The sequence below is a fragment of the Escherichia sp. E14V7 genome (assembly GCF_004212225.1).
Taxonomy (GTDB): Bacteria; Pseudomonadota; Gammaproteobacteria; order Enterobacterales; family Enterobacteriaceae; genus Escherichia.
This window is the reverse complement of record NZ_RHJJ01000006.1, coordinates 346,030-392,700: the sequence shown is the minus strand read 5'-3', so window position 1 is coordinate 392,700 and position 46,671 is coordinate 346,030. Positions and strand designations below refer to the sequence as shown.

Genomic DNA, 46,671 nt, shown 5'->3' with positions numbered 1-46,671 from the left:
GCCAAGTCCCCCCCCTCGCACCAAACGAGGCGATATCAAAAAGTAAGATGACTGTGCGAAGGTGGCGGAATTGGTAGACGCGCTAGCTTCAGGTGTTAGTGTCCTTACGGACGTGGGGGTTCAAGTCCCCCCCCTCGCACCAATTATCTTTACTTCCTTTCTTGTTTCTTCCTTGATTTTTCATCCCTGATTCAAATTCATTATCATCAGCATGATGCCAGCACTAAGCGCCAGGCACGATGGTAGCAAAACGTAATGCCGTAACTGTTTGTGATACAGCATCACCGGCGTCAATACTAATCCCATCAGAATGACAATCCGCCACTGATCCGGCGATAAATCCGCATACATCAGCCCTGCAATCAGCAATCCTGGCAGCAACACTCCCCAGCCACTGCCCAGCATACGTTGCAACATGGTTTGATCTCTTTCATTGATAATGATAACCAATATCATATGATAATTTTTATCATTTGCAAGCCAGAGAAATCCCTTGCTATCGGGTAAACCTATCGCTAGGATTAGCAATCATTATCATTTAGATTACTATCACGATTATGGCCTATCGTTCCGCACCGCTCTATGAAGATGTTATCTGGCGAACGCATCTCAAGCCGCAAGATCCCACGCTTGCACAAGCGGTTCGCGCGACGATCGCCGAACATCGTCAACATTTGCTGGAGTTTATCCGTCTGGATGAACCCGCCCCGCTTAGTGCCATGACGCTGGCGCAATGGTCCTCTCCCAATGCGCTAAGTTCTCTACTGGCGGTCTATTCCGATCATATCTACCGCAATCAACCAATGATGATCCGCGAGAACAAACCGCTGATCTCACTGTGGGCGCAATGGTATATCGGCCTGATGGTGCCGCCATTAATGCTGGCGCTGCTGACGCAGGATAAAGCGTTAGATGTGTCGGCGGAACATTTCTACGTTGAGTTTCACGAAACCGGTCGTGCTGCCTGTTTCTGGGTCGATGTGTGTGAAGATAAAAACGCAACATCACATTCGCCACAGCAGCGAATGGAAACGTTAATCAGCCAGGCGCTGGTTCCGGTTGTGCAGGCATTAGAAGCGACAGGTGAAATTAACGGCAAACTTATCTGGAGTAATACCGGTTATTTGATTAACTGGTATCTGACCGAGATGAAGCAGTTGCTTGGCGAGGCGTTAGTTGAATCGCTCCGCCATGCCCTGTTCTTTGAGAAAACGCTCTCCAGCGGCGAAGATAATCCATTGTGGCGCACAGTCGTGCTGCGCGACGGCCTGCTGGTGCGCCGCACCTGTTGCCAGCGTTATCGCTTACCGGATGTGCAACAGTGTGGGGATTGCACGCTGAAATAAGCACACTGCCGGGAGGATAAACCCGGCATTAAGTAGATTAATATGGATGCAACACATTACTTGTTTCTGAAATCCGCATACATAACAGAATATCTGCCGCCTCAAGCAATCCGGCATCAGAACTGACACCCAGTTTCGACATCACATTAAATTTATGCGCGCGGATCGTTTTTATATTCCGTTTAAGCTGTTCAGCAATTTGCGTCATTGAGTAGCCACGCGACATAAACCGTAATATTTCCCTCTCCGTCGGGCTTAGCGTCCGGCTTTGATTAATATACCACTGGTTGTTCAGTCGATCGGTCGCCTGACGTACGCCATTTAATGACAGAAACAGCTCCTGGTGAAAAACATCCAGCGTTGATGCTTTACTTAACACACCATCCAAAGGAGAAGGCGATAATGAGCCAATCAACCGCGCTTCAATATCATCATCCGCAATAACCAAACGCCGGGTACGTGGAAATTTGATTGCCAACTCAGTCAGACAAGATAATCCCTCCCTGCGCTCAGTTCTCATGGCAGAAAAAGAAAAAATGACCGCCGCAAATGAAACCCGCGACATAGCATCCTGAAAAGCCTCCTGGCTGGTATACGTATAGAGTTTATAAGGATTACCCGCAAACTTTCTGAATAAACTCTCAATACCGATACTGCTCATGACGCACTTTTCTATGAGTGCGACATTTCTCTTCTTAATTCGGTTGTGTTCCATTCCGCGGCATCTCCATAAACAGAAGGCAAGTTAAGTTCCCTTGCCCCCTGTGCGCTATTAATCCATGCATACATCTCAGCGTTACTGTGAATTGCCAGCCGGCGCATCGCACTGTTTTTTTGTGCGCTGATGGTTTTATTGCTTTTCTTAAGCAATGAAGCTATTTGGTTGATGCCCCATCCTTTACCTAACAGCCGCAGTACCTTGCGTTCAGAAAGGGTAAGAATCACGGTGCGATAACCAAATTCCTGAATTTCCGGCATTGCAGGCGAAGTCAGCATGGCGCTGATGCGATCTGCATGGACATTGCCGGAACGAACGGTCTTGACCAGATTCTCAATGGGCTCGATATCGGACAGTAACGTCGCAGTTGGACACATAAGCAGTTCCACCGCCTGAGAGTACCAGGCTCGCGAAACCATGAAAACCCAATGAATTTCCCGGTATTGTGAGATCAATGAATAGTAATGTTCACAAACAGAACGCGGGTCTTCTGTTTGTCCGGCTAAATCGGCAATAACTAACCCAGCCCGACGTAATTGTAATATGGTCAGCTCCTCCGCAGAGGTGCTACTCGTTATATCGTATTCAGGGAGATGGGTCCTCATGACCTCTTTTAACCCTGCCTGCATAACGGGTATTTTACTGATAACAATTCCATTTTTGCAGCATCCTGGCAACATATATCCTCCACATCCACTGTCTATAAATTATGATGGTTTATTCAGAATATTCATCCTTTAAATAATTCCAATAAATTAATAGATTCAGCAAATAATTTATCCTTAGCATTCACTTCATATCAGTTTACCCCAGCCACACAAAAAATCCTTTGTATGTTTCAGGAGACTAGCATCAAATAATAACCTGGAAAAATACCTCTGACACATTTAAAATATCTAAATTATGTTGTTAGAAATACTTAATCAACATCCTCAAAATCAATCAGTTTAAGATATCATTTAAAATAACGAATAAAAGTTAAATGAAACGCCTTTAGCCAGAATATCAAGAAAAAAACCAATAAAAACTGAAGTGTATTTCTTACCTGAAACCGAAAAAAATGATTTCACCGGCCATTACTCAAACGCGTAAAAACAAAACAATAAATTCATTTTAATGATAATATTCATGGAATTATTTATTCCACTCAAAACTTGCACCGTTTCCCTTCCGCGAACTCATCACCGCAACCAGGATTAATCAGCGCAATTTTGATCTTAACCAACGTCAAAACAGCCATGCTTCGTGATACAAAAGGGTTCTCATTTTTTGAAAAATACGCAACGCGTCTATGACAAAGGGCGAGTTATGCAAACAGAGCAACAGCGAGCCGTTACACGGCTATGTATCCAGTGCGGATTATTTCTTTTACAGCACGGGGCGGAGAGCGCGCTGGTTGACGAGCTTTCTTCACGACTGGGTCGGGCGTTAGGGATGGACTGCGTTGAAAGCTCCATCTCTTCCAATGCTATCGTACTGACCACCATTAAAGATGGTCAATGTCTGACATCTACGCGCAAAAACCACGATCGCGGCATTAATATGCATATGGTTACTGAGGTACAACACATTGTGATTCTGGCGGAACATAAGCTGCTGGATTACAAAGGTGTTGAGAAACGTTTTAGCCAAATACATCCCCTGCGCTATCCGCGTTGGCTGGTCGCTTTGATGGTGGGACTCTCTTGCGCCTGTTTCTGTAAACTGAATAACGGTGGTTGGGATGGGGCGTTGATTACATTCTTCGCCAGTATGATCGCCATGTATATCCGCCAGCTACTGGCACAACGCCACCTCCATCCACAAATAAACTTTTGCATCACTGCCTTCGCCGCCACCACAATTTCTGGCCTCCTTCTACAACTTCCGACATTCAGTCATACGCCTACTGTGGCAATGGCGGCCAGTGTTCTTTTACTGGTGCCGGGTTTTCCGTTGATAAATGCTGTAGCCGATATGTTTAAAGGTCATATAAATACCGGACTGGCACGCTGGGCGATTGCCAGCCTGCTGACACTGGCAACCTGCGTTGGCGTGGTGATGGCACTCACAATTTGGGGGCTACGCGGATGGGTGTAATCGAATTTCTATTAGCATTAGCGCAGGATATGATTCTCGCGGCAATCCCAGCGGTCGGCTTTGCGATGGTGTTCAACGTGCCAATCCGGGCATTACGCTGGTGTGCGCTGCTTGGCGCGATGGGTCATGGTTCGCGAATGATTTTAATGACTACCGGACTCAATATTGAGTGGTCGACGTTTCTGGCTTCGCTACTGGTCGGCACCATTGGTATTCAGTGGTCGCGCTGGTATCTGGCGCACCCGAAAGTCTTTACCGTGGCGGCTGTCATTCCGATGTTCCCGGGCATCCCGGCGTATACTGCAATGATTTCAGCGGTAAAAATCAGTCAGTTAGGTTACAGCGAGCCGTTAATGATTACCCTGTTAACTAACTTTCTTACCGCTTCATCAATTGTTGGCGCGTTATCCATCGGTCTTTCCGTTCCTGGATTGTGGTTGTACCGCAAGCGCCCCCGCGTATAAAATTGCCTCGCTTAAAGCACATGGATGAGAGGCTGCCTGGCCTCATCCGTGTGTTACTATAAAAGTAATCTCCCTTCTCGTTCATCGTTCCATATTGAGAAACAGTATGTCCTCCAGAGTTTTGACCCCGGACGTCGTTGGTATTGACGCCCTGGTACACGATCACCAAACCGTTCTGGCAAAAGCAGAAGGCGGCATGGTTGCCGTATTTGCCAACAATGCCCCGGCGTTTTATGCCGTTACGCCCGCGCGTCTTGCTGAACTGCTGGCGTTGGAAGAAAAACTGACGCGTCCGGGAAGTGACGTGGCCCTGGACGATCAACTCTATCAGGAACCGCAAGCCGCCCCCGTTGCCGTACCCATGGGCAAATTCGCCATGTACCCAGACTGGCAACCCGATACCGACTTTATCCGTCAGGCGGCATTATGGGGCGTGGCGCTAAAAGAGTCGGTGACCGCTGAAGAACTGGCGTCATTTATTGCTTATTGGCAGGCGGAAGGCAAAGTCTTCCATCATGTGCAGTGGCAACAAAAACTGGCGCGCAGCCTGCAAATAGGTCGTGCCAGCAATGGCGGATTAACGAAACGAGATGTGAACACAGTCAGTGAACCTGACAGCCAAATTCCACCGGGATTCAGAGGGTAACGATGAAAAACGTTGGCGACCTGATGCAACGTCTGCAAAAAATGATGCCAGCCCATATCAAACCCGCTTTCAAAACGGGTGAAGAACTTCTGGCATGGCAGAAAGAACAAGGGGCGCTCCGCGCCGCCGCTCTTGAGCGCGAGAATCGGGCGATGAAAATGCAGCGAACCTTTAACCGCTCTGGCATTCGTCCACTGCATCAAAACTGCTCCTTTGAGAACTATCGTGTTGAGTGCGAAGGGCAGATGAATGCGTTGAGCAAAGCGCGCCAGTATGTCGAAGAGTTCGACGGCAACATCGCCAGCTTTATCTTTTCTGGCAAGCCTGGAACTGGCAAAAACCATCTGGCGGCGGCAATCTGCAACGAACTGCTGCTACGCGGTAAGTCCGTATTGATCATCACCGTGGCCGATATTATGTCGGCGATGAAAGATACCTTCAGAAATAGCGGTACCAGCGAAGAACAACTGCTTAACGATCTGAGCAACGTTGATCTGCTGGTGATCGATGAGATCGGCGTGCAGACCGAATCGAAATACGAAAAAGTGATCATCAACCAGATCGTCGATCGCCGCTCTTCTTCCAAACGCCCGACCGGGATGCTGACCAACAGCAATATGGAAGAGATGACCAAGTTACTGGGCGAACGCGTTATGGATCGTATGCGACTGGGTAACAGTCTGTGGGTTATTTTTAACTGGGAAAGCTATCGTAGCCGGGTAACGGGTAAAGAGTATTAATCCTCCTTTCCGGCGCTATACTGCGACACAATTCCACCTTGAGTAATGATGATGAAAACTATTAAACACCTTCTGTGCTGTGCAATTGCCACCAGCGCATTAATTTCCACCGGGGTGCATGCCGCGTCCTGGAAAGATGCGCTTTCCAGCGCCGCCAGCGAGTTAAGCAACCAAAACAGCACCACACAGGAAGGCGGTTGGTCGCTCGCCTCATTAACTAATCTGCTTAGTAGTGGCAACCAGGCGTTAAGCGCAGACAACATGAACAATGCCGCAGGCATTTTGCAATACTGCGCGAAGCAAAAGCTGGCTTCAGTTACCGATGCGGAAAATATCAAAAATCAGGTCCTGGAGAAGCTGGGCCTGAACAGCGAAGAGCAGAAAGAAGATACCAACTATCTGGATGGCATTCAGGGTTTGCTAAAAACCAAAGATGGTCAGCAGCTTAACCTGGATAACATCGGTACGACGCCTCTGGCTGAAAAGGTAAAAACCAAAGCCTGCGATCTGGTGTTAAAGCAAGGTCTGAACTTTATTTCCTGATCCGCATAACGCCGCGTTTTAGCTATTAACAAGCTAACGCGGCCCTTCCCCGCTCTTTTCCCTGTTTCTGGACGTCTTTCCCTCTGTTACACGGGCAACTTTCTTGCGCAAAAAAGTCTGTTTATAAACTAATTCCTAACAACATCGCATTTTTTTGACACTAGAATTGCAGCTATATGGCAGCACCATTACATTGTGTTTCTCAAAAAATCTTAAACATCGGCTAACCGGCCTGTTTTAGTGAGGATCGCCCGTTGTCAGAACTATTCTCTTTCGCCCTATTTCTCGCATCTGTGCTGATCTACGCATGGAAAGCGGGACGTAACACCTGGTGGTTTGCCGCCACGTTAACGGTACTGGGGTTATTTGTCGTTTTAAACATTACCCTGTTTGCCAGCGACTATTTTACTGGCGACGGCATTAACGACGCGGTGCTCTATACCTTAACTAACAGCCTGACCGGTGCTGGCGTCAGCAAGTATATCCTGCCGGGAGTGGGTATCGTGCTGGCACTGGCGGTAGTTTTCGGCGCGCTGGGCTGGATCCTACGCCGACGCCGTCATCATCCTCACCATTTTGGCTACAGCCTGCTGGCGCTCTTACTGGCGCTGGGTTCTGTGGACGCCAGCCCGGCGTTTCGCCAGATAACGGAGCTGGTAAAATCCCAGTCACGCGACGGCGATCCTGACTTTGCGGCTTATTATAAAGAACCGTCGAAAACCATCCCTGCCCCCAAACTTAACCTGGTTTATATCTATGGTGAGAGTCTGGAGCGGACCTATTTTGATAACGACGCTTTTCCAGACCTCACTCCCGAACTGGGCGCACTGAAAAATGAAGGGCTGGATTTCAGTCATACTCAACAACTGCCAGGAACGGATTACACTATCGCGGGCATGGTGGCGTCTCAGTGCGGGATTCCACTGTTTGCCCCGTTTGAAGGTAACGCCTCTGCCTCGGTTTCCAGCTTCTTCCCGCAGAACATCTGTCTTGGCGATATCCTGAAAAACTCCGGTTATCAGAACTATTTTGTGCAAGGGGCTAACCTGCGTTTTGCGGGTAAAGATGTGTTCCTGAAATCACACGGTTTCGACCATTTGTATGGTGCAGAAGAGCTGAAAAGTGTGGTGGCGGATCCGCATTATCGCAACGACTGGGGATTCTACGACGATACCGTGCTGGATGAAGCGTGGAAAAAGTTTGAAGAGCTTTCCCGCTCTGGTCAGCGATTCTCACTGTTTACTCTGACGGTCGATACCCATCACCCGGATGGTTTTATCTCTCGCACCTGCAACCGCAAAAAATATGATTTTGACGGTAAGCCGAATCAGTCATTCAGCGCGGTAAGTTGCAGCCAGGAGAACATCGCGACGTTTATCAATAAAATCAAAGCGTCACCGTGGTTTAAAGATACCGTCATCGTCGTCTCATCTGACCATTTAGCGATGAACAACACGGCGTGGAAATACCTTAATAAACAGGATCGTAACAACCTGTTTTTCGTCATCCGTGGCGACAAGCCACAGCAAGAGACGCTGGCGGTGAAGCGCAACACCATGGATAACGGCGCTACAGTGCTGGATATTCTTGGTGGCGATAACTTTATCGGCCTTGGGCGTAGTAGCCTCTCTGGTCAATCCATGTCGGAAGTGTTCCTCAACATTAAAGAGAAAGTGCTGGCGTGGAAGCCCGATATCATTCGTCTGTGGAAATTCCCCACCGAGATGAAAGAGTTCACCATCGATCAGAATAAAAACATGATCGCCTTCTCGGGTACCCATTTCCGTCTGCCGCTGCTGTTACGCGTGTCGGATAAACGTGTGGAACCACTGCCAGAAAGCGAATATTCTGCACCACTCCGTTTCCAGTTGGCCGATTTCGCTCCGCGCGACAATTTCGTCTGGGTTGATCGCTGCTACAAGATGGCGCAGCTATGGGCGCCAGAGTTGGCTCTCTCCACTGACTGGTGTGTTTCCCAGGGGCAGCTTGGTGGTCAGCAAATTGTTCAACATGTTGATAAAACGACGTGGAAGGGCAAAACCGCATTTAAAGATACCGTCATCGATATGGAACGCTACAAAGGCAATGTCGATACGCTGAAGATTGTCGATAACGATATTCGCTACAAAGCCGACAGTTTCATTTTTAACGTCGCAGGTGCACCGGAAGAAGTGAAACAGTTTAGCGGAATTTCCCGTCCGGAGTCGTGGGGACGCTGGTCCAACGCGCAGCTGGGCGATGAAGTGAAAATCGAGTACAAACATCCTCTGCCGAAGAAATTTGACCTGGTGATCACCGCCAAAGCATATGGTAATAACGCCAGCCGTCCCATTCCGGTACGCGTAGGCAACGAAGAACAAACCATCGTGCTGGACAATGAAGTGACCACCACCACGCTGCATTTCGAGAACCCAACCGATGCCGACACACTGGTAATTATTCCGCCAGAACCTGTCTCAACCAACGAAGGGAATATCCTCGGACACTCGCCGCGTAAGCTCGGCATTGGCATGGTGGAAATTAAAGTGGTGGCGCGTGAAGGATAATTCCTGACTGATTTGTAGGTCGCATAAGGTGCGACCTACACGCCTTCTCCGGCTTACAACACATTATTAAGAAACAGAAAAAACAGCGCCCAACATTTCCCCGGGCGCTGCATGGCAACTCGATTATCAGAAAGTAATTACGCCCTTAATCAACTCACGATTGTTAATCACATCGCGCTCATAGATTTCTGCCAGCGTGGCGAACGGATAGCGATGGGTTAACATCATGTCGGCAGTAATTTTCCCTTCCGCCATCAGCCGCCCGACTTTCGCGAAATCTTCCGGCGTGGCATTTCGGCTGCCCATCATTGTGGTTTCTTTTTTATGGAATTCCGGATCAGAGAACTGCAACTCGCCTTTAAACAGGCCAACAAATACTACCGTGCCGCCATGACGAATCAGATTAACGGCGTTATTCATCGCATGTTGATTACCTGTTGCGTCGATCACTTTCTGCGCCAGCGAACCACCAAATTGCGCCCGCAACTGGTCGTCAAAATCCTCGGCTGACGGGTCCATCACGGGCAACTCCAGACGCGTTGCCACATGCTCACGCCGCGCCGGACTGGTATCCGCCACCACCACCTGTGCGCCATCGGCTTTAGCGATTGCTGCCGCGCCCAGACCAATTGGTCCCGCCCCGACCACCAGCACCTGCTCACCTGGCGCAATTGCTGCGCGACGAACCGCATGAGCGCTAATAGCGAAAGGTTCAATCAACGCTGCCGCCTGCGGATCAATACCATCCGCAGGCAAAATGTTCGCCACCGGCACGCTCAAATACTCACTAAAACCGCCATCCTGATGCACGCCAATTACCGAAATTTTTTCACAGCAATTGGTGCGACCGCTTTTACACGCCGGGCATTGCTGACAGGCAACATAAGGGATCACAGCAACTTGCTGACCATTTTTAAGATCAGCAATATTTTTACCCAGCCCAACAATCTCCCCACATATTTCATGGCCTAAAACCCGTGGATAACTAAAAAATGGTTGATTTCCACCCCAGGCATGAATATCGGTACCGCAAATCCCGACAGACTTAATTTTTATTAATGCTTCATTGTCACCCGGAATAGGTATCTCGCGTTGTTTCCAGACTAATTCTTTCGGCTGCTGGCAAATTAAAATATTCATCGTAGACATGATTCGGCTCTCCATTTTTTGTTGCAAAAGATATCAATGAAAATTAAAAATGGCAGCGAAACAGAAAATCTATTTTGTGAAAACACACATATAAAAATGTTTTAATTATGGTTTTAATGGACTCACAAGGAGAAAATATGAGTCGTTCGCAAAATTTACGCCACAATGTGATTAACCAGGTCATTGGTGATATGGCGCGTGGTCATATCCCTTCACCACTACCATCGCAAAGCGCGCTGGCGGAAATGTACAACATCAGTCGCACCACAGTACGGCATATTCTCAGCTACTTACGCGAATGCGGCGTCCTGACACTGGTTGGAAATGACCATGTTATTACGCGCAAACCTGACTACGATGACGGTTTCGCCTGCACTATCGCTTCAATGAGTGAGCAAAACAAAGTGTTTGAGCAGGCTTTTTTCACAATGATAAACCAGCGCCAGTTACGCCCTGGGGAAACTTTTTCTGAACTGCAGCTGGCGCGAGCCGCGTGTGTCAGCCCGGTGGTAGTGAGGGAATACCTTTTAAAATTCGGTCGGTATAATCTTATTCAAAGCGAAAAGCGCGGACAGTGGAGTATGAAGCAATTCGATCAATCCTACGCCGAGCAGTTGTTTGAACTGCGTGAAATGCTCGAAATACATTCACTTGAGCACTTTCTTAACCTGCCTGATCATGATCCCCGCTGGTTGCAGGTGAAAAACATGCTCGAACGTCATCGCCTACTACGAGACAACATCAGCAATAGCTTTCGTATGTTTTCCCAACTGGACAGAGATTTTCACTCCTTACTGCTTTCAGCTGCCGATAATATCTTTTTTGATCAATCGCTTGAGATAATCTCAATCATCTTTCATTTTCACTATCAATGGGACGAAAGCGATCTTAAACAGCGCAATATCATTGCCGTCGATGAGCACATGACCATTCTCAACGCCCTGATTTGCCGCAGTGACCTGGATGCTTTACTTGCATTACGCACACATCTCGATACAGCAAAAAAGTCAATGATTCATTCAGTAAGACAAATTTGCGATTAGATTAAAAACACATTAAATACAGAAAAATGTAAATTGCACCACATTATTATAATCAGTTCACATTTCATTGTGTTGCGCACACATAAACTGAAGACGTCTTTTAGTTTTTATATTTTTTAATAGTAAAAAATATCAATACAGGAGTCAGTATGGCAATTACTATCAAAGATATCAGCGTTAAGGACATTCGTTTTCCAACATCCAGAAATTTGGATGGTTCTGATGCAATGAATGCAATTTCTGATTACTCTGCGACTTATGTTACCTTAATTACCGATTATTCAGATGATTTAAAAGGTTATGGATTAACATTTACGATTGGACGTGGAAATGACTTATGTGTAAGTGCCGTAAAATCATTAGCAGAATTGTTTGTAATAGGACGAACTCTAGAAGATATAACAGAAAACTTTGGGCAGTTTTGGCATGAACTAGTTTCAGGAGACTGTCAGTTGCGTTGGGTAGGTCCAGAGAAAGGAGTTATTCATCTAGCCACCGCTGCAATTATTAATGCACTTTGGGACCTTTGGGCCCGTTCACAAAATAAAACTGTCTGGAAAATGCTGGTAGACATGTCACCAGAAGAAATCGTGCATTGCATTGATTTTAGCTACATTATAGATGTATTGACTCCAGAAGAAGCCATTGCATTACTTCGCCGTTCTGAAAAAGGTAAAGCACAGCGTGAAAGAGAAATGCTTGAGGAAGGTTTCCCAGGTTATACAACTGCAGCAGGGTGGCTCGGTTACTCTGAAGAAAAAATGCGACATCTGGCACGCCAGGCTGTTGCTGATGGATGGACTCACCTGAAACAAAAAGTAGGTGCAGATCTCGAGCAGGATATCCGCAGGGCGACAATCTTACGTGAAGAACTGGGCTGGGAACGCAAACTCATGATGGATGCTAACCAAACATGGGGGGTTGATCAGGCCATTACTGCAATGAGGAAATTGGCAAAATTTGATCCTCTATGGATTGAAGAACCTACTAGCCCTGATGATATTCTTGGTCATGCTGCAATCAAATCACGCATTGGTAATATTGGTATTGCTACTGGTGAACATGCACATAACAGAGTTATGTTTAAACAATTTTTTCAGGCCAATGCAATGGATTTTTGCCAGTTAGATCCCGCGCGACTTGGTGGTTTAAACGAAGTACTCGCAGTTGTACTTATGGCTGCAAAATTCAATATTCCAGTTTGTCCTCATGGCGGAGGGGTTGGTTTGTGTCAGTATTCACTGAATATTGTTCTTTTTGACTATATCTCAGTCTCAGCAACATTGGAAAATAGAGTTCTCGAGTATGTTGACCATTTACATGAGAATTTTGAAGAACCTTTAGTTATTAAGCGAGGCCGGTATTTCCCTCTTTTACAACCAGGTTATGGTGTAAAAATGAAACCAGAAACTTTGGCATGTTACTCATGGCCAGATGGTCGTGAATGGGTCAATCAATAAAAATTAAATATCTAGTAGACGCAAAATATCTATATTTTTTCATAACAAGAGATTATCCAGCAATACATAAAGATTACTGGATAGCAAAAATGTCCACCGTTTATTCGGAAGCACAATTATGAGTCAAACTGATGATGAAATTGTTGTCAACTCTGCAGTTCGAAAGTCAATAATAAGACTTCTACCTTTCTTAGCTCTTATGTACGTCATGGCTTATCTGGATCGTGCCAATATTGGTTTTGCTAAGGATGCTTTTCAGGTCGACACGGGATTAAGTAACGCTGCTTATGCATTTGGTGCCGGCGTATTTTTCATTGGATATGCGATTTTTGAAGTCCCCAGCAATATATTTTTATACAAAGTGGGAGCTCGCTTGTGGCTTTCACGAATCATGTTCACATGGGGACTTATTTCAGCAGCGATGATGTTCGCCCATACGGAAAAAACATTTATCATTTTGCGTTTTTTCTTGGGTGCTTCGGAAGCAGGATTCATGCCGGGCGTTATGTTATATCTAACATTTTGGTTCCCTCTTAATATACGAGCAAAAGTTGCGGGTTATTTTTGGTTTGGTCCACCGATTGCATTTATTCTTGGCGGCCCTATTTCTGGTGGTTTATTAACAATCCATGACCTATGGGGACTGCATAACTGGCAACTCATGTTTTTAGTCGAAGGATTATTAGCTGCGTTAGTTGGAGTAGCCGCATTTTTCTACCTGGACGATAAACCGTCCGACAAACGTTGCACTTTCCTCACACCACAAGAAAAAGTAGCTCTCAGTCGCATAATGGAAATGGAGGAAAAAACAAAAATAAGTCACAGCCCTCAGGGTATATTAAAGGCACTTTGCGATCCTCGCGTACTTTATTTATGTCTGATTTGTTTTACGATTCAAGTTGGCTCATACGGCATTGCCTTTTTTCTGCCATCACAAGTAGCAGCATTATCAGGGCAGGGAATTGGCTTTATTGTCGGTGTTTTATCCGGTATTCCATGGTTATGTGCCCTATTTGCGGCATGGTACATTCCTCATCTTTCAACAAAATTGAAAGAACGGCGTTGGATTAGCACTATTACTTTACTACTCGGAGGCTTTGGTGTTGCTTTATCAGGAATGCTTGCGGGAACGCCAATCCTGGCTTTTATCGCATTATGTATTGGATGTGCAGGTTTATTAGCCGTTCAACCTATTTACTGGACTTTCCCAACAAGCTATCTCGGTGGAGCAGCAGCCGCCTCAGGAATAGCTTTGATCAACTCACTTGGAAATCTCGGTGGATTCGTTGCTCCTAACATCCGGGTTTGGGCTGAAAATGTATTTGATTCAAATGTTGCAGGATTGTATTTACTTGGAGGTATAGCAATCATTGGTGCTCTCATGCTTGCGGGAATTTTCCAGATTGGCATCAGGAGCGATCTGGATTCATCAGATACAAAAATCAATAAGACATCACTTACGAATGCAAACGCCTCAGCAACCAAATAACTAAATAAACAACACATTGCCCGATAAGTCATCTCTTATCGGGCATTTTTCATGGCGATTAAAACGTTTCCCAGTTATCCCCGCTATCAGCGACGACAATTTTGCGCGACACAACCGGCAACGCTGCGTTTACCACTGGCAAAGCTTCATACTGACGCTGTTGCGTTTGCTGTATACGGAACACCGCTACGGCTTCGGTCAGACGGCTGGCCTGCTCTTCCAGCGCGGCGGCAGCGGCAGCAGACTCTTCCACTAACGCGGCGTTCTGTTGCGTTACCCTATCCATTTCGACAACCGCTAAACCAACCTGATCAATGCCACGGCTTTGCTCATCAGAGGCTGAAGCGATTTCTCCCATAATGTCAGTAACGCGTGTTACGGCGCTGACAATCTCTGTCATGGTTTCCCCGGCACTTTCGACCTGCGTAGATCCGACATCCACTTTACTTACGGAGTCTTCAATCAAGCTTTTAATTTCACGGGCCGCCTGGGCGCTACGCTGCGCCAGGTTACGCACTTCCCCCGCAACTACCGCAAAACCACGCCCTTGCTCGCCCGCGCGCGCCGCTTCAACCGCCGCGTTCAAAGCCAGAATATTGGTCTGGAAGGCAATACCATCGATAACGCTGATAATATCGGCAATCTTCTGCGAACTGGTGGAGATATCGCGCATCGTCTGTACCACGTTATCCACTACCTTGCCACCACGTTGCGCGGTTTCAGAAGCACTTAACGCCAGATGACTGGCCTGACGCGCGTTCTCGGCGTTCTGTTTCACCGTTGCAGTCAGTTGCTCCATGCTGGCCGCCGTCTCTTCCAGTGAAGCCGCTTGCTGCTCAGTACGTGATGAGAGATCGTTATTACCCGTGGCAATTTCGCTGACACCGCTATAAATGGCATTAGCACCGTTACGTACATCTCCGACAGTACGCATCAGTTCACTTTGCATATGGCGCAAACTCTGAGCCAGTTGTCCTACTTCGTTAGAACCATCCACCTCAATGGGTTTTACCAAATCCCCGCCAGCAATATGACAGATGCTTTCGATCAGGCGATTCATTGGTGCTACCAGCGAGGCTTTAATACCAAACCAGACGGCCACAATGACGGCTAACACGACGATCAACACGCCCACCAGCACCCACATCGCCTGGTTGTAGGAAGCATTATTATCGCTGACGGCAATATCGTAGAGACGATCGTTTTGCTCCATATAAGCCATATACAGCTTCTCGAAACCGTCCTGATATCCCTGAGTTGGCTGATCAAAGAACTCATTGATTTTGCCTGCGCCTAACAGCTGGATCAGCTCCGCCAGCGCATTGTGGTAAATATCGTAATTACGTTTGATGTCCGCCGCTGCAGCTGTGCTCTGACGCGGGTCACGCGGCAACGCTTCGTAGTCCGCCCAGTTTTTTTCCGCTTGCTTCAGCGAAATACTGGCACTCTGCATCAGCTCGGCGACGGTTGAACCGCTGCCAATATTGTTCTGATCCATCATGTAGCGGATACCCGCGCGGTTGAGAGTGTTACGTGTCTGCAACAACGCGACCCAGCTGCCATTCAATGTGGATTGCTGCTGACGAATGGTTTGTAAAACGGAGAAATTTTCTTTGTCATTTTTTAAGGCATTAAAGAACAAACCGCCTGATGTCAGTTGTAAAAGGCCAAAAACGGCCAAAACCAGCAATAAGCTGGTCACGATCTTAATACGTTTAAACATGGTTTCTCTTCCCTCCAGACCTGATACTCAGGTTGTCGGCCTGGTGGTAGAAAACTTTATGATCTGGAGCGGTGTTGAGCGTTTTTTTGTCGCTGCGTACTTACATTTTTTATGAGGGTCACACTCTGGAGCAATTTTTATGGTACAAAGTACCAGTTTTTACTGAATCAGTGATACTCCCATGGCTTATAGCATCGATATCATCTCCTGCATTACCGAACGGTTTATGGCGTTAACCGCCACTGAAAAGCGTATCGCACAATTTATTCTTGATGACGTCTCCGCAGCCGTGGAACTGCCAATTGCCGAGCTGGCGCGGTTAACACAAACCAGCCAGGCGTCGGTGACGCGTTTTGCCCGTGCATTGGGTTGCAAAGATGTCCGCGAACTGAAAGTCAAACTGGCGCAGTCACTGGCTATCGGGCAGCGGTTTATTCTCGATGTACCGGATCTTGACGGCGTTCAGGGGATCTACGAATCAATTATCAGCGTGCTGGAAACGCATCGTCGCTCACTGGATATGAACGCTATCAGTCAGGCGGTCAGTTGGTTAAGTCAGGCGCGACAAATTCTTGCATTGGGAACGGGCGGCGGTTCTACCATCTGCTCGCAGGAGATCCAGTACCGTCTGTTCCGTCTGGGATTGCCAGTGGTCAGTCAGAACGATGCTCTCATGATGAGAATGATGTGCTCAGCCGTGATGCCGCAGGATGTGGTGATAGTTCTTTCACTCGGCGGCTATACGCCAGAAATCATCGAAAGTGCTGCTATCGCCCGTCAGTACGGCGCGCGAGTTATCGCCATTACGCCTGCACAAACACCACTGGCAGAACAGGTGGATCTGGTATTGCCGTTGCTGGTTCAGGAAAGTGATTACATTTTTAAGCCCACCCCTTCCCGTTACGCCATGCTCGCGATGATCGATGTGCTGGCAACAGAGCTGGCTATGGCAAATAAAGCGCAGGCGAAAGATCGCCTGCGGCGGATAAAACTGGCATTAGACAGCCACCGGGGTGGCGCTAACCGCCAGCCACTTGGCGATTAGCACTATTGGTTATGCCTCTTCAGGTTTGGTGATCACGACACTCTGGTTTTCACGCTCATTGGTGATAATAGCCAGAGCTTCTTCCCGGCTGATCTCGCTTGCTGGCGTTACCAGCGTCACCAGTACGCCAGCGACCAGGCTTCCCAGCACTGACGGAATACACGGGTTACCCCAGTAAGCCAGCCAGTCGGCATTCATCAGCACCACAATTGACATCACCATACCGCTCACTAACGCTGCCAACGCGCCCTGCCAGTTAAAGCGTAGCCAGAAGCGACCGAGAATCGAGCAGATAAACAGCCCGGACATCAGCATCGAAATCATTTTGGTAATGTAGCTGATGATATCGTTAGAGGTCAGAGCAAAGACCAATGCGAGGCCAATAACAAAGGTCAGCATCCAGCGTGAGTAAGTGATTGCCTTGTTCTCCGGCGGCATTCTGCCGGTAATCATGGTGTAGACATCGCGCATCATAATCGCCACCGCTGCGATGGCATCGGAGCTGGCAGAAGACATGGTGGCAGAAAGCCCGGCAATCAGTACCACCAGGCCAAGCAATGGCGGCAGAAAACTGGTGGCGAACAAGAAGGCATAGTTACTGTTTTCCAGATTCGGGTTCATGGTGAACGCCGCCATGCCGATAATGGCAGGCAGAATCGAGAAGAACAGATACAACACGCCAGTAATAACAAACGAACGGCGTACAGAGGGAACATCTTTACCCGAGTAAATACGCTGGCGATAAGACGGTGTGGCCAGTACACCAACGCCAATAACCAGCGCCAGCGAAAGCGCAGGCAGCACGCCCATTTTATCAATCGCAAACAGGCTCATCGCTTTTGGGTCCATCGCCTGTTCAATCGCACTCCAGCCGCCAACGTGAACAACGGCAAGAATAGCCATCAATATAAAGCCAAAGAACAAAATTAAGGCCTGAATGGTGTCTGTCCACACTACCGCCGAATAACCGCCGATAATAACGTATATCGCAAAAGCTAAGGCGATAATTAATTTTGCTACAGTAAGATCAATACCTGTTGCCCAGGCAAGATACATACTGCCACCTAATATATGCGCCCCCAGCCAGCCAATAGAGGCAATAAATATCATCAGACCGACAATATTTTTAATTAAATGACTCCCGCCAGTATAATAAGAGAGTTCTTCACTCATGGTCATAAAACGTAATTTACGTACCGGTGCAAACAGCCACGCCACCAGCAATATACCTACGGCCCCGCCGACGCCATAAAGCATTCCGGCCCAGCCATTGCTGTAGCCAAAGCCCACTGCGCCCATACTGGAACCCGTGCCAACCATCGTGGCAACGGTTGAGCCCAGCGTCAGAAACAGCGGCAGCGAACGCCCGCCCAGCAGAAAATCTTCTCCGCTTTTCTGATTACGAGAAACAAACCAACCAAGCCAAATCATGGCGATGGCATAAATAATAAAGCCGACTAAAAAGATATGACTGTTCATAATTCACATCCTGCCAGTAGAGAGAAATTAATGTAAGAGTTCCCGGAGTGCTGAATGTATTCAGCACTCAATTGCGGTCTGTTTTTTTAATTCTTAAATTTATTAGCGGGTCGCGTTATAACAGGTCACATCGACTTCGACTTTACAATCGACAACCAGATCAGCCACACAACAAATACGTGCAGGCGGATTCTCGCCAAAAAATTCTCTGAATACTTTATTAAAGGACTGGAAATAGCGGGCGTCAGTCAGGATCACTTTCACGTGAACCACATCCGCCAGGCTATAACCGGCTTCAGTCATGATGTCGACACAGTTTTGGATCGCCAGTCGTGACTGTTCAACGATACCGCCTTCTACCACTTCACCGTTTTTCATGGGTGTTTGCCCGGAGACGTACAGCCAGCCGCCCGCCTCAACCGCCCTGGCAAACGGCAAATGCTGCCCACCAGTGCCTGTTCCACCTTCCGTACCGTAACGTTTAATGCTCATATTCACTCCTTAATGTGAGGTCTGGCGGCGCAGGAAACGTCCCGCACGGCCTGTAATGTGTTTATCGCGACCATAGCTCATAACGCCATTTACCATCACCGCTTCAATGCCCTCTGCCGGGCGTTTGGGATCAGAAAAACTGGCAACATCACGAATGGTTTGCGGATCGAACAACACCAGGTCCGCAAAATAGCCGACTTTCACCAGTCCACGCTGGGGTAGACAAAAACGGCTGGCAGAAAGCCCGGTCATTTTGTGGATAGCCGTGGTCAGCGGGAATAAGCCTTCATCACGACAATAGTGACCCAGCACGCGAGGGAAAGCGCCCCATAAACGCGGATGCGGCATGGGATCATTAGGCAGGCCGTCAGAGCCAATCATACTGACCGGATAACTCAACACTCGGCGGACGTCGCGCTCGTCCATGTTGTAATAGATAGCCCCGGCAGGCATTAGCAGCTTCGCAGCCTCCAGCATACTCATCTGCCAGTCGATGGCGATTTGTGCCAGTGTTTTCCCCGCCTGCTGCGGATGTGTTTGTGACCAGGTGATCACAATATCGAATTCGTCGGTGACTTGTTTGAGATCCAGCGTTGAAGAGCTGGCCGAGTAAGGGTAGACATCGCAGCCAATTTCCTGGTGTTGACGCATTTGGTCAAAAAAGGCCAACGTTTCTTTTGTCCGCCCCCAGTTTTTCGCCCCAGCGCATTTATGGTGGGAAACCACAACAGGCACTTTGCCATGACGCCCAATACGAAACGCCTCATCCAGCGCATCCAGAATCGGTTCGAATTCAGAACGCAGATGAGTGGTATAAACTCCCTTCTCACCTGCCAGTTCTTCCGCCAGCGCCATGACTTCTTCGGTAGTCGCCTGAAATGCCGTGGCATAGGCCAGTCCGGAACTTAACCCCAGCGCCCCCTGACTCAACGCCAGACGTAAGTCGGCACGCATAGCGGCAATTTCATCTGCCGTCGCCGGGCGAAACAGGTCGTCCATATGATTATTACGCAGCGCCGTATGACCAATCAGCGTGCCAACGTTCAGTGACGGTCTGGCTGCTTCCACTGCCTGGGCATAGCTTTCAACGGTGGGATAAATAAAGTGCTCTGCTTCCCCCAACAGATTCATCGGGTCAGGGACTTCGCCTTTCATTTTCGCCGACGCTGCACTGATCCCGCAGTTGCCGACAATCACGGTGGTGATCCCCTGGCTGATTTTTGGCAGATATTCCGGGATACGAATAACGTTGATATCGTCATGGGTATGAACGTCGATAAACCCTGGTGCCAGCACCCGTCCTTCACCGTCAATGGCCTGCTGCGCCGTAACGTTAAGCGCAGGGGCAATATCAACAATCCGATCACCTGTTATTGCCACGTCCCCGCGAAATTCAGGGCCGCCGCTGCCGTCGATAACCGTCACATTTTTGAATAACCAGTCAACCTGCATGTTCGTCACTCCATTTCTGCAATGGTGACAAGTTAACCATTTACAAGGATGAAAAACAGTGGAAAACTACGCAAAACCCAGATGATTTTCTGATACTTTTATTCATAAATCATAAGATAAATAAACTAAGTATTTATATTTCATTTAGTTACAAATGATACTCACATCCGATACGTTGAAATCTTTAAAAGGTGAATGTTATGAAATACCACTCGGAGCCGCTGGTTCCCCATAAATCTGCCCTGATGCAAATGCCCGCAAATATCCTTGCCGAAGATGTTTGTTTACCTGCCGCGATCATTAAAAAGCAGGCCCTGGAGAACAACATTACGTGGATGCAGCGTTACGCTGACGCGCGCGGCGTTTCGCTGGCACCGCACGGTAAAACCACCATGACGCCGTGGATTTTTCAGGCGCAGCAGGCGGCTGGTGCCTGGGCAATAGGTGTCGGTAGCGCGTGGCAGGCTGGTGCGGCAATGGCGAGCGGTATTCAGCGTGTGCTGATGGTTAACCAGTTGGTCGGCAAGGCGAATATGCAGTTGATTGCCCAGTTGCAACGGCATTACCCGACGGTCGATTTTATCTGCTGTATCGACAGCATTGAGAACGCCCGCGCTTTGTCTGCCTTTTTTGCCAGCCAGCAACAGACGCTGAACGTGATGATTGAGCTGGGTGTTCCCGGCGGGCGCTGTGGCTGCCGCTCAACGGATGCCGCACTGGCACTGGCTAAGCAGGCGGCCCAATTACCAGGATTACGTCTGCGAGGGCTTGAGTTATATGAAGGTGTTTTACACGGTGACGATCCGCAACCGCAGGTAGAAGCTCTGCTGCGGGATGCCGCACAACTGGCCTGTAATATGGCGAGTCTGGTTGATGGCGAGTTTATTCTCACCGGAGCAGGCACGGTCTGGTATGACGTGGTGTGCAATATCTGGCTGGCGGCAGAAAAACCGACTAACTGCCGGATCGTCATTCGCCCAGGCTGCTACATCACCCATGACGCAGGGATCTACGACATCGCGCAACAGCAATTGATCGCCCGTGATCCCGTGGCTTGCGATCTGGCAGGCGATCTCACATCTGCACTGGAACTGGTCGCCATGGTGCAATCGGTGCCAGAGGCCGATCGTGCGGTAGTTAATTTTGGTAAGCGTGATTGCGCCTTCGACGCCGGACTGCCGCAACCAGTCGCCCACTATCGCAACGGCAAATCACTGGCATTTGATCCACAGGCGATTCGCAGTACAGGCATTATGGATCAGCACTGCATGTTGCAACTGTCAGCTAATAGCGACGTGCAGGTGGGGGATATTCTGGTGTTTGGCACATCGCATCCGTGCCTGACCTTCGACAAATGGAAAACGTTGTTATTGACTGATGACGACTACAACGTACTGGCAGAGCTGGATACTCTCTTCTAAGAACTCCCCCTTCGGTTAATTATCGAAGGGGGATTTTTATTGTGATCTCAATCACATATTAGCCTAATGAATAATTCTTGCCCAACCGCTCACCGCCATTCCTGACCGCTTACGTCCCTAATATAACCACTCAGTTATTTACCTTACTTTACGCGCGCGTAACTCTGGCAACATCACTGCAGGATAGCGGTCAATTTACCTCCTCAAACGCAACGCAAACCTAGAACGGCTTCGGCCTATGATTAACAAATTACTCTATGGATTTTGGTTTGCAGGAAGGCAGCAAGTGAGTGAATCCCCTGTCACTTACAAAAGTAAGTGACAGAGGTGAACGAACGCAGCTGCCGCACCTGTAAGCCAAAAGACGACGAGTAAAATGCCAGGTTTTACTATGGATACGAAAAAACTATTCAAGCACATACCCTGGGTGATTCTCGGAATCATCGGTGCATTCTGCCTCGCGGTAGTTGCATTACGTCGGGGGGAGCACGTCAGCGCCCTGTGGATCGTGGTCGCCTCTGTGTCGGTGTATCTGGTGGCGTATCGCTACTACAGTCTGTATATCGCCCAGAAGGTGATGAAACTCGACCCCACGCGCGCGACGCCTGCGGTTATTAACAACGACGGTCTGAACTATGTTCCGACCAACCGTTACGTGTTGTTTGGTCACCACTTCGCCGCTATCGCCGGTGCTGGTCCGCTGGTTGGTCCGGTTCTCGCCGCGCAGATGGGCTACCTGCCTGGCACGCTGTGGCTGCTGGCGGGGGTAGTGCTGGCCGGTGCGGTTCAGGACTTTATGGTGCTGTTTATCTCCTCTCGCCGTAACGGCGCATCTCTTGGTGAGATGATCAAAGAAGAGATGGGGCCAGTACCGGGGACTATCGCGCTGTTTGGCTGTTTCTTAATCATGATCATCATCCTCGCCGTCCTGGCGCTGATTGTGGTTAAAGCCCTAGCCGAAAGTCCGTGGGGTGTCTTCACCGTTTGCTCAACCGTACCAATTGCGCTGTTTATGGGTATCTACATGCGCTTTATTCGTCCGGGGCGTGTGGGTGAAGTCTCTGTCATTGGTATCGTGCTGCTGGTTGCCTCTATCTACTTCGGTGGCGTGATTGCTCACGATCCGTACTGGGGTCCGGCACTGACCTTTAAAGACACCACTATTACCTTCGCGCTGATTGGCTATGCGTTTGTTTCCGCACTGCTGCCGGTGTGGCTGATCCTCGCACCGCGCGACTATCTGGCAACCTTCCTGAAAATCGGCGTTATCGTCGGCCTGGCGCTGGGTATCGTGGTGCTGAACCCGGAACTGAAAATGCCTGCGATGACCCAGTACATTGACGGTACTGGCCCGCTGTGGAAAGGCGCTCTGTTCCCATTCCTGTTCATCACCATCGCCTGTGGTGCGGTATCTGGCTTCCACGCGCTGATCTCTTCCGGTACGACGCCGAAACTGCTGGCTAACGAAACCGACGCGCGTTTCATTGGCTACGGCGCAATGCTGATGGAGTCCTTCGTGGCGATTATGGCGCTGGTTGCTGCGTCCATCATCGAACCGGGTCTTTACTTCGCGATGAATACCCCGCCTGCGGGTCTTGGCATCACCATGCCTAACCTGCATGAAATGGGTGGCGAGAACGCGCCGATCATCATGGCGCAGCTGAAAGACGTTACCGCACACGCGGCAGCGACTGTCAGCTCCTGGGGCTTCGTGATTTCGCCAGAGCAGATCCTGCAAACCGCGAAAGACATTGGTGAGCCTTCTGTCTTGAACCGTGCAGGTGGTGCGCCGACGCTGGCGGTAGGTATCGCTCATGTGTTCCACAAAGTGCTGCCGATGGCTGACATGGGCTTCTGGTATCACTTCGGTATTCTGTTCGAAGCCCTGTTCATCCTGACCGCGCTGGATGCGGGTACTCGTTCTGGCCGCTTTATGCTGCAAGACCTGCTGGGTAACTTCATCCCGTTCCTGAAAAAAACCGACTCTCTGGTTGCCGGTATCATCGGTACTGCGGGCTGTGTGGGTCTGTGGGGCTACCTGCTGTATCAGGGCGTGGTCGATCCGCTGGGCGGCGTTAAGAGCCTGTGGCCGCTGTTCGGTATCTCCAACCAGATGCTGGCAGCCGTAGCGCTGGTACTGGGTACCGTTGTGCTGATTAAGATGAAGCGCACCCAATACATCTGGGTAACAGTTGTTCCGGCTGTATGGCTGCTTATCTGCACCACCTGGGCGCTGAGCCTGAAACTGTTCAGCACCAACCCGCAGATGGAAGGCTTCTTCTACATGGCGAGCCAGTACAAAGAGAAGATTGCTAACGGTACTGACCTGACGGCGCAGCAGATTGCCAACATGAACCACATCGTTGTGAACAACTACACCAACGCAGGTCTGAGTATTCTGTTCCTGATTGTGGTGTACAGCATCATCTTCTACGGTTTCAAAACCTGGCTGAAGGTGCGTAACAGCGACAAACGTACTGACAAAGAAACACCGTACGTTCCAATCCCGGAAGGCGGCGTGAAGATCTCTTCGCACCACTAACCGGTTGCCGGATACGCTGCGCGTATCCGGCCTACAAAGTGTCTATCGTAGGCCGGATAAGGCATTTACGCCGCATCCGGCAAATCCCCAGCCCGGACCTTCCGGGCTTTACGCATATCTGGAAGGCAAAATGTTTGGTAACTTAGGACAGGCAAAAAAATATCTCGGCCAGGCGGCGAAGATGTTGATTGGCATTCCAGACTACGACAACTACGTCGAGCATATGAAGACCAACCATCCCGACAAGCCGTACATGAGCTATGAAGAATTCTTCCGCGAACGCCAGAACGCGCGCTACGGCGGCGATGGTAAAGGCGGTATGCGCTGTTGTTAATGGAGAGAGCATGAACCCGATTGCAGTTACCCTACTCACCGGTTTTTTAGGCGCGGGCAAAACCACCCTGCTGCGCCATATTCTTAACGAACAACACGGCTACAAGATTGCTGTGATTGAAAACGAATTCGGCGAAGTCTCCGTTGATGATCAACTGATTGGCGACCGCGCCACGCAGATCAAAACGCTGACCAACGGCTGCATCTGCTGTTCGCGCTCCAACGAGCTGGAAGACGCGCTACTCGACCTGCTGGATAATCTCGACAAGGGCAATATTCAGTTCGATCGTCTGGTCATTGAATGCACCGGCATGGCCGATCCCGGCCCGATTATTCAGACCTTTTTCTCCCATGAGATTTTATGCCAGCGTTACCTGTTGGACGGCGTGATTGCGCTGGTGGACGCGGTACATGCCGATGAGCAGATGAACCAGTTCACCATCGCCCAGTCACAGGTTGGCTACGCCGACCGTATTCTGCTGACTAAAACCGACGTCGCAGGCGAAGCAGAAAAACTGCGTGAACGTCTGGCGCGCATCAATGCCCGTGCACCGGTCTACACCGTCACCCACGGCGACATCGACCTGGGCCTGCTGTTCAACACCAACGGTTTTATGCTGGAAGAGAACGTCGTCAGCACCAAACCGCGTTTCCACTTTATCGCGGATAAACAAAACGATATTTCGTCGATTGTGGTGGAACTGGATTACCCGGTAGATATCAGCGAAGTTTCCCGGGTGATGGAAAACCTGCTGCTGGAATCGGCGGATAAACTGCTGCGTTACAAAGGGATGCTGTGGATTGACGGCGAACCTAACCGCCTGCTGTTCCAGGGCGTCCAGCGCCTCTACAGCGCCGACTGGGACCGCCCGTGGGGCGATGAAAAACCGCATAGCACGATGGTGTTTATCGGGATTCAGCTGCCGGAGGAAGAGATTCGGGCGGCGTTTGCGGGGTTGAGGAAGTAATTTTGGATGATGGCCGCCATGTGGCGGCCTGAATTATTTTTTGTTCTGATCGCGCAGCATCGCTTCACGTAAAATTGCGTTCAGGCGAGTTTGATAGCCTTTACCTGGTCGCTTCAGCCATTCCATCACATCAGCATCAATACGCACCGAAGCCTGAGTTTTCAATGGCCGATAAAACTTACCGCGTTCTGCGTTAGACCATTGCTCATCGCTGGAAGGTGGGATATCACTGTAATCAATATCCTCGTCGGATTTATTCGCCAGCGCCTTCAGTTCGGCCTCATGCTGCACATCGAGTGTAGAGGGGGTCCCTCGTTTATGTTTAACCATGCTCATAGCGATTCCTCTCTTTACGCTCTGCTTTTCGTGCACTGATGATTCGAATAATTTCATTTCCGCTTTCGAAACGGATGGTATGCGCAACCAGAATAACCACGATGCCGTGAACCAAGCCGATAGTCTGCCAGCGATACTCACCGTTTTCTATGCGTTCTTGCTGTGACAGATGTTGTGGATCATCAAACACTAACACCGCATCTTCAAAGCAGATGCCATGTTTCACCCGATTACTTTTGGCCTTGTTTGCATCCCATTCAAACTCCATTGGCATAGTTGCCATCCCTAATTGTATATACAAAAATGTATCTACAATTATTCTGCAATTATAGCGTTGATGTTGGAAATAGCATCACGTTTTGGATAATCAACCATGAAATTGACAATGAGTGAGTTGGACTTGATTCATCCAATAGAATTTCTCGCCTGACATGGCACACTAAACGCCTCGCTGTCGTTAAGGGATTACCGTGAAAAACTACAAAGTCATTACCCCGCTTTTTCCTACCTATGCGCAAGTTAAGGCTATGATGAAAGCCGTATCAGGCTATTCCCTGAAAGCGGTACGCAATATGATTACTGCCATTCGCGATCAAACTGGTACGCCGCAAAAACCCGTTGACTGGTCGGAGCCTGATCTGTGGATCAGCGAACGCTTAACGGGTGAAGATGCCGACATCGCCCGCCGTATTTGGGATACCGATAATCACATTCTGAACCCGCGCCACAGCTACGGCTGCTACTTATTCCTCAACTATCCCCAGTTTGAGCTGATGGAAAGCACGCCAGATGATGCCTGGCAGCCCACCTCGCGCGGACAAAAATTCCTGCAAGATGACGAAAAAACGCTGCGTTCACTGGACGACCAGGAAGGCATTCTGCAACTGCTTGAGCTGCTGGCTGGCCGGGAAATGTCGCGCCGCGCCGATTTATTGCCGGAATGGCAGGCCTTTTTGCATCAGCATTCGAAATTTGCTTCCGACCGGTCAGCCAAAAGTACGCTCTACTCCCGACTCTATAATCTTATCGACCGCGACATGGTTACTCGCGAAGGCATGAGCTATCGCATCACCGATACCGGGCGCGCCTGGCTTGGAAAAGCGTTGCCAGCACGAAAAAGCGATCCGCGTAAAGAGCTGCTGGAAGCGGTGAAACGCTATAACGAACAGCAAAAAGAGCTGTTACGCGAACAAATCAGCACAATGAACCCATACAAATTTGAACAACTGGTCGGTCAATTACTGGAAGCAATGGGCTACGAGCAGGTCGAAGTGACCAAAGCCTCAGGCGATAAAGGTGTGGACGTGATTGGTCAGGTGCAGGTCGGCATCACCACTATTACCGAAGTGGTGCAGGTCAAAAGAATGCAGAACACCATCACTCGACCGTATATCGACCAGTTGCGCGGAGCGTTGCCTTACCACAAGGCCATTCGCGGTACGCTTATCACCACCGGGAAATTTGCGGCGAAATGTGCAGAAGCGGCGCTCTTTCCGGGGGCAGCGCCCATTACGCTTATCGACGGCGATCGCTTACTGGAACTGTTAATCGAAAATAACGTCGGCATTCGCCGCAGCAATGCAGTGGAATTGCTGGATGTGGATTTGCAGTTGTTTGATGAGCTGGAGATGGATTAAAGGGCGAAATCTGCCGCCTCTACCATTACAATAGCGACCCAATTTATCTGAACAGAGTTCATCATGGCCAAAGCACCAACTAAAAAAGCCAAAGCAAAAAAAGGCTTTGAAGAAACATTATGGGATACCGCAAACCAACTTCGCGGTAGCGTTGAGTCCTCCGAATACAAGCACGTGGTGTTAAGCCTCGTGTTCCTGAAATTCATCAGCGATAAGTTTGAAGCACGCCGCAAAAAAATGATTGCCGATGGGCAAGCTGACTTCCTTGAGATGGAAGTGTTCTACCAGCAGGACAACATTTTCTACCTGCCGGAAGAGGCGCGCTGGTCGTTTATCAAACAAAATGCCAAACAGGACGATATTGCGGTTCGTATTGACACCGCCCTCTCGACCATTGAGAAACGTAACCCAACCCTGAAAGGCGCGCTGCCAGACAACTACTTCAGCCGTCAGAATCTGGAAACCAAAAAACTGGCGTCACTGATTGATACCATCGACAACATCGAAACGCTGGCACACGAAACTGACGTTGAAACGTTGTCGAAAGAAGACCTGGTCGGACGCGTTTACGAATACTTCCTCGGTAAGTTTGCCGCAACCGAAGGCAAAGGCGGTGGAGAGTTCTACACGCCCAAATGTGTGGTCACGCTGTTAACTGAAATGCTCGAACCCTTCCAGGGCAAAATTTATGACCCGTGCTGCGGCTCGGCAGGGATATTCGTGCAGTCGGTGAAGTTCGTCGAGAGCCATCAGGGTAAAAGCCGTGATATCGCGCTGTATGGTCAGGAACTGACAGCCACGACGTATAAACTGGCAAAAATGAACCTCGCCATTCGCGGTCTTTCAGCTAACCTCGGCGAACGCCCGGCAAACACTTTCTTTAGCGACCAGCACCCGGACCTGAAAGCCGACTACATTCTGGCGAACCCGCCGTTCAACCTGAAAGACTGGCGCAATGAAGCCGAATTAACCGAAGATCCACGCTTTGCCGGTTATCGTATGCCGCCAACCGGTAACGCCAACTACGGCTGGATTTTGCATATGCTCTCCAAGCTGTCGGCTAACGGCACAGCAGGTTTTGTGTTGGCAAACGGATCGATGAGTTCTAACACCAGCGGCGAAGGAGAGATCCGTGCACAGATGATCGAAAATGATCTAATCGACTGCATGATCGCTCTGCCAGGTCAGTTGTTTTACACCACGCAGATCCCGGTGTGTTTATGGTTTATGACCAAATCGAAGGCTGCCGATCCGGCCAAAGGTTATCGTGATCGTCAGGGCGAGACGCTGTTTATTGATGCGCGTAACCTCGGCACCATGATTAGCCGCACAACTAAAGAGTTAACGGCGGAAGATATTGCCACAATCGCCGATACCTACCATGCCTGGCGCAGTACGCCGGAAGAACTGGCTGCACGGATTGCGCGTGGTGACAGCAAGCTGGAAAAATATGAAGACCAGGCAGGCTTCTGCAAAGTTGCGACCCTGCAAGATATTAAAGATAACGACTACGTGCTGACGCCGGGCCGCTATGTGGGTGCAGCCGAGCAGGAAGAAGACGGCGTGGCATTTGAGACCAAAATGCGTGAATTGTCGAAGACGTTGTTTGAGCAGATGAAGCAGGCGGAAGAACTGGATCGTGCGATTCGCCAGAATCTGGAGGCGCTGGGTTATGGGGAGTAAGTTTCAACTAATTTTATTAGATAATGTGGCCGAGGTAATCGACTCTAGACATAAAACCCCCAATTACACAGAAACCGGCTACCCAATGGTTCGTGTTGTCGATATTAAAAATGGTGAATTAGATTTAAAGAATACAAAGAGAGTCACAAAGGATATATACGAGGACTTTTCAAAAGGACGATCTCCACAGATTGGAGATCTCATTATTTCCCGAGTAGGCTCATATGGGAACATATCCTACGTTTCAAAAAATGAAAAATTTTGCCTAGGGCAAAACACTGCATTTATTATCCCAAATGAAAAAAATAGCTATCTATATTATGCTTTAATATCTCCTTTTGTACAACAACAAATTAACGACATGGCTGTCGGTGCTGTACAAAAAACAATTAGTTTAAAAAGCATTAAAAATTCCGTACCCAGAGTTAAATATAAGAAATATTATTTCTAAAAAATTAAGAGTTATTGATAATAGGATAAGTACTAATGATAAAATAAATCAAACCCTGGAACAAATGTCCCAAACCCTTTTCAAATCCTGGTTTGTGGATTTTGATCCAGTGATTGATAACGCTCTGGATGCAGGAAACCCAATCCCGGAAGCCCTGCAAACTCGCGCCGAATTACGTCAAAAAGTACGTAATAGTGCAGATTTTAAACCGCTTCCGGTGGAAATCCGCTCGCTTTTCCCAAGTGAATTTGAAGAAACGGAGTTAGGTTGGGTGCCAAAGGGCTGGACGCTGAAGTCTGTAGCAAAATCTATAAATATAAATCCTAGTATAAAATTACCAAAAAATAAAATCGCAAAGTATGTTGATATGAAATCTTTGCCTACTCAAGGATATTCAATATCAGATATTATAGAAAAGCCATATTCAGGGGGAGCGAAATTCCAAAATAACGATACTTTATTCGCTCGGATAACTCCATGCCTAGAAAATGGTAAAACAGGATTTGTTGATTTTTTAGATGAAAAAGAGACTGCGTTTGGTTCTACTGAATTTATAGTGATGCGAGGTACTCCTCAAGTACATTATTTGTATGTAGCTTGTTTAGCCCGAGAAAGTAATTTCAGGTTACATGCAATACAAAACATGGTCGGTTCATCCGGCCGCCAACGGGTACAGAACAGCTGCTTTGATAGCTTTTATATTGCAATACCAACACCTGCTGTAATGAGCTTATTTTCAGGAAAAGTCAGTAGTTACTTTGATAAAATGTATTTCTGTAATTTGGAAAACAAATCCCTGACAGCCCTCCGCGACACCCTGCTCCCCAAACTCATCTCCGGTGAGCTATCCCTGGATGATCTTCCGGATCTCACCACCGATACAGAAGCCGCATAACGCATTTTGCCCCTGTAAAATCAGGGGCTTTCTGGTAAGGTTTTCTACTGATACAGGAATGCTTACCAGAAATTAGCCAGGGTTGGAGCGCGATATGAGTCTCTCTTTCAGTGAAGCAAAATTAGAACAAGCGATCATTGAACTGCTACAGAATCAGGGATATCAACACCTGATCGGCGATAATGTCCCACGTTCGAGTCTCGATCAGGTCATTATCGAAGACGATCTCCGTCATTATTTAGCGGCACGCTACCAGCCTGATGGCATTACTGAAGAAGAGATTCAGCGACTGATCAAACAGTTCACCACGCTTCCGGCCTCCGACCTTTATGAAAGCAACAAAACATTTTGTCGCTGGCTGGCAAATGGTTTTCTGTTCAAACGCGACGATCGGCAACAAAAAGATCTCTATATTGAATTGCTCGACACCCGGCATCTACCTGCCGCACTGCGCCAGATATTTGACGCCGAAGATGTCCCGTTGCAACAGGCGGCGGAACTCCCGCCCTCCTATATTAATCCGCCGCTTAACCGGATTAAGATTGTTAACCAGCTTAAAATCTCCGGTAAAGATAATCAGACTCGTATTCCTGACGGCATTCTCTATATCAACGGTCTGCCACTGGTCGTCTTTGAATTTAAAAGTGCGGTGCGCGAGCAGGATGCCAGTATTGGCGACGCCTGGAAGCAGCTCTGTAAACGCTATCGCCGGGATATTCCGCAACTGTTTATCTACAACGCGCTCTGCATTATCAGCGATGGCGTAAATAACCGGATGGGCAACCTGTTTGCGCCCTATGAATACTTTTACTCATGGCGCAAAGTCACCGGTAATGAAAACCGTGAACAGGACGGAATTCCATCATTGCACTCAATGATTCAGGGGCTGTTTCATCCGGTACGTCTGCTGGATGTGATTAAAAACTTTATCTGCTTCCCGGATAAAGCCAAGCACGAAGTAAAAATTTGCTGCCGATATCCGCAGTACTATGCCGCCCGCAAACTCTATTACAGCATCAAGCAAGCGCGTAAACCTTTCGGTAGCGGTAAAGGCGGCACCTACTTTGGCGCAACGGGCTGTGGCAAAAGTTACACCATGCAATTTTTAACGCGTCTTTTGATGAAGAGCGTGGAGTTTGCCAGCCCGACCATTGTTTTGATCACCGACCGCACCGATCTGGACGATCAGCTTTCTGCGCAAATGTGCAACGCCAAAAATTACATTGGCGACGACACCATCGTTCCTGTTACCAGCCGTGAAGATTTGCGTAATCAACTGGCGGGACGCAATAGTGGCGGTGTATTCCTGACAACGATCCATAAATTCACCGAAGACACCGAACTCCTTTCTGAACGCAGCAATATCATTTGCATCTCGGACGAAGCACATCGCAGCCAGGTTAACCTCGACCAGAAAGTCATCGTCGATAAAGAAAGCGGAAAAGTGCGCAAAACGTATGGCTTTGCGAAATACCTGCACGATTCACTGCCAAACGCCACCTATGTTGGCTTTACCGGCACACCGATTGACGCGACGCTCGATGTCTTCGGTGAGGTGATCGACAGTTACACCATGACCGAATCCGTTCAGGATGAAATCACTGTACGCATCGTGTACGAAGGCCGTGCGGCTAAAGTGATCCTGGACTCCAGCAAACTGGAAGAAGTCGAAAAGTATTACGAAGAGTGCGCAAACGCAGGCACCAATGAGTGGCAAATCGACGAAAGCAAAAAAGCCACCGCAACCATGAATGCGGTACTGGGTGATGAAGATCGGTTAAAAGCCCTCGCGGAAGATTTTGCCAAACATTATGAAAAACGCGTAGCCGAAGGTTCCACCGTAAAAGGCAAAGCCATGTTCGTTTGTGCCAGCCGTGAAATTGCCTGGGATTTCTACCGCCAGCTTAAAGCTATTCGCCCTGCCTGGTTTGAAGTGAAGCAAGCCCCCGATGGCGTCGTCCTGACGGAACAGGAGCAGAAAGAGTTACCGCCTTCTGAAATGGTGAAGATGGTCATGACGCGCGGTAAAGATGACGACGAGGCGCTTTATGATTTACTGGGCACAAAAGAATATCGCAAAGAGCTGGATAAGCAGTTCAAAAACGCTAAATCGAATTTCAAAATTGCCATTGTTGTTGATATGTGGCTGACCGGTTTTGATGTTCCTGAACTGGATACAATCTATATTGATAAGCCCTTACAAAAACATAACCTTATCCAGACCATTTCTCGCGTTAACCGTAAACTGGAAGGCAAAAGCAAAGGGTTAGTGGTGGACTACATTGGCATTAAAAGTCAGATGAACCAGGCACTGGCAATGTATTCCCGCATTGATGCCACCAACTTTGAAGATATTCAGCAATCGGTAATAGAAGTTAAAAACCATCTCGATTTGTTGGGGCAAGTCTTTTACGAATTTGACAGTCGGGATTATTTTAGTGGTGAGCCACAAGCGCAATTATCCTGCCTCAACCGCGCGGCGGAATTTGTTCTGCGTACCCAGAAAGTTGAACGTCGTTTTATGGGACTGGTTAAACGCATGAAAGCCGCCTACGATGTCTGCTGCGGCAGCGAAGCATTATCACAGACAGAACGTGACTATATTCACTATTATCTTGCTGTTCGTTCAATTGTTTTCAAACTGACGAAAGGCGACGCACCGGATGTTACCCAGATGAATGCGCGCGTTCGTGAAATGATTGCAGAAGCGTTAAAAGCTGATGGCGTAGAAGAAATTTATTTTCTTGGCGATAAAAAAGCGGAATCTATCGATATTTTTGACGAAGATTATCTGGCACGAATTAACAAGATCAAACTTCCGGCAACGAAGATCCAGTTATTACAAAAATTACTGGAAAAAGCGATCAGCGACTTCAAGAAAGTGAACCAGTTGCAAGGGATTAACTTCACCCGCCGCTTCCAGGCAATTATAGATCGTTATAATGAGCGGCGAGAAGATGATGTACTCAACGGTGAAGAATTCGATACATTCAGTCAGGAAATGACCGATATTATCTATGATATTAAAACCGAAATGGGCACCTGGGCCGATTTAGGTATTGATATTGAAGAAAAAGCGTTTTACGACATTCTTGCTCATATGCGCGATAAATATCAGTTTACTTATGATGATGAAAAAATGCTGTCACTGGCAAAAGAGATGAAAAGCGTGGTTGACAACACATCGAAATATCCTGACTGGAGTAAACGCGATGATATTAAAGCGAAACTGAAAGTTGAACTTATTCTGCTTCTACACAAGCATAAGTTCCCGCCAGTAGCGAATGATGATGTTTATATGGGTGTGCTGGCACAGGCAGAGAATTTTAAAGAACATCATATGAGTGCTTTAAATTAATTATGAAGGCCGGATAATTCAATAATTATTCGGCTTACTCATTTATAAATATGGTAAAAACATCGTAACAATATCTATAATATCATAGTCTAAAAAAATCACGCTTACTCATTAAAAATATAAGTATTTTCACATTATGGGTAAAAATACCATTCTCTTTTTGAGCTTAACAAATACAGACTCTATCCATTCATAAAAGATCCGTGCATAAATTTCATTTATCGCAGCACAACCAGAACACAACATAACAACCACAAGAATTTAACTTAAGCCAATAAATTTAAAACATATAATACACAAAATTGGTCATCTGATCTTTAGCGGAAAAAAATCATGACTGTAGAGTCATCATGTATTAACTATTTTTCCAGATATCACACCATTAAGAAATAACAAAAAAATCAATAAGTTATAGAATTTTCAAAAATAACACATAACATTAATCTGATGCTCTCCAAAAAAATTAAGCAGTGCAGGGTGACAACCCCATAGCAGTACGCTACCTTACTGAAAAATTGCTTAGTACGATATTGAAAGTTAGAAGGAGCCACACCATGAGGAAAAAGAAAGGGTTAAACCGAGTTATTTGCTTGTTTTTGATAACAATTTTATCACATTTAGTGTCTGATGATGATATCCTATTATTTCAGTTAGAGGATCTGTCAAAAGCAAATACCTCTATGGGTATTCATCTTTCCGTTGATTTCAAACATGAGACCAAATGATGATGAAAAATCTATCAGAGATAGCATATGTTTTTGGTGGACACTCATTTCGTACCAAAGCTGAAACTGCAACAGGTTGCATCAAACTTATTCAGATAAAAGATATACAGGCAGGCATATTTGGTGATTTCTCGTCACTTCCCTTTGCAGATCTTTCAGAAAAAAAACTAAAATTCAACCTAAAAACAAATGATATTCTTTTACCTTTAAGGGGCGAAAGGATAGCTGCAATGATGATAGATAATGAAAATAATGTTGCAGTTACTACAACGAATCAAATTGCCATTATAAGAATTAATAGCAATTTGATCTATCCAGAGTATTTGTTATATTTTTTAAATGCACCGAAAGGTATTAATCTGATAAATGAACTACAAGGTAACGGATTGGTTACAAACCTTAGCATAAAAAAACTTGCAACATTAACATTACCGATTCCATCATTGGATATTCAATATGAAGTTATTAACCTTTATAACATGTGGACAGAACAAAAAGAGACCTTGTGTAGTTTAATAGAAAATGGTTCTGCATTGTGTCATGCAACAATTAATAAGTTAATCTACAAAGAAGAGTAAATGTGAAAATACAAGATTTTATAAGCATATTACAATCAATCCCCTGCAATTCCCTGGATAAATACCAGAAAATGCTTATTTGTTTTGAAGCTACTGTACTAACTTATTTACATGAGGAATCTACCAAGAAAATTACATCAGTAAGCGAAATGGATATTAAACACATTTATAGACACTCGCCGTCACTAAATAAAAACAAAGTAACATGGGATGAGTTTTCTTATATTTTTTCAGATATAATCTTTCATATAAAATCCTCTAACATGGATGTCAATCAATATATATCAAATATATTTCACCACCTTTGTTATGATTATTACCACAAAGAATTCTCTAAAATAGACATTATTAATATAATCACCTCGAATATTGAGCAACTAAGACCTCTATCTCAAAGGCATCATACCCCTAATGAGTTGGTTGAATTAATGAGTAAAATAGTCAACATCCAAGATGGCGATATTTTTTATGATCCTGCATGTGGTTCAGGTGAGTTCATTTCTGCAATGTTTAATAAAAATGTCATGATTTATGGTACTGAAAGTATCATAGAAAGATCTAAAATATCAAAATTGAAAATGCTCGTAACCGAAAACAATCCTTTAAATATTACAACACCATATTTTAACGATAACAATCTACCTGAAAAATTTGATATTATTTTATCCAATCCACCTTTCTCTCTAAAAATACCTAAAAATACGCAAAAACATTTTTGTATTTATGGAGAACCAGTTGTTTCAAATGCTGACTTTATATTTTTACAATTCTGCATTTACAAGTTAAAAAATAATGGGCGCGCTGCTATCATCATGCCGGATAGCGTTTTATTTAGAAGTGGGAAAGAACAAGAAATACGTAAGTCATTTATTGAAAAAGGTCATATTTCCACCATTATTTTTTTACCGAAAGGTATTTTTAGAAACACTTCTGTACCAACAAGCATTTTGCTGCTACGCAAGCAAAATGACTATGATGACATCCTATTCATTGATGCAAGAGATAAAACAACCTTCAACAACGACCTTATAATTAATTTGTTTACTGAACGTAAAAATAATAAGTTATCGAAGATTGTAAAAAAATCAGAAATTGCTGATAATGATTATAACTTGTCAGCAGTATTATATTTTAAAGAAGAAACAGAAACACCAGAAATAGAACAATTAATAGGCAATCAAAAATACCTCAGCAGTAAATTACAGGATTTGCATTATGATTTCATTCACACTATATCCAGATTATCACAAAAAATTTAATAATTTGCTGCAAAACGCCACGCTAAGTCTCTCTCCCCTTCCCCACACAGGAAGGGGAATTTTCCCCCCTCACTCCAAATCCTCCCTGCGTAACCCAATATCCCTCAACCGCTCATCACTCATCTGCTGTAACACGCGCCGGGTCTGCTTTTTCAGCCACCAGCTCCTCACCGCCTGCCAGAGTTGTGCGATGCCAGTAAACGGCGCTTTAGCTTTGTTTTCGTGAAATTCCATCTGCTGCCTCCTCATCTTTCAGAGGCTTCATCATCCGCCTTCTGGCAGTTCACAATACAGATTCAAATATTACTTTTATTTAACATACAGACAGGTTAAAACAGCATCTGCATCCGGTTTTTTAGCCTCATCTGTACCGGTTTTTCTCTCTGTATGGTCCAAATAAGGAGTACAGCATGACGCGTTATCAACATCTGGCGACTCTACTTGCCGAGCGGATTGAGCAAGGGCTGTATCGTCACGGGGAGAAATTACCGTCGGTGCGCAGCTTAAGTCAGGAGCACGGCGTCAGCATCAGCACCGTGCAGCAGGCGTATCAGACACTGGAGACGATGAAGCTCATCACTCCGCAGCCGCGTTCGGGTTATTTTGTCGCACAACGTAAAGCCCAGCCGCCAGTACCGCCGATGACGCGTCCGGTGCAGCGCCCGGTGGAGATTACCCAGTGGGACCAGGTACTGGATATGCTGGTAGCGCATAGCGACAGTTCCATTGTTCCGTTAAGCAAAAGCACGCCGGATGTCGAAACGCCCAGCCTGAAACCGCTCTGGCGGGAGCTTAGCCGGGTGGTGCAGCATAATCTGCAAACCGTGCTCGGTTATGACTTGTTAGCCGGTCAGCGGGTATTGCGAGAGCAGATTGCCCGCCTGATGCTCGACAGCGGCTCGGTGGTCACCGCCGATGACATCATTATCACCAGCGGCTGCCATAACTCGATGTCGCTGGCGTTAATGGCGGTGTGTAAACCTGGCGATATTGTCGCAGTCGAATCCCCCTGTTATTACGGTTCAATGCAGATGCTGCGCGGTATGGGCGTGAAAGTGATTGAAATCCCAACCGATCCAGAAACTGGCATCAGCGTTGAAGCGCTGGAACTGGCGCTGGAACAGTGGCCGATTAAAGGCATCATTCTGGTGCCAAACTGTAATAATCCGCTGGGATTTATTATGCCGGACGCGCGCAAACGGGCCGTTCTCTCTCTCGCTCAGCGTCATGATATTGTGATTTTTGAAGACGATGTCTACGGCGAACTGGCAACGGAGTATCCGCGCCCGCGGACCATTCATTCCTGGGATATCGACGGCCGGGTGCTGCTGTGCAGCTCGTTCAGTAAAAGCATTGCGCCTGGCCTGCGCGTGGGTTGGGTCGCGCCGGGACGTTATCACGATAAACTGATGCATATGAAATATGCCACCAGTAGCTTTAATGTACCGTCCACGCAAATGGCGGCGGCAACGTTTGTGCTGGAAGGTCACTATCATCGCCATATCCGGCGGATGCGACAGAACTATCAGCGCAATATGGCGCTTTATACCTGCTGGATACGGGAATATTTTCCCTGCGAAATCTGTATTACGCGCCCGAAAGGCGGATTTTTACTGTGGATAGAATTGCCTGAACAGGTCGATATGGTCTGCGTCGCGCGGCAGCTATACCGCATGAAAATCCAGGTGGCGGCAGGCTCGATTTTCTCAGCTTCCGGCAAATACCGTAATTGTCTGCGCATCAACTGCGCTTTGCCGCTCAGCGAAACCTATCGCGAAGCACTGAAGCAAATTGGCGAGGCCGTGTATCGGGCAATAGAATAATTTCGAATAAGTGGCGAGGCCCCTGATTTACTCTCACGAATAGCGTGTGACTCGTTTTATCTTTGCAGGGTCATCGCCACGTTCCAGCATGGCTTAGGCAAAGTGCGCTTTGTTCATGCCGGATGCGGCGTGAACGCCTTACCCGGCCTACAAACCGCGCAAATTCAATAGATTGCAGAGATAATGTAGGTCTGATAAGCGTAGCGCATCAGGCAGCTTTGCGTTTGTCATCAGTCTCTGATTAGTACTCGATCCATGGATCGCGCTTGCTTTCAGGCAAGGGCTGATCTAATGCCTGCATTTGCTCTGCCGAAAGTCCGGTATATCGTTGTATCCATTCAGGATCCGCCCCATTCTGCAACAACAATCGGAGGAGGCTCTGTTCCCCTTCTTCTTTCCCTTCTTTCCTCCCCCTCTCCCTTCCCAACAGCCATCCATCATTATGAATTCGCTCTGCAATCGTCATTATTCGCTCCCTGTGTTGTGGCATTCGACTGGTTAGTTCGCTGATAAACTCTTTAAAACTCGCTTCATCGCCAGCCAGTAAAATGTAATTTAACAGCGCGGTTATCTGGCTGTCATTAGCGCACCCTGTAACCAGTAATACTGCCAGTTGATCAATAAGCCCCATTAGATCGCGCTGGCGAATATGCTTTTGGATCAACTCCAACAGGGCGACTCTGCGGTGCTGCACAATCTCGTCGTCTGGCACGACAGTGATATCCACCAGCGGGAACGCGGCGGTATAAAGCTTCCGTGCGGTAGTCGGGTCGGCAAATTCGTCCAGCCAGCACAAAGACCAGGGGTAAGGACTACGGCTACCGTGATAAAACAGCATCGGGATGACCAGCGGTAGCGGCTGGCGTTTATCATGCTCGATATGGCGCTGCATCACCGCCATGGAATAGCGCATCAGGCGAAACGCCATATGGATATCCTCACGGCTCTGATGTTCAATCACCACATAGATATAACCATCGCCTTCGCGGGTCTTTACCGACCACAGAATATCGGAATGTAGCGCCCGCAATTTTTCATCGACAAAGCTGGCTGATTCCAGTTTTAAGGTGTCGAGATCGCACAATTCACGTAAATCTTTGGGTAAGTGGATCTCCATAAAATCCCGTGCGGTATCAGGATGTGTGAGAAAAGATTTAAATAATGCGTCATGCTGCATGCTGGTCGTGAAGTTTGTCATGGCGATCCGTCACCGGTTGATAAGATGGCCCGACTTTAGCGACTAACAAAACCATTCTCACCTGGCAATTTCCCGTTCCCCGAGGCGCTTTCCAGGCTATTTTTATTCTTCTGCAAACGATACATTTTTATGGAAGATATCTCGCTTTTTGCGTTTTCTTACCGTCAGGCTCTATTCTTACGATATGAATAAAATCATTGAACTCCGACGCGCCAAAATGCTGGCGCTCTCTTTGCTGCTCGTTGCTGCCGCGACTTTTATCGTTACGCTGTTTTTACCGCCTAATTTTTGGGTGAGCGGCGTGAAGGCGATTGCCGAAGCGGCGATGGTCGGCGCGCTGGCGGACTGGTTTGCGGTGGTGGCGCTGTTTCGCCGCGTGCCGATACCGATTATTTCTCGCCATACGGCGATTATTCCGCGTAATAAAGACCGGATTGGCGAAAATCTCGGCCAGTTCGTGCAGGAAAAATTTCTCGATACTCAATCGCTGGTAGCGCTAATCCGGCGTCATGAACCGGCGTTGTTAATTGGCAACTGGTTTAGTCAGCCGGAAAACGCCCGTCGCGTTGGACAGCATCTGTTGCAGATCATGAGTGGTTTTCTCGAGCTGACCGATGATGCGCGTATTCAACGTCTGCTTAAGCGTGCGGTGCATAAGGCGATCGATAAAGTGGATCTTTCCGGCACCAGTGCACTGATGCTGGAGAGCATGACCAAAAACGATCGTCATCAGGTGCTGCTCGATACGTTAATCGCACAACTGATCGCCCTTCTCCAGCGCGACAAATCACGCAAGTTTATCGCCCAGCAGATCGTCCGCTGGCTGGAGAGCGAGCATCCGCTGAAAGCCAAAATTTTGCCCACTGAATGGCTGGGCGAACATAGCGCGGAGTTGGTTTCTGACGCCGTGAATTCTTTGCTTGATGATATCAGCCGCGATCGCGCACATCAGATCCGCCATGCGTTTGATCGCGCTACCTTCGCGCTGATCGAGAAACTGAAAAACGATCCGGAAATGGCGGCGCGGGCCGATGCCGTGAAAAGTTATCTGAAAGAAGATGAGGCATTTAACCGCTATCTTGGTGAATTGTGGGGGGATTTACGGGAATGGCTGAAAGCGGATATCAACAGCGACGATTCTCGCGTGAAAGAACGTATTGCTCGTGCAGGACAGTGGTTTGGCGAGACGTTAATTGCCGATGATGCCCTGCGCGCCTCGTTAAATGGTCATCTGGAACAGGCCGCGCACCGCGTCGCGCCAGAGTTTTCGGCATTCCTGACTCGCCACATTAGCGATACGGTAAAAAGTTGGGATGCGCGGGATATGTCCCGGCAAATCGAGTTAAATATCGGCAAAGATCTCCAGTTTATCCGCGTTAACGGCACGCTGGTCGGCGGTTGTATTGGGCTGATATTGTATCTTTTATCGCAAATTCCGACCTTGTTACCCCTCGGCAACTTTTAGAAATCGATGATAAAAGCTAAATGGCTAACCGCGAGAGAGATCAAATAAACCACACTTAAAACATGGTAATAATGTGGCCTCTTTTCATTATCTCCCGTGTTACGGGGAAGGAAAATCATGTCACTTGTCACCGATCTACCCGCCATTTTCGATCAGTTCTCCGAAGCTCGCCAGAAAGGCTTTCTCACCGTCATGGATCTCAAAGAGCGCGGCATTCCGCTGGTTGGCACCTATTGTACGTTTATGCCGCAAGAGATCCCGATGGCTGCTGGTGCAGTTGTTGTCTCGCTCTGTTCCACTTCCGATGAAACCATCGAAGAAGCGGAGAAAGATCTGCCACGTAACCTCTGCCCGCTAATCAAAAGCAGCTACGGCTTCGGCAAAACCGACAAATGCCCCTACTTCTATTTTTCTGATCTGGTGGTCGGTGAAACCACCTGCGACGGCAAAAAGAAAATGTACGAATACATGGCGGAGTTTAAGCCCGTTCATGTCATGCAGTTGCCAAACAGCGTGCAAGACGATGCCTCGCGTGCGTTATGGAAAGCCGAGATGCTGCGCTTACAAAAAGCGGTGGAAGAACGTTTTGGGCACGAGATCACCGAAGACGCGTTGCGCGATGCCATTGCACTGAAAAACCGTGAACGCCGCGCACTGGCCAATTTTTATCATCTGGGGCAGTTAAATCCTCCGGCGTTAAGCGGCGGCGACATTCTGAAAGTGGTTTATGGCGCAACTTTCCGGTTCGATAAAGAGACGTTGATCAATGAACTGGATGCGATGACTGCCCGCGTTCGTCAGCAATGGGAAGAGGGCCAGAGACTGGACCCGCGGCCACGAATTTTAATTACCGGTTGCCCGATTGGCGGCGCGGCAGAAAAAGTCGTGCGCGCGATTGAAGAAAACGGTGGCTGGGTGGTTGGTTATGAAAACTGTACCGGCGCGAAAGCGACCGAGCAATGCGTGGCGGAAACGGGCGATGTGTATGACGCGCTGGCGGATAAATATCTGGCAATTGGCTGTTCCTGTGTTTCGCCAAACGATCAACGCCTGAAAATGCTCAGCCAGATGGTGAAGGAGTATCAGGTCGATGGCGTGGTCGATGTAATTTTACAGGCGTGCCATACCTACGCGGTGGAATCGCTGGCGATTAAACGCCACGTTCGTCAGCAGCATAACGTTCCTTACATCGCCATAGAAACAGACTACTCCACATCGGATATCGGACAACTCAGTACCCGCGTCGCAGCCTTTATTGAGATGTTGTAAGGAGCGGTGGTGACATATTCGATTGGCATTGATTCCGGTTCTACCGCCACCAAAGGGATCTTACTGGCAGACGGCGTGATTACGCGCCGTTTCCTTGTTCCTACGCCATTTCGTCCGGCAACGGCAATTACTGAAGCCTGGGAAACTCTGCGTGAAGGGTTAGAGACAGTGCCGTTTCTGACGCTCACCGGTTACGGGCGGCAACTGGTGGATTTTGCCGATAAACAGGTGACGGAAATCTCCTGCCACGGGCTGGGCGCACGCTTTCTTGCGCCAGCAACGCGCGCGGTGATCGACATCGGCGGTCAGGACAGCAAAGTCATTCAGCTTGATGCCGACGGTAACCTGTGCGACTTCCTGATGAATGACAAATGCGCGGCAGGCACCGGGCGTTTTCTGGAAGTCATTTCCCGCACATTGGGCGCCAGCGTCGAGGAACTCGACAGCATCACCGAAAATGTACCACCGCACGCCATCAGCAGCATGTGTACTGTATTTGCCGAATCGGAAGTGATCAGTCTGCGTTCTGCGGGCGTACCAGCGGAATCGATTCTCGCCGGAGTGATTAACGCTATGGCGCGGCGCAGCGCCAATTTCATTGGCCGCCTCTCTTGTGAAGCGCCGATTCTGTTCACTGGCGGCGTGAGTCACTGTCAGAGGTTTACCCACATGCTGGAAAGCCATCTGGGAATGCCGGTACAAACTCACCCTGATGCGCAATTCGCTGGCGCAATTGGCGCGGCGGTGATTGGTCAGCGGCAGAGAAAACGCACATGAAAGAGTATCTGTTTTTATTTCACTCAACCGTCGGCGTTGTACAAACTCGTAAGGCGTTACAGACAGCAGGGATGACTTTTCGCATCGCCGATATTCCCCGAGAGTTACGCGGCGGCTGTGGGTTATGCATCTGGCTGACCTGTCTTCCTGGCGAAGAAACACAATGGGTAATCCCCGGTTATACGGAATCAGTTTATTGCCAGCAGGATGGTGGCTGGCGCTGCATTGCACATTACGGGGTTTCTCCGCGTTAAGGATTCATTAAGATCGCTACGTATACTTCTCGATATCTTATTGATTTGCCTTAAAGGGATTACCGTGACAAAAAGTATTTCGTTAAGTAAACGCATCTCCGTTATTGTGATTCTTTTTGCCATTGTGGCAGTGTGTACTTTCTTCGTGCAATCTTGCGCCCGTAAAAGCAATCATGCAGCGTCATTTCAGAATTACCACGCCACCATTGATGGCAAAGAAATTGCAGGCGTAACGAATAATATCTCCTCGCTGACCTGGTCGGCACAGAGCAATACCCTGTTTAGCACTATCAACAAACCTGCCGCCATTGTTGAAATGACCACCAATGGCGATTTGATCCGCACTATTCCTCTGGATTTTGTTAAGGATCTCGAGACGATCGAATACATTGGCGATAATCAGTTTGTCATTAGCGATGAGCGCGATTATGCCATTTATGTGATTTCACTGACCGCAAACTCGGAAGTAAAAATCCTCAAAAAAATAAAGATCCCGCTGCAAGAATCCCCAACCAATTGCGGTTTTGAAGGGTTGGCCTACTCTCGCCAGGATCACACTTTCTGGTTTTTTAAAGAGAAAAACCCGATTGAGGTCTACAAAGTTAACGGGCTGTTAAGTAGCAATGAATTGCACATCAGCAAAGACAAGGCACTACAACGGCAATTTACTTTAGATGATGTGTCCGGCGCAGAATTTAACCAACAAAAAAATACGCTTCTGGTGCTGTCTCATGAATCACGCGCACTCCAGGAAGTAACGCTGGCTGGCGAGGTTATCGGTGAAATGTCACTAACCAAAGGCAGTCGAGGTTTGTCGCATAACATCAAACAGGCCGAAGGGGTTGCGATGGATGCCTCTGGTAATATTTATATCGTTAGCGAACCAAATCATTTTTATCGCTTTACCCCTAAATCATCACATTAACAGGCTGGCATGTTTCACCTTTTTGTTATTAACTTGTTAACTACAAAAAATACAAACAAGGTTAAACATGCCCCCGTCCTCGCATCCCGTAGAACGCTTTTCTTTCAGCACCGCGCTTTTCGGGATGCTGGTTCTGACCTTAGGTATGGGATTAGGTCGCTTCCTTTATACACCTATGTTGCCCGTCATGATGGCGGAAGGGGCGTTTTCATTTAGCCAGCTCTCGTGGATTGCCAGCGGCAACTACGCGGGGTATCTGGCTGGCAGTCTGCTATTTTCGTTTGGCGCATTTCACCAGCCGTCGCGCCTGCGCCCATTTCTGTTGGCTTCTGCCCTGGCGAGCGGATTGTTGATCCTCGCAATGGCATGGTTGCCGTCGTTTTTTCTGGTGTTATTGATTCGTTTCCTGGCGGGTGTCGCCAGCGCCGGAATGCTGATTTTTGGTTCGACGCTGATTATGCAGCACACGCGCCATCCTTTTGTGCTGGCAGCGTTGTTTTCTGGCGTTGGCATTGGTATCGCGCTGGGCAATGAATATGTTCTGGCTGGCCTGCATTTTGCCCTCTCCTCGCAAACGTTATGGCAAGGCGCCGGGGCGCTTTCTGGCATGATGCTGATTGCACTTACGCTTTTAATGCCCTCGAAAAAACACGCCATCGCACCAACGCCATTGGCAAAAACGGAGCAACAGATAATGAGCTGGTGGTTACTGGCTATTCTGTACGGCCTGGCGGGATTTGGTTATATCATCGTCGCGACTTACCTGCCGCTCATGGCGAAAGATGCAGGCTCACCATTGTTAACCGCCCATCTCTGGACGTTAGTCGGCTTATCAATTGTGCCTGGTTGCTTTGGCTGGCTATGGGCAGCAAAACGTTGGGGGGCTTTGCCCTGCCTGACGGCGAATTTGCTGGTGCAGGCTATCTGTGTGCTGCTTACTCTCGCCAGCGACTCGCCTCTCTTGCTTATCATCAGTAGTATCGGTTTTGGCAGTACCTTTATGGGCACGACATCTCTGGTGATGACTATCGCCCGCCAACTGAGCGTACCGGGAAATCTCAATCTTTTAGGCTTTGTGACGCTCATTTACGGCATTGGGCAAATCCTCGGCCCGGCGCTGACCAGTATGCTCGGCAATGGAACATCGGCGCTTGCCAGCGCCACTCTCTGCGGCGCGGCGGCGTTGTTTATTGCTGCGCTTATCAGCACAGTGCAATTATTTAAGCTACAAGTGGTCGCTTCATAAGGGCTGTTTCCCTTACCACTCAAGAAACTCAACCGCAACCGTTGATGTCAGCCAGACCCCGTTTTCTGCTTGCCAGAAAGGGATCCCTCGCTTCGCCATTTCCTGTGCTTTGACGGTTAAGATAACCGGCGAACCGTGTCTTGCCCCGACTTTGCGGGCCGTTGCTTCATCAGCAGAGAGATGCACATGATGACGCTCCCCTGCAATCAGCCCCTGTTTTTTTATCGCCTCAAGGAAACGGCTTGCCGTACCGTGGTAGAGAAATTGTGGCGGTGTTTTTTCGATGAAGGCAATAGCGACCTGCGAAGTCGAATGCCCCTGAACGGCGCGAATACACGTACCATCACTGGAATAACTAAAGCGCTTCTTATCGCTGGTTGCGACCACAGTCTCCAGTAATGCGCGGGTTAACCGCTTGCCCGCTTTTTGTGCACAGAGTATGAGCTTATCGATATCCGCCCATCCTTCACGGTCCAGCACGATGCCAATCGCCTCCGGTTTATGTCGGAGGACAAAACTTAAAAACTTGCTCGTCTCTGCCAGCTCTTTGTCGTTGTATTTTGCCATTTTGCATTCGTCCTTGTATTCGCCGCCTTTACTCACCAGCTGTCATTGTCACTGTGTTTATGAATTTTCTGCAACTCAATCCTTACAGGAAGGTTCTCCTCGCAGCGTAATTTTTCCACTATGCAAAAAACGCATAGCCAGAAACATACTTGCATTTTCTCCATACCCACATGGCTGATAAGGTTTTTTCAGCTCCAGGAATTTTCCTGGTAGTCACAACACACATACACAAAAAACAATGGGGATGGTTATGACACAACAAGGGGATGCTGTAGCTGGGGAGCTGGCGACAGAAAAAGTGGGTGTTAAAGGGTATCTGGCCTTTTTTCTCACGATTATCTTTTTTTCCGGAGTTTTTTCCGGGACAGACAGTTGGTGGCGCGTTTTTGACTTTTCCGTTCTGAACGGATCGTTTGGGCAACTGCCTGGTGCGAATGGAGCTACCACCTCGTTTCGCGGCGCAGGTGGCACAGGAGCTAAAGATGGCTTTCTCTTCGCGCTGGAACTGGCACCGTCAGTGATTCTCTCGCTGGGAATTATCTCGATT

43 protein-coding genes and 1 tRNA gene (1 of these 44 only partly in view) are annotated in these 46,671 nt (G+C 48.0%); 31 read left to right on the top strand and 13 right to left on the bottom strand.

Annotated features, from left to right (window positions below; translation table 11 throughout):
* The first annotated feature begins 55 nt into the window (after window positions 1-55).
* Window positions 56-142, top strand: a tRNA-Leu gene (locus D9741_RS08735).
* 38 nt (window positions 143-180) lie between these two features.
* On the opposite strand, the gene D9741_RS08730 is transcribed toward D9741_RS08735, so the two are convergent.
* Window positions 181-417: a DUF1435 domain-containing protein gene (locus tag D9741_RS08730; protein WP_130216543.1), complete on the bottom strand. Its 237-nt coding sequence runs from the start codon at window positions 415-417 to the stop codon at window positions 181-183.
* Between the two features lie 140 nt (window positions 418-557).
* On the opposite strand from D9741_RS08730, the gene fhuF reads away from it, so the two are divergent.
* Entirely contained in the window at window positions 558-1,346 is a 789-nt protein-coding gene (gene fhuF, locus D9741_RS08725) for a siderophore-iron reductase FhuF (protein WP_130216545.1), read from the top strand.
* Window positions 1,347-1,383: 37 nt separating this feature from the next.
* On the opposite strand, the gene bglJ is transcribed toward fhuF, so the two are convergent.
* Together bglJ and D9741_RS08715 are read right to left on the bottom strand one after the other, a co-directional pair.
* Window positions 1,384-2,061, bottom strand: coding sequence for a DNA-binding transcriptional activator BglJ (bglJ, locus tag D9741_RS08720; protein ID WP_130204762.1), 678 nt, complete (start codon window positions 2,059-2,061; stop codon window positions 1,384-1,386).
* Entirely contained in the window at window positions 2,019-2,744 is a 726-nt protein-coding gene (locus D9741_RS08715) for a response regulator transcription factor (protein WP_130216547.1), read from the bottom strand. The genes bglJ and D9741_RS08715 overlap by 43 nt, the downstream gene beginning before the upstream one ends.
* Before the next feature lie 628 nt (window positions 2,745-3,372).
* On the opposite strand from D9741_RS08715, the gene D9741_RS08710 reads away from it, so the two are divergent.
* From D9741_RS08710 to opgB, 6 genes are all read left to right on the top strand, one after another.
* Window positions 3,373-4,143: a threonine/serine exporter ThrE family protein gene (locus D9741_RS08710; protein WP_130216549.1), complete on the top strand. Its 771-nt coding sequence runs from the start codon at window positions 3,373-3,375 to the stop codon at window positions 4,141-4,143.
* Window positions 4,134-4,607, top strand: coding sequence for a threonine/serine exporter (locus tag D9741_RS08705; protein ID WP_130216551.1), 474 nt, complete (start codon window positions 4,134-4,136; stop codon window positions 4,605-4,607). Before D9741_RS08710 ends, D9741_RS08705 begins: the two co-directional genes overlap by 10 nt.
* A 106-nt stretch (window positions 4,608-4,713) precedes the next feature.
* Window positions 4,714-5,253: a primosomal protein DnaT gene (gene dnaT, locus D9741_RS08700; RefSeq protein ID WP_130216553.1), complete on the top strand. Its 540-nt coding sequence runs from the start codon at window positions 4,714-4,716 to the stop codon at window positions 5,251-5,253.
* Between the two features lie 2 nt (window positions 5,254-5,255).
* Window positions 5,256-5,993, top strand: a complete 738-nt coding sequence (dnaC, locus tag D9741_RS08695; protein WP_130216555.1) for a DNA replication protein DnaC — start codon at window positions 5,256-5,258, stop codon at window positions 5,991-5,993.
* Between the two features lie 48 nt (window positions 5,994-6,041).
* Complete coding sequence (gene yjjA / locus D9741_RS08690) at window positions 6,042-6,536, top strand: DUF2501 domain-containing protein YjjA (protein ID WP_130216557.1); 495 nt, start codon at window positions 6,042-6,044, stop codon at window positions 6,534-6,536.
* A gap of 254 nt (window positions 6,537-6,790) precedes the next feature.
* Window positions 6,791-9,082: a phosphatidylglycerol--membrane-oligosaccharide glycerophosphotransferase gene (gene opgB / locus D9741_RS08685; protein ID WP_130216559.1), complete on the top strand. Its 2,292-nt coding sequence runs from the start codon at window positions 6,791-6,793 to the stop codon at window positions 9,080-9,082.
* A gap of 126 nt (window positions 9,083-9,208) precedes the next feature.
* On the opposite strand, the gene lgoD is transcribed toward opgB, so the two are convergent.
* A complete protein-coding gene (lgoD, locus tag D9741_RS08680; RefSeq protein WP_130216561.1) occupies window positions 9,209-10,231 on the bottom strand; it encodes an L-galactonate oxidoreductase in 1,023 nt (340 codons plus the stop codon).
* Between the two features lie 137 nt (window positions 10,232-10,368).
* Between lgoD and D9741_RS08675 the strand changes: the two genes are divergently transcribed.
* From D9741_RS08675 to D9741_RS08665, 3 genes are all read left to right on the top strand, one after another.
* Window positions 10,369-11,274, top strand: coding sequence for a GntR family transcriptional regulator (locus tag D9741_RS08675; protein ID WP_130204752.1), 906 nt, complete (start codon window positions 10,369-10,371; stop codon window positions 11,272-11,274).
* Window positions 11,275-11,423: 149 nt separating this feature from the next.
* Window positions 11,424-12,734, top strand: a complete 1,311-nt coding sequence (locus D9741_RS08670) for an enolase C-terminal domain-like protein (RefSeq protein WP_130216563.1) — start codon at window positions 11,424-11,426, stop codon at window positions 12,732-12,734.
* 118 nt (window positions 12,735-12,852) lie between these two features.
* Window positions 12,853-14,223 carry an MFS transporter gene (locus tag D9741_RS08665; protein ID WP_130216565.1) on the top strand — a complete coding sequence of 457 codons (1,371 nt, stop codon included), beginning with the start codon at window positions 12,853-12,855 and terminating at the stop codon, window positions 14,221-14,223.
* A gap of 58 nt (window positions 14,224-14,281) precedes the next feature.
* Here D9741_RS08665 and tsr read toward each other — a convergent pair whose 3' ends face one another.
* Window positions 14,282-15,946, bottom strand: a complete 1,665-nt coding sequence (gene tsr / locus D9741_RS08660) for a methyl-accepting chemotaxis protein (RefSeq protein WP_130216567.1) — start codon at window positions 15,944-15,946, stop codon at window positions 14,282-14,284.
* Window positions 15,947-16,127: 181 nt separating this feature from the next.
* Between tsr and D9741_RS08655 the strand changes: the two genes are divergently transcribed.
* Entirely contained in the window at window positions 16,128-16,991 is an 864-nt protein-coding gene (locus D9741_RS08655) for a MurR/RpiR family transcriptional regulator (RefSeq protein ID WP_130216569.1), read from the top strand.
* Window positions 16,992-17,000: 9 nt separating this feature from the next.
* Here the strand turns inward: D9741_RS08655 and D9741_RS08650 are convergent, their stop codons facing one another.
* The 3 genes from D9741_RS08650 to D9741_RS08640 all read right to left on the bottom strand — a co-directional run bounded on the left by D9741_RS08650 (window position 17,001) and on the right by D9741_RS08640 (window position 20,414).
* Window positions 17,001-18,470, bottom strand: coding sequence for a sodium:solute symporter family protein (locus D9741_RS08650; protein ID WP_130216571.1), 1,470 nt, complete (start codon window positions 18,468-18,470; stop codon window positions 17,001-17,003).
* A gap of 102 nt (window positions 18,471-18,572) precedes the next feature.
* A complete protein-coding gene (locus D9741_RS08645; protein WP_000023754.1) occupies window positions 18,573-18,962 on the bottom strand; it encodes a RidA family protein in 390 nt (129 codons plus the stop codon).
* Between the two features lie 9 nt (window positions 18,963-18,971).
* Window positions 18,972-20,414: a D-aminoacylase gene (locus D9741_RS08640; RefSeq protein ID WP_130216573.1), complete on the bottom strand. Its 1,443-nt coding sequence runs from the start codon at window positions 20,412-20,414 to the stop codon at window positions 18,972-18,974.
* 200 nt (window positions 20,415-20,614) lie between these two features.
* On the opposite strand from D9741_RS08640, the gene D9741_RS08630 reads away from it, so the two are divergent.
* The 4 genes from D9741_RS08630 (at window position 20,615) to yjiA (ending at window position 25,678) form a co-directional block, all read left to right on the top strand.
* Window positions 20,615-21,835, top strand: coding sequence for an amino acid deaminase (locus D9741_RS08630; protein WP_130216575.1), 1,221 nt, complete (start codon window positions 20,615-20,617; stop codon window positions 21,833-21,835).
* Between the two features lie 391 nt (window positions 21,836-22,226).
* A complete protein-coding gene (gene btsT, locus D9741_RS08625) occupies window positions 22,227-24,377 on the top strand; it encodes a pyruvate/proton symporter BtsT (protein ID WP_130216577.1) in 2,151 nt (716 codons plus the stop codon).
* 130 nt (window positions 24,378-24,507) lie between these two features.
* Window positions 24,508-24,711 carry a YbdD/YjiX family protein gene (locus tag D9741_RS08620; protein ID WP_000467859.1) on the top strand — a complete coding sequence of 68 codons (204 nt, stop codon included), beginning with the start codon at window positions 24,508-24,510 and terminating at the stop codon, window positions 24,709-24,711.
* 10 nt (window positions 24,712-24,721) lie between these two features.
* Complete coding sequence (gene yjiA / locus D9741_RS08615) at window positions 24,722-25,678, top strand: GTPase (protein ID WP_001297640.1); 957 nt, start codon at window positions 24,722-24,724, stop codon at window positions 25,676-25,678.
* Window positions 25,679-25,711: 33 nt separating this feature from the next.
* Here yjiA and D9741_RS08610 read toward each other — a convergent pair whose 3' ends face one another.
* Window positions 25,712-26,014 (bottom strand): BrnA antitoxin family protein, encoded by a 303-nt coding sequence (locus tag D9741_RS08610; protein ID WP_000063150.1) that lies wholly within the window; start codon window positions 26,012-26,014, stop codon window positions 25,712-25,714.
* Window positions 26,001-26,288 (bottom strand): BrnT family toxin, encoded by a 288-nt coding sequence (locus D9741_RS08605; RefSeq protein ID WP_130216579.1) that lies wholly within the window; start codon window positions 26,286-26,288, stop codon window positions 26,001-26,003. Before D9741_RS08605 ends, D9741_RS08610 begins: the two co-directional genes overlap by 14 nt.
* Window positions 26,289-26,484: 196 nt before the next feature.
* Here D9741_RS08605 and D9741_RS08600 point away from each other — a divergent pair, with 196 nt between their 5' ends.
* The 7 genes from D9741_RS08600 to D9741_RS08575 all read left to right on the top strand — a co-directional run bounded on the left by D9741_RS08600 (window position 26,485) and on the right by D9741_RS08575 (window position 36,600).
* Window positions 26,485-27,651 (top strand): restriction endonuclease, encoded by a 1,167-nt coding sequence (locus D9741_RS08600; protein WP_130216581.1) that lies wholly within the window; start codon window positions 26,485-26,487, stop codon window positions 27,649-27,651.
* Window positions 27,652-27,714: 63 nt separating this feature from the next.
* Window positions 27,715-29,334, top strand: a complete 1,620-nt coding sequence (locus D9741_RS08595; RefSeq protein WP_130216583.1) for a class I SAM-dependent DNA methyltransferase — start codon at window positions 27,715-27,717, stop codon at window positions 29,332-29,334.
* Complete coding sequence (locus D9741_RS23555; protein ID WP_240725543.1) at window positions 29,324-29,785, top strand: restriction endonuclease subunit S; 462 nt, start codon at window positions 29,324-29,326, stop codon at window positions 29,783-29,785. Before D9741_RS08595 ends, D9741_RS23555 begins: the two co-directional genes overlap by 11 nt.
* A 64-nt stretch (window positions 29,786-29,849) precedes the next feature.
* Window positions 29,850-30,680, top strand: a complete 831-nt coding sequence (locus D9741_RS23550; protein ID WP_240725544.1) for a hypothetical protein — start codon at window positions 29,850-29,852, stop codon at window positions 30,678-30,680.
* 94 nt (window positions 30,681-30,774) lie between these two features.
* Window positions 30,775-34,038, top strand: coding sequence for an HsdR family type I site-specific deoxyribonuclease (locus tag D9741_RS08585; RefSeq protein ID WP_130216585.1), 3,264 nt, complete (start codon window positions 30,775-30,777; stop codon window positions 34,036-34,038).
* A 724-nt stretch (window positions 34,039-34,762) separates the two neighbouring features.
* Window positions 34,763-35,341, top strand: coding sequence for a restriction endonuclease subunit S (locus tag D9741_RS08580; RefSeq protein WP_130216787.1), 579 nt, complete (start codon window positions 34,763-34,765; stop codon window positions 35,339-35,341).
* A 2-nt stretch (window positions 35,342-35,343) separates the two neighbouring features.
* Entirely contained in the window at window positions 35,344-36,600 is a 1,257-nt protein-coding gene (locus D9741_RS08575) for an N-6 DNA methylase (protein WP_240725545.1), read from the top strand.
* A 69-nt stretch (window positions 36,601-36,669) separates the two neighbouring features.
* Here the strand turns inward: D9741_RS08575 and D9741_RS08570 are convergent, their stop codons facing one another.
* Window positions 36,670-36,834: a DUF1127 domain-containing protein gene (locus D9741_RS08570; RefSeq protein WP_130216587.1), complete on the bottom strand. Its 165-nt coding sequence runs from the start codon at window positions 36,832-36,834 to the stop codon at window positions 36,670-36,672.
* Window positions 36,835-37,010: 176 nt separating this feature from the next.
* On the opposite strand from D9741_RS08570, the gene D9741_RS08565 reads away from it, so the two are divergent.
* Window positions 37,011-38,423, top strand: a complete 1,413-nt coding sequence (locus D9741_RS08565) for a PLP-dependent aminotransferase family protein (protein ID WP_130216589.1) — start codon at window positions 37,011-37,013, stop codon at window positions 38,421-38,423.
* A gap of 241 nt (window positions 38,424-38,664) precedes the next feature.
* Here D9741_RS08565 and D9741_RS08560 read toward each other — a convergent pair whose 3' ends face one another.
* Window positions 38,665-39,621 carry an Rpn family recombination-promoting nuclease/putative transposase gene (locus tag D9741_RS08560; protein ID WP_130216591.1) on the bottom strand — a complete coding sequence of 319 codons (957 nt, stop codon included), beginning with the start codon at window positions 39,619-39,621 and terminating at the stop codon, window positions 38,665-38,667.
* A gap of 184 nt (window positions 39,622-39,805) precedes the next feature.
* Here D9741_RS08560 and D9741_RS08555 point away from each other — a divergent pair, with 184 nt between their 5' ends.
* From D9741_RS08555 to D9741_RS08530, 6 genes are all read left to right on the top strand, one after another.
* Window positions 39,806-41,086 carry a DUF445 domain-containing protein gene (locus D9741_RS08555; RefSeq protein ID WP_130216593.1) on the top strand — a complete coding sequence of 427 codons (1,281 nt, stop codon included), beginning with the start codon at window positions 39,806-39,808 and terminating at the stop codon, window positions 41,084-41,086.
* Between the two features lie 117 nt (window positions 41,087-41,203).
* The gene (locus tag D9741_RS08550; RefSeq protein WP_130216595.1) at window positions 41,204-42,355 is read left to right on the top strand and encodes a double-cubane-cluster-containing anaerobic reductase; all 1,152 of its coding nucleotides are present in this window, start codon (window positions 41,204-41,206) and stop codon (window positions 42,353-42,355) included.
* A gap of 9 nt (window positions 42,356-42,364) precedes the next feature.
* On the top strand, window positions 42,365-43,132 hold the full coding sequence (gene yjiL, locus D9741_RS08545) for a putative 2-hydroxyacyl-CoA dehydratase activator YjiL (protein WP_130216598.1): 768 nt from the start codon (window positions 42,365-42,367) through the stop codon (window positions 43,130-43,132).
* Window positions 43,129-43,386, top strand: coding sequence for a DUF3343 domain-containing protein (locus D9741_RS08540; RefSeq protein ID WP_130216600.1), 258 nt, complete (start codon window positions 43,129-43,131; stop codon window positions 43,384-43,386). Before yjiL ends, D9741_RS08540 begins: the two co-directional genes overlap by 4 nt.
* Window positions 43,387-43,450: 64 nt before the next feature.
* Window positions 43,451-44,311, top strand: coding sequence for a YjiK family protein (locus tag D9741_RS08535; protein ID WP_130216603.1), 861 nt, complete (start codon window positions 43,451-43,453; stop codon window positions 44,309-44,311).
* 67 nt (window positions 44,312-44,378) lie between these two features.
* Window positions 44,379-45,557 (top strand): MFS transporter, encoded by a 1,179-nt coding sequence (locus D9741_RS08530; protein WP_130216605.1) that lies wholly within the window; start codon window positions 44,379-44,381, stop codon window positions 45,555-45,557.
* 12 nt (window positions 45,558-45,569) lie between these two features.
* Here D9741_RS08530 and kptA read toward each other — a convergent pair whose 3' ends face one another.
* A complete protein-coding gene (gene kptA / locus D9741_RS08525) occupies window positions 45,570-46,124 on the bottom strand; it encodes an RNA 2'-phosphotransferase (protein ID WP_130216607.1) in 555 nt (184 codons plus the stop codon).
* 250 nt (window positions 46,125-46,374) lie between these two features.
* Here kptA and D9741_RS08520 point away from each other — a divergent pair, with 250 nt between their 5' ends.
* Window positions 46,375-46,671: the 5' end (the start) of a nucleoside recognition domain-containing protein gene (locus tag D9741_RS08520; protein WP_001298014.1), read on the top strand. Its footprint extends 387 nt past the window's final position; 297 of the gene's 684 nt are visible here — the first part of the coding sequence; it begins with the start codon at window positions 46,375-46,377; the stop codon falls past the right edge of the window.

What these genes read in the sequence shown, in the direction of transcription:
- D9741_RS08605 (WP_130216579.1), bottom strand. Translation starts at nt 26,288, where the DNA reads ATGCCAATGGAGTTTGAATGGGATGCAAACAAGGCCAAAAGTAATCGG.
- D9741_RS08570 (WP_130216587.1), bottom strand. Translation starts at nt 36,834, where the DNA reads ATGGAATTTCACGAAAACAAAGCTAAAGCGCCGTTTACTGGCATCGCA.
- fhuF (WP_130216545.1), top strand. Translation starts at nt 558, where the DNA reads ATGGCCTATCGTTCCGCACCGCTCTATGAAGATGTTATCTGGCGAACG.
- D9741_RS08670 (WP_130216563.1), top strand. Translation starts at nt 11,424, where the DNA reads ATGGCAATTACTATCAAAGATATCAGCGTTAAGGACATTCGTTTTCCA.
- D9741_RS08640 (WP_130216573.1), bottom strand. Translation starts at nt 20,414, where the DNA reads ATGCAGGTTGACTGGTTATTCAAAAATGTGACGGTTATCGACGGCAGC.
- dnaT (WP_130216553.1), top strand. Translation starts at nt 4,714, where the DNA reads ATGTCCTCCAGAGTTTTGACCCCGGACGTCGTTGGTATTGACGCCCTG.
- D9741_RS08555 (WP_130216593.1), top strand. Translation starts at nt 39,806, where the DNA reads ATGAATAAAATCATTGAACTCCGACGCGCCAAAATGCTGGCGCTCTCT.
- D9741_RS08550 (WP_130216595.1), top strand. Translation starts at nt 41,204, where the DNA reads ATGTCACTTGTCACCGATCTACCCGCCATTTTCGATCAGTTCTCCGAA.
- lgoD (WP_130216561.1), bottom strand. Translation starts at nt 10,231, where the DNA reads ATGTCTACGATGAATATTTTAATTTGCCAGCAGCCGAAAGAATTAGTC.
- D9741_RS08610 (WP_000063150.1), bottom strand. Translation starts at nt 26,014, where the DNA reads ATGAGCATGGTTAAACATAAACGAGGGACCCCCTCTACACTCGATGTG.
- yjiA (WP_001297640.1), top strand. Translation starts at nt 24,722, where the DNA reads ATGAACCCGATTGCAGTTACCCTACTCACCGGTTTTTTAGGCGCGGGC.
- D9741_RS08715 (WP_130216547.1), bottom strand. Translation starts at nt 2,744, where the DNA reads ATGTTGCCAGGATGCTGCAAAAATGGAATTGTTATCAGTAAAATACCC.
- bglJ (WP_130204762.1), bottom strand. Translation starts at nt 2,061, where the DNA reads ATGGAACACAACCGAATTAAGAAGAGAAATGTCGCACTCATAGAAAAG.
- D9741_RS08580 (WP_130216787.1), top strand. Translation starts at nt 34,763, where the DNA reads ATGATGAAAAATCTATCAGAGATAGCATATGTTTTTGGTGGACACTCA.
- D9741_RS08710 (WP_130216549.1), top strand. Translation starts at nt 3,373, where the DNA reads ATGCAAACAGAGCAACAGCGAGCCGTTACACGGCTATGTATCCAGTGC.
- D9741_RS08620 (WP_000467859.1), top strand. Translation starts at nt 24,508, where the DNA reads ATGTTTGGTAACTTAGGACAGGCAAAAAAATATCTCGGCCAGGCGGCG.
- kptA (WP_130216607.1), bottom strand. Translation starts at nt 46,124, where the DNA reads ATGGCAAAATACAACGACAAAGAGCTGGCAGAGACGAGCAAGTTTTTA.
- D9741_RS08530 (WP_130216605.1), top strand. Translation starts at nt 44,379, where the DNA reads ATGCCCCCGTCCTCGCATCCCGTAGAACGCTTTTCTTTCAGCACCGCG.
- D9741_RS08675 (WP_130204752.1), top strand. Translation starts at nt 10,369, where the DNA reads ATGAGTCGTTCGCAAAATTTACGCCACAATGTGATTAACCAGGTCATT.
- D9741_RS23555 (WP_240725543.1), top strand. Translation starts at nt 29,324, where the DNA reads ATGGGGAGTAAGTTTCAACTAATTTTATTAGATAATGTGGCCGAGGTA.
- D9741_RS08540 (WP_130216600.1), top strand. Translation starts at nt 43,129, where the DNA reads ATGAAAGAGTATCTGTTTTTATTTCACTCAACCGTCGGCGTTGTACAA.
- dnaC (WP_130216555.1), top strand. Translation starts at nt 5,256, where the DNA reads ATGAAAAACGTTGGCGACCTGATGCAACGTCTGCAAAAAATGATGCCA.
- D9741_RS08645 (WP_000023754.1), bottom strand. Translation starts at nt 18,962, where the DNA reads ATGAGCATTAAACGTTACGGTACGGAAGGTGGAACAGGCACTGGTGGG.
- D9741_RS08595 (WP_130216583.1), top strand. Translation starts at nt 27,715, where the DNA reads ATGGCCAAAGCACCAACTAAAAAAGCCAAAGCAAAAAAAGGCTTTGAA.
- yjjA (WP_130216557.1), top strand. Translation starts at nt 6,042, where the DNA reads ATGATGAAAACTATTAAACACCTTCTGTGCTGTGCAATTGCCACCAGC.
- D9741_RS08665 (WP_130216565.1), top strand. Translation starts at nt 12,853, where the DNA reads ATGAGTCAAACTGATGATGAAATTGTTGTCAACTCTGCAGTTCGAAAG.
- D9741_RS08630 (WP_130216575.1), top strand. Translation starts at nt 20,615, where the DNA reads ATGAAATACCACTCGGAGCCGCTGGTTCCCCATAAATCTGCCCTGATG.
- btsT (WP_130216577.1), top strand. Translation starts at nt 22,227, where the DNA reads ATGGATACGAAAAAACTATTCAAGCACATACCCTGGGTGATTCTCGGA.
- D9741_RS08730 (WP_130216543.1), bottom strand. Translation starts at nt 417, where the DNA reads ATGTTGCAACGTATGCTGGGCAGTGGCTGGGGAGTGTTGCTGCCAGGA.
- D9741_RS08705 (WP_130216551.1), top strand. Translation starts at nt 4,134, where the DNA reads ATGGGTGTAATCGAATTTCTATTAGCATTAGCGCAGGATATGATTCTC.
- D9741_RS08585 (WP_130216585.1), top strand. Translation starts at nt 30,775, where the DNA reads ATGAGTCTCTCTTTCAGTGAAGCAAAATTAGAACAAGCGATCATTGAA.
- D9741_RS08560 (WP_130216591.1), bottom strand. Translation starts at nt 39,621, where the DNA reads ATGACAAACTTCACGACCAGCATGCAGCATGACGCATTATTTAAATCT.
- D9741_RS08655 (WP_130216569.1), top strand. Translation starts at nt 16,128, where the DNA reads ATGGCTTATAGCATCGATATCATCTCCTGCATTACCGAACGGTTTATG.
- tsr (WP_130216567.1), bottom strand. Translation starts at nt 15,946, where the DNA reads ATGTTTAAACGTATTAAGATCGTGACCAGCTTATTGCTGGTTTTGGCC.
- D9741_RS23550 (WP_240725544.1), top strand. Translation starts at nt 29,850, where the DNA reads ATGTCCCAAACCCTTTTCAAATCCTGGTTTGTGGATTTTGATCCAGTG.
- D9741_RS08565 (WP_130216589.1), top strand. Translation starts at nt 37,011, where the DNA reads ATGACGCGTTATCAACATCTGGCGACTCTACTTGCCGAGCGGATTGAG.
- D9741_RS08650 (WP_130216571.1), bottom strand. Translation starts at nt 18,470, where the DNA reads ATGAACAGTCATATCTTTTTAGTCGGCTTTATTATTTATGCCATCGCC.